Genomic DNA, 40667 nt, shown 5'->3' on the forward strand with positions numbered 1-40667 from the left:
GGGATTTCATTCGTGTTGAACACACTGATATGACCCAGGACCTTTCAAAGGTGGTTCATAGTATCCTGTCCTTGGCAGAAAATGCAGCCACCCGGGAGCCTCAAGATCAAATTCTAAACCGGTCAACACATGGTATGCACGAAATCGCTGGTAACCGCCTTCTGAGAGATGACGGCCGTGTGTAAACAATTTCCTATACATGTTCTTTATCTGTATTTCGACGATATTTCCGCTGCCAAAGGGCCAAGCGTGAATGAGAGGGAATTCCTGAACGGCCTAGCGGCCTCCGGTATCCCCTTCACAGCGGTTATACCAGAACCGGCAAGACACGTTGAAGTATTAGGGTTTCAGGATGTTCTTACTGTTTCGCCTTTAAGATCGTCCCGCCTCCACCAGAGCGTTTTTGGCCAGCTTTCTGTGCTTAGCGCGGCAATCTCAGTGCTTCGGCGGAGTCAAAACAAAAATCATCACATAGTGGTTCGCCTGCCAGCTCTGCCTTGGGCGGTGAACCTTCTGGCGCTCTTTTTTCCGCATATACCGTTACACGTAAAAAGCCTTGGTGACACCGATTTCTTGAAACGAAAAGGTGGGCTAAACGGTCTGTTGCTGAAGCCAGTTGCATCCGTCCAATCGTGGATGGTTCGATCAGCCCTGAAGCGAGTGCAGACGATCGATACCGTCACCGAAAAACTCGCCGGCCTAATCGCACGAACCAACAAGCTTGACCCGGGTAAGATTCACGTCATCCCGAACGGAACAAACACCAAGCGTTTTCATCCCACCACCAACCATATCACGAATAATATTGATATCAGCCGAAATCAATTTGTTGTTGGATATGTCGGCGGTCAACCCTTCACTCGCGGTGGTCGCCAAATCATACAGGCAGTTTCTCGTCTCTCGGACTTGCTGCCAGAAATAAGATGCAGAATCGCCGGTGGCGATGTTCAAGACCTAGAGCGGGTCGCCATCGAATATGGAGTAGAAAGCCGGTGCGATATTGTAGGTAAAATACCTTACGATGACGTTAATGATTTTCTAAACAGTCTAGATGTCCTGTTTGCAACTGACGATAGTTCGCGTGCAAAAATGCTTGGTAATTCTAACCAGAAGATCCGCCAAGCCCTAAGCATTGGAGTTCCGGTCATAAGCAATTCAGAGGCAGAAGCGGATTTTTTGAAAAATAATTTGATCCACGCTGTAGATACGGACGATATTGATGAGGTGTGTAATTCTTTGTTTTTAATATATAATATCGACGCTCTGCAAAGGAAGGCCTTTGCTAGAAAAGCCAGAAATTTCATACATGAAAACTACTCCCTCAATGTATTGACTGAACGTAGATTAAACATATGGGCGGCTAAACGCTCAGGCAACGCCTTTTGGATGAAGGACGACGGAAGCGTCTCATGAATATCGTCCTGTTTACTTTATGCGTGCTTCCTGTGCTTTTGATTTTGTTAAAACAAAATGGTTATGTTTCATTCAATGCACTCTGGTTTTCTATCTTTCATTTTTTCACCTATGGTCTAGTCGGCTACACGTTTCCAAGCTCCGGCGCCGATGAAAATATCAAGTTTCTCGTAGTGACTGTGGGTTTCTTCATTTTCTGGGGTTTCTTGCTGGGATATTTGCTGGCTGCGGCAATTTCTGGAGCCGGCTACAAGTCAAGAATACCGCACGATTTCAGCCCTATTACCGAAAGTCCGAGGCTCAAATCCAGTATGGTATTGTTCATTATTTTTACGATTATCATCGCATGGCTGTATTTTGGAGGGGCACCCCCAATTGTTTCAGCAGTCACCTCTCTTATCACTGGTCAGTTCAGTGTTGACGCAGCCATAAATGTTCGGGATTTCCGCTTTGAGCAGACCAAGGCAGCGTACTTTGGGGGAGAGTATCGTGGGCAGGGCGTTTTTCGCGCTATTACCTATACAAACTGCGCAATCATTGTATCCTACTTCACCTTTATTTTTGCGACTAGAGGGACTCGTAAATCTGCGATGTATCTGGCTACATCCATTGTGTTCGCATTCATTGTTGTTGGCGGAGTGGGAGACCGGGGACCGTTCCTTGAGATAATTTTAATTTCTGCTGGCACCTACTCGTTGGTTAGACCTTTTAAGGCGATAAAGTTGCTCAAATTCGGTGCTTTTTCTTTTCTGGTTTTTATACTCTTGAGCAGCTTATCAACCAAAGGATTTTATTTCTATCAGCAGGAAGGCGTTTCCGGAGTATTTTCCCTAGCGGATTCCCTGATCAATCGAATTTTCAGGGGTAATTCTCAGTATGATTTCAAAATTGTGGAACTGGTTGAGACTGGTAGCTGGCCGCTCCGTTGGGGTGATGTTCACCTTCGAAACATAATTACAGCGATACCCGGCATCAACTATGGCGTACCGGTCTCGTACGAGTTGTTCATTTATATGAATCCTGGCTCCAACAACACGACCTTTCTTTCAGGTACGTATCTAACGCACACCTACCTGGATTTTGGTTGGTTTGGTTCGGCAGTCCTCTATTCTGTCGCAGGAATGTTGATTGCGTTTCTTGCCAGATATGCGGAGACAAAGTCACTCAGAAGTGTCATTATCTTGCTTGCGCTTCCAACGATCAGTTTTTCCCTCGGAAAGGTAATTGTCTACGGGATTCCGGGTCTTATTCCAAACTTGGTTATCATCTTTTTTAGTCTTGGGATGTTGACCCTATTCCTTTCTGTGAATGTCAGTTTTCCCAGAGTTCGGTTTAGATATTGACATGCATCTGCTCCTACTCGCCTCCTATGCACCGTCTCTGGTAAATTTTCGCGGGCCGCTGATCGCTGACATCCTCGCCGCTGGGCACAGAGTAAGCGTGGGTGCGCCGGGTATTAGCGTAGATTTGCGCGCCAGACTCGAGGCACTGGGCGCCGAAGTGTACGACACGCCGCTGCGGCGCACCGGCACCGGAATCCTCTCCGACCTGCGCTATGGCCGCGCCCTTTATCGCTTGATGCGCCGCATCCACCCCGACATCTTGCTAACCTATACGATTAAGCCCAACATCTGGGGCGCCTTCGCCGCCAGCAACGCCTGCTTGCCATCCTTTGCAATGGTCACGGGGCTTGGCTATGCCTTTACGAACTCTGATCGCGTGAGCTTGAAGCAGCGTGGTGTTCGGGCGATTGCACGATGGCTTTACCGTGCAGCTACCCACCGAAACACCAAGGTCATTTTCCAGAATCCCGATGATCGCGATGATTTCTTGGCCGCCGGTTGTCTCGCGGACGCAACTAAGGTCGCAATGGTTAATGGTTCCGGCGTGGATCTGAACCATTATGCCGCCGTGCCTTTGACTGAGGCTCCGATTTTTCTGATGATCGCGCGCCTTCTTAAAAACAAGGGCGTGCGCGAATACGCTGAAGCTACGATGTCACTTCAAAAAACCCATCCGGAGGCACGTTGCCTGCTTGCAGGGCCTTTTGACGAGGGCCTGGATGGGATTGATACCGAAGACCTGAGGCACTGGGAAGAAGGCGGTCTGGAATATCTAGGCCCTCTGGACGATGTCCGACCGGCACTGACCGAGGCCCGCGTTTATGTGCTGCCGTCATATCGTGAGGGGACCCCACGTTCAGTCCTAGAGGCCATGGCGATGGGACGGCCGGTGATCACCTCTGACGCTCCAGGATGTCGGGAAACCGTCCAGGACGGTGTCAATGGATATCTGGTTCCAGTCTGCGATCCTGAGGCTTTGGCCAATCGCATGCGAGAGATGATCGGCGACCCTATTCGGACAACGAAGATGGGAGAAGAGAGCTTGCAGATCGCACGAGAAAAATACGACGTCCGGAAAGTGAACAGGCAACTGATGGAGCACCTGGGTTTGTTGGCTGACAAAGAGTCGAATGCTTAAGATGGGTAAAAACCCGAAAGCCGACGTTATCGGGGCTTTGCTGGGCATCCTCCACGATCGAGGCCACGACGCCTGAGCGACACAACATGTTGAAACGCCTTTTTGATATCGTCGGCTCCTTGGTGGGCCTCATCCTGTTCGCGCCAGTCTTTTTAGTTCTTGCCATCCTGATACGAAGGCAGATGGGGTCTCCGGTGTTATTTCGTCAGACCCGGCCTGGTAAAGATGCCCAGCCGTTTGAAATGCTGAAATTTCGCACGATGCGCGATGCTATCGGGCCGGATGAGCAGCCACTTCCAGATGCAGACCGGATGACCAAACTGGGGCAAAGGCTGCGCTCGAGCTCGGCCGATGAGTTGCCGGAGCTTTGGAACGTCCTCAAAGGTGAGATGAGCCTCGTCGGTCCACGTCCTTTGTTGATGGAGTACCTGCCGCTCTACAGCACAGAACAGGCACGCCGCCACGAGGTCAGACCAGGGGTTACGGGCTGGGCGCAGATCAATGGGCGTAACGCGATCTCCTGGGAGCAAAAGTTTGCGCTCGATGTCTGGTATGTCGACAACCGGACGCTCTGGCTCGATTTCAAGATTATCTGGTTGACCATCCGAAAGGTTTTGAAACGAGATGGGATCACTGCGCAGGGAGAAGCTACAATGCCGAAATTCACCGGCTCAAAATGAGCAAGCTGTTCATTATTGGTGCCAGCGGGCATGGGAAAGTTGTGGCGGATACCGCTGAGGCCTGCGGGTTCACCGACATTGCCTTTCTGGACGACGTCTGGCCAGAGAAGACCATGAATGCGCATTGGCCTGTTGTGGGCTTGCCGGATCGAGAGCGGTCGCCGCTATTTTGCGCGGTTGGCAATAATCAAACACGGGCGCGTTTTTTTGATAAACTGTACCTTGATGATAGCCCTGTCCTCATCCATCCCCATGCCAGCATATCGCGATACGCAGCAATCGGGGCCGGCAGCTTGGTCGTGGCTGGTAGCGTCGTGACCGCGGACGCTTCGATCGGCCGCGGCGTGATTTTGAATACAGGCTGCAGTGTCGATCACGACTGCCAAATTGGTGATTTCGTGCACATCTCGCCCGGCGCGCATCTCGCTGGCGGTGTTTGCGTGGGCGCGCGCTCTTGGGTGGGGATCGGAGCAGCGGTCCGTGAAGGTATCCGCATAGGCCGTGACGTCATGGTGGCCGCGGGTGCCGCAGTTGTTGACGATGTGGAAGACGGCGCCCGCGTGGGCGGCGTCCCGGCTCAAAGGATTTGAATTTTGCTCAATGGACCGTTTTCCCCCTGGCCCTCGTTCACACAAGAAGAGGCTGACGCCGTCTCACGTGTTTTGCTATCCAACCGGGTGAACTATTGGACCGGTCAGGAAGGCCGGGAGTTCGAATGCGAATTCGCCGCTTGGTGCGGGGTCGAGCATGCAATTGCCGTTGCCAACGGAACCGTGGCGTTGGACCTCGCGCTGGCTGGTCTGAGCGTGGGCGCGCGAAACGGTGGCTCTCCGGGCGACGAGGTGGTCGTCACGCCTCGGACCTTTGTGGCGTCTGCCTCGACCGTGCCCAATGCTGGCGCCGTGCCTGTATTTGCTGATGTTGACCCGGAGAGTGGTAATATCACCGCAGAGACCATAGCGGCCGTTCTCTCAGAAAATACGAAAGCGATTATCGCCGTGCACCTCGCTGGCTGGCCCTGCGACATGGACCCGATCATGGAACTGGCAGCGGCCCGCGGCATCAAGGTCATCGAGGATTGTGCGCAAGCCCATGGCGCGTTCTACAAAGGTCGCCCGGTTGGCGCGATCGGCCATGTCGCTGCTTGGTCGTTTTGCCAAGACAAGATCATGACCACTGGGGGTGAGGGCGGCATGGTGACCACGGTGGACCGGGACCTCTGGTCGCGGATGTGGGCCTTGAAGGATCATGGCAAGAGCTGGGGGGCGGTCTACGAACGCCAGCATCCGCCAGGGTTTCGCTGGTTGCATGAAAGTTTTGGGACGAATTGGCGGATGACCGAGATGCAGGCCGCGATTGGCCGTATCCAATTGATGCGCATGGCAGACTGGACAGCGGCCCGCACGGCCAGCGCCAGGATCATTGAAAATGCTCTGGCACCGTTCGCTGGAGAGTCGGGGCCTGTACGCGTTCCAAATCTGCGCTGCGCAGGGTGTGAGGGGTGCAAGGCGCAGGACGGCTGCGTGCACGCCTACTATAAGTATTACGTCTATGTGCGCCCTGGCAATCTGGCGCCGGGATGGGATCGCGACCGGATCGTTGAAGAAATCAAAGCCCTCGGTGTGCCGTGTTTCCAGGGAAGCTGCTCGGAGGTTTATTTGGAAAAAGCCTTCGCGGAAACGGGCTGGCGTCCCAAAGAGCGCTTGCCTGTCGCGAGAGAGCTGGGTGACACCAGTGTGATGCTTCTCGTCCATCCGACTTTGACAGAGGGTGAGATCACCAAGACGGCGGAAGCACTCCGGAAGGTTCTTGAGCAAGCACGTCGGACATAAAGCTGCACTCGGACAATCGGAAATCGTTCCTGTCTCGCGTGGTCCTCAAAGCAATTTTAACATTGTCGACGATTTTCGTCTCAATGATGCTCCAGAAGCTTATCGGTCACAAAACAGGCGATTCATTCAGGGATCTTTCTGCCGTGTTCAGAGTTCCGTGACAAAGTCGAACGACGCGGCATCAGGGTTCTCTTTTGTGAGCTTCACGAATGTCTTTTGCGCTTCATCCAACGTGTCGAATATTTTCTCCATCCGCAGCGCATAGACGCTTTCTTTGACATCGCCTTGAAGAACCGAAACCACATAATTCTTATTTTTGCAGCTTTTCGGTACTCAACATCGTCAGGGTTCAACTTCGCAAGCCGCTCTGCTCATGCCAGGTCAATCCGCATATTTTGCGTGTAATAATTTTCGAGTCTTTCGAACATTGATGTCATCGCCTGCAAAATGTCTGTCCAAGATAATTTACTGTAAATCGACTAGGCAGGCTAGGCGAGAACAGTCTGTCCCAGATTGGGCCTCGTGTACGGCGTGGCGCAGCAACTCCTGGCACTGAGTAAGCAACTGACCAAGGTGACAGGTCTTCTCCAGCATCCCGAACCCTGTCGAAGCATGGGTCTTGGCGAGAGCGATTGCTGTATATTTACTCTCTTGGATAACAGGTTATGCCAAACATTATTAAGTATCTCGCGCGGCTGAATCGCCGGACGAAAGTACTTGTCCAGCTGTTATTGGATGCAGTGTTGATTATGCTTTCGTTCTTCGCGGCGATGCTGTTGCGCCTCGAAAGTGTTCAGTTTGCCGCTAAACCGGAAGTCTGGATTGCGCTTTCAATTGCTCTCGTTACTGCCCTCTTCGCGTTTCACTTTTGGGGGCTTTACCGCGCGCTGGTGCGATATGTGACCGGCAAGATTTTGGTCATCATCGGCAAGAGCACACTACTTGCTGCCATTATTCTCTATCTTGCAGGCTTAGCCGTTGACGCCGGTCTCCCACGGTCTGTTCCGATCATTTTTGCCGTTTTCGCTTTTCTGTCCATTGGGGGATTGCGCTTTGTGGCACGCACGTTTTTCCGCAAGCCGACGCATGTCCACAAACGCCCTGTCATTATCTATGGCGCGGGAGATGCGGGGCTTCAGCTTCTAAACTCCCTTTTCCATGGTCGGGAATATACGCCGGTTGCATTGATTGACGACAATCCAAATCTCCAGAACTTGGCGGTGGGCGGTTTAACCGTATTTGCGCCGGATCAGCTTCCTCGGCTCATCAAGAAAACCGGGGCTCACGTCGTCTTGCTGGCAATACCCAGCTTGAGACGGGCGCGTCGACGTGAAATCGTGAGCACCCTCGAGGACTTGCACGTGGAGATTAAAACGATTCCGGGTATGGCCGATATCATCAGTGGGAAATCAAAGATATCGGAACTGCGGACAGTGTCTGCGGAGGACTTGCTCGGCCGTGATCCTGTTGCTCCAGATACGGAGCTTTTGGCAAAAGACATTGCCGGGCGAGTGGTGATGGTCTCCGGCGCGGGTGGATCGATCGGCAGTGAGCTTTGCCGGCAAATCTTAACCCAACACCCCGCAACTCTCGTTCTCTATGAGATGTCGGAATTTTCTCTATATGCCATCGCGGACGAGCTGTCAGCGACAACCAAACGGCAGCAATACCCGACAAAGATTGTACCCATCTTGGGATCCGTCCAGCATGGCCGCCGACTTGAAACCGCAATCAAGGCGTTTGAGGTGCAGACCATCTATCATGCGGCTGCCTATAAGCATGTGCCTCTTGTAGAGGAAAACGTGGTCGAGGGTATTCGCAACAACGTATTTGGGACACTTGCGATCGCATCGGCTGCGAAAAAGCTCAAGGTGGAAAAGTTTATTCTTGTTTCGACCGACAAGGCTGTACGCCCGACAAATGTCATGGGTGCGAGCAAGCGCATTGCAGAACTCATCTGTCAAGCCAGTGCGCAGGAGAGGACGTCGACTGTCTTTTCTATGGTGCGCTTTGGGAATGTACTTGGGTCTTCCGGCTCAGTGATCCCAAGATTTCGCGCACAGATCGAGAGCGGGGGCCCGATTACTGTCACGCATGAAAACATCAATCGCTATTTCATGACGATTCCGGAGGCATCTCAACTGGTGATTCAGGCCGGCGCTATGGGGCAGGGCGGCGATGTGTTTGTTTTAGACATGGGAAAACCCGTCAAAATCATGGACTTGGCGATCAGTATGGTCAAACTGCAGGGGTTGACACCGTACATGGTCGACCACGCCGACCGAATTCTTCCTGACGAGGGCGATATCCCGATCTGCATCACTGGTTTGCGGAAAGGCGAAAAACTCTACGAAGAACTATTGATCGGAAACGATCCATCTCCGACCCTTCACCCGCGCATCATGACGGCATCGGAAGTCTCCCTGCCAATGGGAGATCTTATGGTGGTCCTAAACCGTCTGCTTGCAGTTTGCGAAGACTATAATTTACCGGGAATTGTTTCCATTCTCCATGAATTGCCTTTGGATTACGCGCCGCTGAGCCGTGATATATCTGACTTGCTTTGGGACGTGCAGCAGGGGAGTGTCCAAGATCAGCACAGCTTAACTGCGAAGGACGTTCGCGCATGAAGGCGTCACCGGATAAAAAGCGTAGCATTGTGGGCATGCTTATTAGTCGCTTGCTCCACTCATATTTTGTATTAACGCGCGGATTGACCCTTGGGGTGCGGGCGATTGTGCAATCCGATGATGGAAAGTTCCTGCTCGTGAGCCATACCTATACGCCTGGCTGGTACTTTCCGGGCGGAGGCGTGGGAAAAGGCCAGACGGCAGAAGACGCTCTGCGCATTGAATTGCAACAGGAAACAGGTTTGAGGCTACGTGGGACGCCTGAACTGCTCGGCGTGTTTCACAATTCTTCAATAAGTAGCCGGGATCATGTGCTCGTCTATCGATGCCAAGTTGATGGCAAAATGCCTCAAAAACCGCCCAGCATGGAGATAGCGGAATATGGCTTTTTTGATCTGAATGCTCTGCCTGAAGGGACCGATGCTGGTACCGAGCGACGGATGCGTGAGATTGTCGAGGGCGCGGACCAATCCGAAGCTTGGTGAGTAGTCGCAAATCCAATTGAAGCGCTAGGCCTTGGGAATGAAAAGAGACTAATGGGTGTGCTGCCTAGTTTTTACCGCAGTGGCGCGCCTCTTGAAGCGGGCGATGATATCGGGATCGTCGACGAAGTAATCAAGGATCGATCAGCCCCAAACGTTGTGCTCGGCGTGCTCCAGATCCCACTTTGCATTAAACGCAGATATTCCGATTGAAGCTTTAGCGACAAAGCCAAATCAAGGGCTAGAACAAAACAGGCTAGGCCGCAAAGTTAAAAACTTTACTCCTCCATTTCCGTGAGAATGAACAAGTTTGCCAGACTGCCTAACGAATAAAACCAACTGCTCAGCTCTGAACGACGGGTTTTGCCTTGAGCGTCAGGGACAGCATCTCAAGATATTCGGCATAGAAGGCCTCGATCAATTCCATTTGCGCGCCGCGGACCTCAAATACGTCACCGCGATTATAAGAAAACCCGGGGCTGTCGATCTGGGTGCTCAGCTCGGCCAGTTTGGCATCCACATGCTTTGAGCGGTTCGCGATGTGATCCCTGACCGCAAGGATGACGGCCATAAACGCGTTGACCTGGTCCAGCGTTGAGGGCTCATAGCCGACCGGCAGGAATAGCCGCGCCTCCGTCCAGTACCGCTGTACGACATTGCTGATCTCATTAGGGCTTCTGTCGCGGCGCCACTTGGCGATGAATTTGGTCCATGATTTCCGCCAGGCGTCGGGATTGTCGAGCCTCCGCTCATAAAGCCGTTTGAGGCCCTTGGCGTCGGGCTGTTCAAGCAACGCATGAGGGTGACTCAGCAGCATGATCTCATGGGCCTGCAGGATCGATTGCTCGATCATATCCACAAGATTGCGCAGCGTGAGACGCGCGACCATGTCGATGGCCTGCTCATGTGCGGTCTCGGCCTCGCTTGGCGACCATGATACCAGCGGTCTGCGTTGATAGCCGGCTTCGCCCGGGCGAATACCGGCAATGTCGTAGGGGTCGGGCATGGTCGTGCAGGCCAGCCGCGCAGATCGCAAGGCCCTGTCGGCCACCGACCATCGCAGGTATATGTCTCGGGCCTGAGACCGCCATGCCGGGATCCACTGACTGGTGGTCTGAAGCCAGGTCGGCTCGGGAGTGTGCTCCCGGTTTGAGACACCCTCAGCCTTCACCACCTCTTCAAGGCCGTCCGCCTGTTCCGCCAGCAGGACCTCATCGTCAACGCGGCGGTCCCGCGCGGTGAAGCGTATGTCGAACAGGTTTTTCATCTTCGTCTGCCTCAACACAGTTTTTGTTCTGCGTCAGCATGCAGGTGCTGTATCCCTTCCCCATCCTCACCTTGTGAACTGGGAGGGAAGTAAGCCGCCAAGACCCAGCCGATCATCGGCCATGACGAACCGCATGACGCGCAACGTTTTGCCCGCAAGGCTACCTCAACGCCTGTGGGCGGTGGTGAACGCATAAGACTGTTTGGCTTCCTTTAAGGTCGCGCGGTTTCGAACGATAGTTGTGTGGAAGGGGATCCAGCCTTGTGAATCATCCGTAAATTTCCCATTAAAGGGGCTATCGGGTACGCGGGCTTCATCTCATCTTGAACCTGCCGCCGAGCAAGTGGCAACCAGTGCATTACGCTGCAGCCTTATCGGGTGCCAGCGTATTTCGTTGAAAGAATCCCAATTCCATATGAAAGGCCGGGCTTCGGCCACGATGCCAATCCTGCATCGCGGCGAAACGCGCGTCCGCATGACGTTTTATGAGATGGATGCTTGCCCATGAAGCAGCACGATATGCAGGCTTTGTATGACGCTGAAAAACGCAGGCGCCTGGATGCGGAGGCCAAGCTGGAACAGGCCCGTCTTGCGCTCGAGGAGACGCGAGAACAGCTTCGGGAAAGCGATCAGAAATTCAGATCGTTCCTCGATACGGCCAACGATGTCGTCTATATCCTGTCTCCGGATGGGACGTTCGAGTTCCTGTCCCCCAAAATCCTCGACGTGCTCGGGTACCAGCAGGACGAGTTGGTCGGTCAGCACTTTGCCAGCGTCATTCATCCTGATGACCTGCCAGTCTGCCAGGCCTTCTTCGAAAGAGTGGTCGCAAATCGGCAGGCCGAGGCCGGGCTGGAATACCGCGTGCGCCACACGAACGGGACCTGGCGCTGGCATGACACAAATGCCGCGCCGCTGTTCGATTCAGCGCAGAATTTTCGGGGCATGTTGGGGATCGGTCGTGATGTTCAGGATCGCAAGATGGCCACCGATGCCTTGCAGAAGGCGCTTGAACATGCCGAAGCGGCCTCGATGGCGCGCAGCCGCTTCATCGCGACGATGAACCATGAAATACGCACACCGCTTGGTGGTTTGTTGGGCATCATCGATCTGATGGCACTTGACGAAACCGATCCTGAAAAGGTCGAACTTCTCAATTATGCGAAACTGGCGGGCAGGGGGCTCAACCGGATCGTCGATGATGTTCTGGACGTCTCCAAGATGGAAGCGGGTGTGCTGGTCTTTGAGCAGGAAGCGGTCGATCTCCGGGCTGTGATTGACGGGGTCCGTATCCTTGCGGCCTCTGCGGATAATGCGCGGGGTCGGGAGATCACCATGGAGATCGGCCCGACCGTGCCCCGCTATTTTCTCGGGGATGCGAACCGTCTGCGCCAGTTGATTTCGAACCTCGTCAGCAATGCGCTGCGCTATTCCGAGACCGGGCCGATCATCATCCGCGCCGACGCCCACCAGCACAGCAAGACATGCCGCCTGAAGGTGGAAGTGGAAGATTTCGGGATCGGGATTTCGGCACAGGATCAGCCGAACCTGTTCAGGGATTTTTCCCAGATAGACAACCCGTTGACCGCCGCTGCGAACGGTACGGGGCTTGGGCTGGCCATTTGCAAGCGCATCGTCGAGAAACTGAATGGCGATATCGGCGTCGAAAGCCAACCCGGAGAGGGATCGACCTTCTGGTTCGAGTTGGACGTCGCCGCGACGACTGAACGGGATGTGGATGCGCCCCAGGCAGATCCGCGTCCCGCGTTGGGGCTGGACGGTCGCAGGATTCTGGTGGCCGAAGACAATGTCATCAATCAGAAACTCTTCATGACCTTTACGCGCCGCATGGGTCTGCAGAGCGACCTCGCCGAGACCGGCCGCAGCGCGATCGAGGCATTCGCACCCGGCAAATATGACCTCATTCTGATGGATGTCTCCATGCCCGAGATGGACGGGTTCGAGGCGATCAGCTTTCTTCAGTCGAAATTCGGCAAGGAAAACCTGCCACCCATTCTGGCCCTTACGGCACATACGGAAGACTTCATCGAAAAACAGGCGGCATTGCTGGATGTCGACCGCATCCTTCCCAAGCCAATCGACTACGACACGCTGAAGCGGGAATTGGAGGCGGCGCTCAATCTCGAGCATAAACCGCACTCACGCTGCTTCGATCATCAGCCGCCCGTGCTGCCCAGTTCCGACAGTTCGGTCGCGGCGGTGCAAACCCTGGAACAGGTCATGGCCGCCGATATCTACCAGCAGCTTTTGCCCGATTTCGGCATGCAGGGCTTGCTGGAGCTTGCCCGGAAGTTCGTAACGGATGCCAATCGTCGCCTTTGCAAGATCATCGAGGCCGAAGCCGAGGGCGATGTCGCCGAAATCGCCTTGCAGGTACATGCCTTGAAGGGCGCTGCAATGACGGTTGGGTTCCGGGATGTCGAAAACTGGGTGAAAGACGTTGAAGCCGGTGGTCTGGCTCCGGGCGGCAAGAGCCTCTCGGACACCGCAACTGTGTTGCAGGAAAAGCTGACGGATCTGGCAGCTGCCTTGCATTTGCGGGTGTGACGCGCGCCGATCCATCCAATGGGTCCGTAGCCAGTAGTCGTTTGAATTCTGTCGCGTGATTTTGCGAAGCGTTGTCAAAGCGTGTGGCGCATCAGCTTTCGGTAAACTGTCAGCGCATTGGATCAAGGTTTCGGGGTGCTACATACGCTATTGCGTATAATCCGAATTTATTCCTTACAGCGTATAAAGCTAAATTATACGCTGTAGCGCATATTGACAATATATACGCCATAACGCATAATCCACACATGAATGATCTCGCCCGCACCCCCAGACAGATAGGCGCTATCATCCAGCGTGCGCGAAAGAAGCGCGACTGGTCACAGATGCGGCTTGCGGACCAGGCAGGCCTGCGCCAGGCGACGATCTCGATGATCGAAACAGGCCAGAATAGTGCAAAGCTGGAGACTATTCTGGCGATCCTTGCCGCTCTTGACCTTGAGTTCAGGATAGGCGCTCGCACCAAGGGTCATGACCAGGATATCGAGGCGCTGTTCTGATGGGGTGCCGCCCAGCCCATGCGCCATTACGCGTATATCTCAACAACCGCCGCGTCGGCACATTGAGCCGCGAGGCCAGCGGCGCCATCGGCTTTGCGTATCACCAGGACTGGCTTGGCTGGGAATGTCTGTTCGGCACTTAGTCAATTCATCCGGCTCACAGTCTCCAGCTAGCCGATGAGGCTGGACCCTTCTTTATCTGCCTCACGAGACGCGCTGGTTGCGCGAGGTCGTAGCTTGCTACAGCCCGTCATTGGAGCCGTTGCCGGCTTCAGCGCTAATCTTCTCTAAATTGATTCAAAGAAAACGCATGCAATTTTTAAGACAAGTCTCCAAAAGTCTCCAGTTGAACGGAGACTTCTGGCACAAAGTCTCGGTTCAACTGTCGACAGTTTAGGGAGAGACTAGGTGAAAAATCCCCGGATTTGGGTCCGAAAAGCACCGTCTATGAGACAACTCAGACAAAACTCTTCCGAAAACTCCCTATGGACGAAATCTCGACCAAGACCCGGCTTTCACCCTAAACGACCCTGTAGGCTAACCGGAAGGTTTTTCCTCGCGCAGAGCCTTCTGAATTTAATCAAAATTTAATCGTCACGCCGGTTTACGCGGTCTGCCACCTTTGCGACCATTTTCGCGGGCGGCTGCGGCTTTGGCCGGAGATTTGGCCTGTCCAGCACGCCGAGCCATGAAGGCCTTGGTCCCGAACAATCCAGTCAGCAAACCAGGTATCGACAGGTCCACATCAAGGGCTTCCCAGTGCAGGCCGTAACCCGCTCCGAGGATTTCAACCTTGGCGAGGTCTTCTTGCGCTGCGGCTTCCAATCCCTGTGCAATCCTTGGGGGAAAGGTAAAAGAACACCCGTTTGTCAGCTCAACTATGATCCGGTCTTTGCGCTTGTCATATCGAGCCGCCTTTGCGCGAGGTTCATTTTGCTGTGCGATATGACCACGCTCGATGGCCGCATTTATTTCAGCTTCCGTCAGTTCAACCATGGATTTCTCTCCATTTGGCAAGAAAAGCATCTTGCTGGTTCTCGACTATTTGCACGGCTCGACGCACATCGTTCACTTTCATGCCTTGCGCCCAGACCAGAGCTGGAATTCCTTCAGGTCCAACCAGGTTGATCTTGAGTTCCCCATCGCCAAACACATGCACATGGGCAGGCTCGTGATCGTTTGTGAAGATGACAATGCGCAGTCCATGTGCTCGGTATATTGTGACCATGTGGGAAAATAACCTATCCCGTTGGGTTTTTCAACAGGCCCGCAGGTGGCCTTTTATCGGGTCAGCTCTGCTGAACAAGCATCAAGCACCAAAAAAGGAACCAGCTCCAAAAGCTATCCAGGACAGCTGATGACGACCAGTGACGATGAGCGACCGACCATCCAGATCACAATGGATGAAGGAACCTTTCTGCTCGTCCAAGCCGTGCTCGAGCTCGAGCGTGGCGAGGTAGTCGATCCAGATGAGATAGAGGATAAAATCCTCGCAGCGATCAAATATCTGGGAACTGATCGTCGGAAGGAGAACTGATGACAAATCAAGACAAAGAGCGGAAGCCATTCGAAGTCAAACTGACTGATGATCATCTTCTGCTAATCCGAACCCTGCTCATTCTTGAGCGTGGGGAGGACATGAGTGACCAGATGCTTCGTCTGAACATTCAGCGAGCCATTGCTCACATCAACTTTGTCCGATGGAAGGAGAGCACATGCTCAAATTCATCAGCGTCGTAGGATACATCTGTATCCTCATGGCCATCCTAAGCAGTGTCCTGAGCCTAGCCGCCTCCCTGGCGTCACAGCTTCTGACACTCGGCCTTGTCCTGGTCTTCGGAGCTTTGATCGCCGGCATCGGGAAGGACACAGACAATGTTTGAATTCATCTTCGGCGGCGATCAACTCCTCTGGATCAGCTTCGATCTCTTCTTCGGATTGGAAGAAGATGTCTTGGGAGAGTGAAGTGAAGACCTTAATGCTGGAACTGATTTTTCCGGCCTTAAACTCACCCTGTATATCGGGGTGAGTTTTCCCAATTTTCGCCCTGAAACTCAAAGTAAAGTCTCACAAAAGTCTCCAGATACTAGGGGCCAATTTCCCAAGCGAGACCGTCAGGGCATAGGGTGAGAGGTTGATGGCCTCAAAATCAGATACGGTTAGTGTAACTTGATAGTCTCGGTCTGCTTTGGATTGGCGGAACTCCAAGCGTCGGAGGTAGTTACAGGTTGTGAGACATATTTCTAACACTTCTCTCAGAAGAATAACTACATTTCGTTTACAATTATGGCGCGCACCGATACATAAATTAATCTCAAAATGAGACAAATTTTAGAGTCGCCCGAATGAGGATAGGTTTTGGAGGCGCGCTATGGGAACAGATATTATGACGAAGAAGCATACTATGAACATGGAGGAGCATTCACCGCCGAACGTAGCCTTGGTTGGTTTGAAAAAAGTGATGGCGGGCGCACTATCATTCTATCTCAGGTCCAAAGCTTCAGCGAACGTATCGGTTTTTGATACCTACCAACAATTAAAGTCGAACCCATGCGTTGCCATGGCAGTAGATGTAGTCCTCCTAGACGGCCGCGCGCACTCACTTCAGACAATTGAAGGCTGCAAGCCCACCATCGGCAATGGTGATGCTCCCAAAGTCGCGGTTTACTTCGACGAGGTTGATCCAGGCTTCGCGAGAGCCGCCCTGCGGCGGGGTGCAGATGGGATTATAGACGGGGATTTTAACGTGGACGCTTTGCCGCGCGTCATCGAATTAATTTCTGACGGTGAGGTCTTTGTCCCCGCCTCTGTTTTGGGATTAAATTCGACACATAGGGGTAATCATTCGGGTGCTGGGACTGAACTTGATGGCGTGCAAAAAAGCATTCTCATTATGATCTCAAAGGGTTATACCAATAAAGAAATCGCCCAAAGACTTGATACTAGTGACATGCATGTCAAAATGACAGTCAGGGCTACATGCAACAAGCTTGATGCGAAAAACCGTGCGCATGCCGTCGCAAAAGCCATAAGGTTAAACGTCATTTAACTGACGGAATGGTTATTGGTGCGGCCATTGAACCGGTATGAACGCTTGAGCAACTTCTCAATGGAGGGGCAGGCACTGGCGGCCGTTCGGTGCTCCGTTCTTTTAGTTGTGTGAAGGACAATTTTTTGCCACTTTTCCTCAAGGCCCCTTTAGATTAAGAGGAATTATGGCAAAAGATAATTTTCAAGCAGCAGCAAAAGAGCAGTCTGTTTTAGTTGCGGGCTTGATCGATGCTTTGATTGAACTTTACCCCGACGTTAACCATGGCGCGGATGACGCGGCGTTTTTGGCAGTTTTGTCTCAAGCACAACATGCGGCGTATGAGCTGCGCAAACATATTGAAAGCGTAGAAGGCGACGACAGCATTACGCAGGAAGTTTTCATATTCCCTGCCGAGGTCCCAAAGTGATTTTTTGCTTCCGACAAGTCTAGCGATTGCATTGATATATTGCTCTCTCCTGCTCGGTCATTTGGTGTTAGCACCTGTCTTGCCGATCTTTCTGGGGTTTTGGCTATCCAAGCGTCGAAGCTGTGTCTTCTACTGGATCAATCAAGGCGTTGATCAGGTATCCAGCCCAACATTATCCAAGCCCTCAAGCAAACGGTTCCGAAAGACTGGCTTGTATAATGTGACGTCGCCGATCGATTTCCTATGGCATGAGAAATCATCTTTTTTCGCCGTGCTGGACAAAAGGATGATCGGTATGTGGGGGCAGGCTTGTCGGAAATCCATCAGATCATCGACGCTCGTGTCAAGGCAGGGCCCCGAATCGAGGTCGAAAATCAGTAGATCCCAGGTCTCGGGCTGGTCACAGATGCTGTTCAGGATAGCATCGCTATCCGTGGAGTGATGAACATCATGCCCGAGACCAGCAAGATCGGTCCCGATAATACGACTTTGCACCGTGTCCCGGCCGAAAACAGCGATCTGCAAAGGACATGATATAGAAGTCAGTCGACCGTAAGATCGCCAGACATCACTAGGATCACATGATCCACCAAATGCTTTGTCTTCGTTGTGACATGCATACTCTTGGCGCCGAACTCGCCGATAACCCATAGCAAGAATGCCGATAAACGATATCATCTGGGCACCCCAAGCAATGAGCAAAGACTCTAGGATCGAAAGGCCAGCTAAAAGCACGGCGGTGAGAGTGATGAGCGCGACGGCAACACTTCCCACAACGCCGGCCAAGGCGACATTTGGCTGGCTTGACTGCCAATCCAGAGTATCTCGAGTGAGCTTACCCGCCTTAGTCTGCTCGAGTTTGCGTGATAGGTTGGAGAATTTCATGCGTCCGACTTTTCAGCTTGGACCTAGACGTTGTTCGCTGACCATTTTGTATCCGCCGCCATATACGGATGTGATCAAATGCTTCGAGATACCGGCATCCAGAAGTTTGGTCCTGATCCGCTTGATATGACTGTCGATCACTCGACTTTTGGTCTTGGGCATGTTCGGGTCCACGGCTTTGGCCAAATCCTCTCTGCTGATCAGACTGTCGCGACTGTTCCACAAAAACTCGACAATCTTAGTTTCAGCAGGGGTAAGACTGATCTTTCGCCCTTCTACCAAAAGATGCTGGTTCTGAATGTCGACGTCGATATGCGGACTGGCGACGGCACTTTCCTCAACCATTCGTGAGGGAAGTGGTCCAGTGCCGTGAATGTGAAGGCTTTGCGCCGCCGTGATGCGTTCCTTGATCACCCGGGTGCTCATCTTGTGATGGACTACATCATACACTCCGAGGCGAAGCCCCAACAACTCGGCCACTTCGTCATATTTTGGCAAGTAGATGACCGCAGGTATTTTCCCCTGCGCCTGATCGAGATGGCTCGCCGTGTTGCAAATCTGGTGATAATCAGAGCTGGCCAGAACGACGAAATCGGAACTCTTCAATCCTGTTGGCAGGTTCACACCGGTCGTCGGGTCGATCAGGTGAATACCAGACCCACAATGCGCAACCGCTTCGCGGATCTTTTGACAAGAAACTTTGGACTGACGCGAGGGGTTGAAAGTTTCGCACCCATTTTTCAGCGCATTCTTTTTTCTGTCGACCATAACGCCTCCTACATTTAACACGTAGGACGTGCAATTTTTTAGCGCAAGCGCTCAAAGGGGCAGTAAAAACACTCTTTTGGTGACGATCGCGCATTATCTACACTCATGCCGCGAAGTAGTGACAGATGGAGCATGGCTATTGTACAGAACTGCCCATTGACGAACTCATGCCTGCGTTTTGCGTCGATCCCGATTTTCGTCCATTGCGATTTCAGCAGTGATAATCGCTTGGTATTCGTTTCAAACTGGCCGCACCGAGAACCCGAAGTTGCCAAATGCATCAAGACAGGTCTCACCAGTGAGTGTATGATATCCAGCATCGCACCGACCAATGCTGGAGGGGCCGCTGTCTTTATGAAGCTCTATTCAATCGTCTGGGAAACAGGTTCTGGTCCAAAGAAAATCAAAGTTCGCGAACCGTCTGTGATATTTTCAAGTCAGGAGCAGGGCTTCGAGATATCAGACACTTTTCCTGCTATCGGATACGCTTTCCCTCTGGTCGAATGCCAATCAGATTAGTTACTAAAAACGAGTATTGGGTGACCGCGTAGCCAAACGCTAAACGGTGAAAAAGCGCTCGTAGTACTGAAATACCAATAGGCTGCTAGGTTTTGAATTGGCGCATTGGCCAATTGCCAAACTACGCTCCAACAAGACAACCGCCCTGGGTCGGTCATTACATCGCGGCGTTAGATCATAGGCTGCTTGAAAGACAGAAACGTGATCAGCCAATTCAAATACTGGCGAAATCTTCGAACACTTGTTTTGAAATAGTCTTATCGCTAGTGGCGCGTGGCTCAGTGGATGACTTAGACGCTTTTGCAAGGCCCTTCTTTGCTGCTTCCTGGTCTGACTTTGACATGGATCTGATCCTCTTTTCTGGGCAGATCGGCCTTACAGCGCCGACCGGCGCCTCGAGTTTATCGTGCGAAAGCACTGGATCATTAGAGCACTTTGGAGATACCGGCTTGGGGCAGGCATCGATCCAACGCTTCCGCAATTCGAGGATGTTGCAGCGAGCGGCGATGATCTACCGGCATTTCTGAAAAACACTGTCTCTAATTTGGCGAAAGTATGTCGAAATAAAGGCGAAGGATTGCTCCTGACGCATTTACAGGCAGTCTCGCGGCCTTGCGTCAAAATTAAGTAAGATAATGAAAAAACTTAATTTTTCGTTTCATCTCGAAAGTAAAAAAACGTTTTCAAACCAGCCTGCCGGCTTAAAAAATTCAATGCCCAGAACTGTGCTAACGCCAGTAGCGCAAACTATGCGAGGCTCTTATTTTCAAGTAGCCCAGACCCATTTACAGTAACAATGCGCCTCTATCTAAAAAATTGTTTCGATTTATGACGTAATATTAGCGATGTCGTAGACCTACATTTCTCAAAGTGTTGCGCCACTTAAGACAATGAACTCCTTACGGGATGAGATTCATCATCAGCGCACAGAACACTAAAAAAAGCAGAACTAATTGGGTCTTTTTGTATGACTCCATCCTGCGAAAGTGTTCGGCCCTGAGGCGCTGAAAATCAAATGCGGGGCTCAATGTTTCATGTGTGTGAATGCTCAAATCACAATTCGCTGTCATTGCATTGGTCATCGCCTGACCTTGAATACGAGGCCGGTTGTAATCGACAACGCACGAAAGACGCGGCACGCGCCTGTGAACTTTTTCTGCTTGTTCGACCGTGCGATTACTTCTTCTGGATCGCGACATGGGCGGCATGGTCCCGGCCGCACTTGCTCCTGACATATAAGAAAAGCTGACGGGATTGGCTGCCTCTTCACGTTGACCGTTCATGCAATTGGTTTCAGCTATTTGATCAACGGATTGTTCAAAAATAGCTTTTATGGAAGGTGTCAAATGCACCTTCTTATCCGCTATGTACGTGATGGCTGCCGTTCTTATCCTGTCTGCTTCCTCGTTGCTCTGCGCCCGAACTTGAACAATCGACAAGACATACAGCGCAAAATCTTGGGGAGAGAACTCCCCCAATGATCGCACCATTTTCTGATAAGCCAACGCGAGTTGCAGGTCGGTTATAAGGCCGGCTGAACCAGTAACCTCGATGCCGCAATAATGCGAAAGCGCAATTATTGCCTCCGAAATGCATGCAGTTTCCTGCGTGTCTTGTCGAATTTGGCTTGGCGAAATTGCTTGAAGAGACATATCAGCGTCTTCTGCCGTGCCCTTTTTTCTTGTCTGGAAAAAATCAAGCATAAATGAGCCTAAAAATATATAGCCATCTACATAGAGTAGCTCATCGGCAAGTTTGGCTCAATATATTGATGAATTGAAAAAGTCAGTGTTATTAAGTGGAGTTGGTTCATGTGACGCTCGATACGGCGTGTCGGAAGGCTAGCGGTTGTATGACCTTTGTTATTTTAGGTCTTGATTGGCCATTTTGGCGACAAGGTCCTTGCGGGCAGTATTCGAGGCCAAGAAACCGCTTTGGGATCCAATCGACTACCATAAATAGAGGTGGTGAGTGCGGGAAACGTTCAACGTCAAGCTATTGTGCACACCACTAGGTAGCGGTCGCAAAAGTATTATGTTGCCTTCCATTTTTCAAAGCTCTATCCTGAAGATGTGGTGAACAAGGCGCAATATTTAGTGAACCCTCATCGCATGTCAGTTCAGGCCGTTCAGTCGTGAGCAAACTGGCACAGACACTCAAATCGGCGCTGTAAATCCTTTCGGGGGAGGCCACTCGTTTTCCCCAAGGAGATACGCAGGCACGTCCATGCAGACCTGCATGATGCTCTGCGTTGCCATCGTCGACTTGATTTCCCCAAGTTCCCGGACACGGATACATGCACGATGCCAAAAGATTCCACCTTAAGCACACTGAGCGCCTTCGGCTCGATTTCATGGGCAGCCGAACGCCTTGGCATGTCCAAGAACATGTTCATGAAAAAACGAGATACCTTGGAAGCCGAGGGTTTCCCGGAGCCCGATCCCCTGACCACATTCTACCTCAAGGCCGATGTCGACGCCTGGATCGACCATAGACGGCGCGTGCCTGATGCGCCCGCCAACACTGGCACACTCAATCGGACCCGGAGCGAGGTGAATTTCGATGCCGTTTAAACCCGCCCTCTGGGATGGCTCTGACCCGTTCTATGCTCCCTGCCTGTCCTGGTCGGGCCGGGATGCCGGAGCGCGACAGGCCCGTTGGAAATGCCCCCGCAAATACCGGGAGGCCGGCTACAAGGTTCCGGCCATAAAGGTCGGTCCTCCGGGCCATCCGGGGGATGAACATCAACTGGATCGCGCCTTGCGCTGCCGGCAACTGACGCAAGAGATGATCCGCTGGTGGGACAGTCTGGATCAGCCGAAAATACGCTTCGGCACGTGGCACTATCTGATCGCCCGCTACAGGCACGATGAGTATTCGCCGATCCATGAGGTGAAGGCCAACACCAAGCATGGCTATCTGCAGCAACTGGCGAAACTCGAGGCCGTCATCGGTCATATGCCGATCGAGGATCTGACATACGAACAGATCAAGCGCCTCCAGAAAGTGATGGAGCAAAAGGGCAGGTCGATTTCCTATATCCACCGGTTTTTCAATACGCTCCGGCGGGTCGCGCGATATGGCAAAGCGTTGCAGATCCCCGAGGCTGCAGCCGTTGCCGGAACCCTCGCTGAAATGCGCTTCCAGACGCCTGCCGCACGGCAAGTGGCACCCACACGGGATCAGATCTACAAGATCGTGGCGGCCGCCGACGCAGCGGGCCTACCGGACTTTGCCGTTGGAATCCTGATCCAGTACGAGTTCACCCTGCGCGCTGTCGACGTGCGGGGCCAGTGGCTGCCTGCAAACCCGCAGGAAGGGGGCATCATTCGGGAGGGCAAGCGGTGGCAGGACGGTTTGACATGGGACATGTTCGACGAGGACCTGACTTGTTTTTCCAAGGTGATTTCCAAGACCGCCAAAAGCCTGCCGGAGCCCTATAACTTCGATCTGACCCCCTTGCCGGAAATCCGCAGCCGGCTTCGTCTGCTGCGCCCGGCAGAGCCTGTCGGACCTGTCCTGCTGTCCATGCGCTCAGGCGGTCTGCCCTATACCGCCAGCGGATGGGTGCAGGTCTGGCGTCGTCTGCGTGAGGCGGCGGGTTTGCCGCAAGAGCTCTGGATGATGGATGTCCGGGCCGGTGCCGTGACCGAAGCCAAGACCCTCGGGGTGGATCCCTACGCCCTCAGGGACGCAGCCCAACACGCCAGCATCTCCACCACCAACCGCTACTCTCGCAACCGCAGCGACGGCGCCAACCAGATCGTCAAGCTGCGCCGCCAACGGTGATCGCATGCAGGCCGATGCGATCCAGACATCTTCCAGGGGCCAGGCTTGGCCTCTGGAACACGGAGAAAAGCTCGAATTCATTCTTTGCGATCATTTCTCCAAGGACCATGACCTTCGGGAAGGAATCGCAGGTTGGATCAAATCCGGAACATGCCCGATCCAACATGATCCAACATCACGGGCGCCTATCGTCCATGTCCTTGATTTACTGGCGATCCCGGAAGGACTCGAACCCTCAACCTGCTGATTAGAAGTCAGCTGCTCTATCCAGTTGAGCTACGGGACCGCGCGTTGTCCGTTTACCTCTGGTCCGCGCCAAGATCAAAGCCAAATGCACCTGACACCCTGTCAGGCGACATTCCCCAGCCCAAGCGCGTCTTGGCAGTCGCTCAACGCTTTGCCGATTTTCTCGCGCTGCCTGTTCAAAGTCTCCAGGTCGCCCCGGTCGGCAGCGCGTTCGGCCTCCAGAAGGTGACCCGACAATTCGTTCAGACCGACCACCGCGGTTGAGCCTGCCGCCTTGTGCAGCCCATCGATCAGCGCTTCGGTCACCTGCTGCAACGGGTCTGATTGGATGATCTCGGCTGGGATATCAGCCAGCGCCGCGGTCATGAGCTCGCGTGCCTTTGCTTCGCCAAACATCGGCTCCAGCGCATCCAGAACGCCTGCGTAATGCGACGACGACATGACCGGTTGATGATGGTCAGACGGTGGGTTGGTGGCTGCTGCGACCGCAAGAAGATTGGCGATATCGGCGCGCTTCGTGGGTTTGGTCAACACCGCGTCCATCCCAGCCTCGTGCAGGTCCAGGGTGCGCTCCGGATCGGACACGGCCGTCACAGCCGCGATGAAGGCGCCGCGCGACAGGCCGGCTTTCCTGATCCCGCGGGTGGCTTCATCGCCCCGCATCACCGGCATGCTCACATCCATAAGGATCACATCGAACGCGGTCTGATTGGCGACGTCTATGGCTTCCTTTCCATTGCGTGCCATCGCGGGCCGATGCCCCAGACGACGGACGATTTCGCACATCAACCCGAGGTTCACCTCGGAATCGTCCACCACCAGTACATCCAGGGCTGTTTGCGTGCTGGTGACATCATCGCTGAACAATGGCTCGGCGGGAGGGGATTGGTCCGTATTCTGCTCCTCCGGGGCAGGGCGCAGCGGGATCTCGAAGGAAAACCGGCTGCCCTTGCCCGGCGCACTCTCCAGTCCAAGGGTGCCGCCAAGATGTTGTACGGCGATCCGCACGATCGGCAGGCCAAGTCCGGTGCCCTGTGGCCCGAACAATTCGCCCGGACGCCCTGTTTCGAATTCCCGGAAGATGCGTTCGTGATCCTCAGGCGCGATACCCGGCCCGTTGTCGATCACATCGACGGTCAGTTTGCCATCGCCGATGTGCCCATCATCAAAGGTCAGGTGCAGATCGACCCGGCCTTCACGGGTGAATTTCAGCGCATTGCCGACAAGGTTATAGAGCGCCCGGGAAAATGCACCCGGTGACCCGATATAGCACTCTTCAACGCCAACGCCGGTGATCTGCAAATCGAGCAGGTTTCCGTTTTCCTTCGCCAGCGGTGACAACTCGCTGGCAATCTCGCGTGCAATCACGGCTGGTCTGAACGTTTCGCCATCATCGCGGCGCTCGCCGAGGCGGGTGATGTCCAGCACGTTGTTGATCTGCTCCAGCGCCCGGTCGCTGCAATCCTGTGCAGTGCGAAGCAATTGCCGATCTTCTTCAGTCAGACGATCCGCGTCGATCAAGTCCAACGAAGCGGTGACGCCATGAAGTGGCGTGCGCATCTCGTGGCTCATCGTGGCGAGGAACATCGTCTTGGCATCGGCGTGTCGCTCTGCTTCGTCGCGCGCTTCACGCAGCTTGTTTTCGGCCGCCACCATATCCGAGATATCGCGGATGAACCCGATCAGGATGGGATTGCCGTCAAGATCGGTGTCCGTGGCGATCGACAGTTCAGCCTGAAAATCCGAGCCGTCCGGGCGCCGCGCATCCAGCCGCACGGGTCCTGCGCCGACAATCTTCTTCTCCCCCGTGGTCTTGAAGCGGTGCATCCCGGCTTCGTGCTTGGCACGCATATGATCGGGCACCATCAGATCCCCGATATTCTCGCCAAGCATATCATCGGCGGGCATGCGGAAAATGTCGCTTGCCGCCGCGTTGGCCAGCAGAATGCGCCCATCGAGATCCGTCACGACCACCGCGTTCAGTGTTGCCTGTATCACCTTGGAAATCGTACCCGATGCCCGATGCATCCATGCGGTGTGTTTTTCAAGCTCACGCCACAACCGCGCCGCCAGCAAAGAGGCGCTGATCATCACGATCAACAGGAAGATGCTTTGCAACCAGAACCGCTGCAAATGCGCCTTCTCAAGCGTGCGCGCCGTTTTTGTCTGTCCCACTTGGTATTGCAGAGACAAGACCGTGACATCCCTTATCAGCCCCTCGCTCTGTTGCAGCTCTCTGGTGAAGGCTAGAACCTTGTCCCGATCCGGTGTCGTGATCGCGTCGATCATTGTGGTCAGGCTGGCCCGAGCCTCGCGCAATTGATCCAGCGCCTTCGCCAGCTCGTCGGGCAGATCGTAGCGTGTCATCGCTGCCAGAACGGTATCCACGCGACTGTAGAAGATATCGAATTTGAACCTGACGTCGTCAAAGTCGTCAGCGCTGGTGATCTCGTTCAGGGAAGGGTCACGCGTGGCGATCACATAGCCTTTTGCCGCCAGCAGAATGGCTTTGTAGTCCACGTCCAACTGCGAGATCAGCCAGCCCATGTTGTCGGAATCGGCGGCCCTGACGGCGTCGATCCGGTCGCGCAAAGACTGCGCGCTAACCACCAGCGCGATGCATGTCAGCACCAGAAACACCAGCAGCACGATCGCGACTGAGCGTTTGGGGCTGCGATAAGGCGTGGCCAGACCCTTTTGCATCAGTTCTGCTTCACTCCTCCAGTACTTCGATTTGGGTCAACTGCCAGATGCTGTAGGAATATATCAGTTCGGACTGGAATCGCGGCTCTGCATCGTAGGGAAACACTACCCAAAGCGGCCCCTTGTCCCGGATGCCGAAGGCTTTGCCGTCGATCCGGTTGGCGATAATGGGATAGTCATCCTCGATCACGTCCCTCGGCAGCGAAACCTTGTAGTCATTCGCCGCCACCAGCAGAAGATCGCCACGGCCCGCACCCGCCGCTTCCAGCACGGACTTCAGCGAGGGACCACTGAACGTGCTGACCCCTTCGGTCCAGATTGTGCCGGTCACGAATTCCACCGACGGCAAAGCAGCCAGATCCGAGTCTGAAAATGAAACAGGTGCAGGGCCGTCGAGCGCGCCCGAAATTTTCAAGAGTGTCTCTTGCGCCTGCGCCGCCGCACCCAAACTCAGCAAGGCGGCGAGGACACCGCTGAAAAGTATATGTCTGGCAAACATGATGGAGTCCTTTTTAATCAATTATTAATAATTTTCTCAACTTGCGCCCCGATATAGCAGCCGGTCAAAAGATGTCACAATATTATCAAGTGATAGCTATGCGTGTCTTTCGTTATAAGATAAATTTGCTCTTGCGAAGGAACACCCGCAAACGGTTATTAGGCACGCACGATATCTACCGCGCGTTTTGCCGTTGGACTGCCCATTGGGTGTTGTGTCGAGTTTGTTCTGTAAAGGTATTTGGAGGGTTGAAAAAGCGTTATAGCCAAAGGAAATAGTGTGCAGCATTCTCAAACACTAGAGCAATCGAATTCAGAGACCATTCGCATTCTGCTCGCAGACGATCACACCCTGATTGCTCAGGCGGTCGCCAGTGTTTTGATGGAAAACGGGCTCTTTACCGTCGACACTGTGGAAAACCTGCCCGATGCGATCTCCGCCATGACGGACGGCCCGCGTTATGATCTGGTGATGCTTGATCTTCGCATGCCGGGCGTCAAAGGCTTGGACAGCTTGAAGCGTGTCATCGACCTGGGCACGGCCGCGCGGATCACCCTGTTCACCGCAAATGCCGACCGCCATATCGTCAAGCGGGCAATAGAGTTGGGCGTACATGGCGTGATCCAGAAGACGATGCCTCTCAACTCCCTGGAGAGTGTACTGCGCCTGATCCTGTCGGGTCAGACCTTCCTGCCGTCTTCGGTGATCGAAGCGCCAGTGAATGGCTCGGATGGCGATGAGCTTACGGAAATCGAGCTTCTGATCCTGAAATTCGCAGCCGAGGGCATGACGAACAAGAGCATCGCCAGTCAGGTCGGCCTGAACGAAACGACCGTCAAGATGCATATGCGGGCGATCTGCCGCAAGCTGAAGGCGTCCAACCGGGTGCAGGCCGTCGTCATTGCTCGAAACAACGCCTTGATCGACTTCTGACAACCGACAGCCGGTTTCGTGAAGGGCAGGCTGTCCCGATCAAGCCGTTTCATCTGCTTTGTGCCACGGTCGACTTTCTCCGGGCGCCACCTGTGCTGCCTTCGACGCCTCTCAGGCGTCCGGCCCCTTGGCGCTATGGTCCAGCAGCCCCAGAAGCCTGTCCACCTGCTCGGAATCGAACGGCTTGCGCAACACGGCGTTCATGCCGGCCTCCAGACACATCTGCTGTTCCTTGTGGCTGGTATGCGCGGTCAGTGCCACCACAGGCAATTGGCTGCCTGCGGCATCGCTGCGGATGTGGCGCGTCGTCTCAAGACCATCCATGCCCGGCATGCTCAGGTCCATCAGGACAACGTCGAAAGCTTCATCCTTGACCAGATCCAGAGCCTCAGGCCCGCTTGCGGCCTCGACCACGCGGTAGTTCCGGCGCTCCATCAGAACACGAACAACCATACGGTTGATCTCGTCGTCATCGACGACAAGGATATTTCGCCGATCGCTCACGGGCGCCAGACGCCTTCCAGGCGTCTCACCCAGAGGATTATGCCAGCTCGATGGGTGTCCATATCTCAAACCGCGTTCCTTCGTGAACTTTGCTTGCGCAGGTGATGTGGCCTCCGAATTTACTCGCAATGGCCTGCGCAACGGACAGTCCAATGCCCATTCCGCGATATGATCTCGTAAAGGATGATTCAACCTGTTCGAACGGCATGAAAATTCGCTCCAGCTGCGTCTCATCGATCCCGATCCCGGTATCGCTGATCGCCACCTTAAGCCATTTGCGATCATCCTGCTGTAAAATTTCTGAATGCAGCGTGATGCTGCCTTCCTTTGTGAACTTGACCGCGTTCTCCAAGACCTTCGAAATCATCTGCGATATGCGCGCAGGGTCCGATACGATCTGCGTGCTGCCATCGCCAAGCCCGGTGCGTCGGAACTCCAGCCCGGCAGTTTGGGCAAGGTTTCCGTAAAGCGACTCGATCTCGCGGATCCGCGCCTCGATATCGAACGTCACCGGGTCAAGCCGGATCGACTCGGTTGTGCCCTCGGCGAAATCGACCATGTGATCGACCAGCGCGTTCAGCTCTTTTGCCGACGACCACGCCACGTCCAGATATCGGTCGCGGTCCGCATCGTCCTTTTGCTCGCGACAAATCGTCAACATGCCCACCACGCCGCTCAGCGGTGTGCGCAGTTCATGACCCGCGATCACCAGGAAGTCGCTCTTGCGCTTGTTCTCTTCCTCTTCCAGCCTGAGCGCCTCGCGCAGCTTCTTGTCCGAGCTGCGCACGTGGCGGATCATCGTCTTGAGGGACTCGTTGAGTTGCCACATCTCGGTCGATGAGCGTTCTTCGTCGGGCAGGGTGATGGCGTAATCCCCGTCGCTGATCCTGCTGCTGATCTCGGTGAAATGCCGAACCGGTCGTGCAAGCCGGCGTGACATGGCCCAGCCCGCAGCGCCCAGAAGGGCGGCCACCAGCACCGCCAGCAGATAGGATTTCGACAGACTGCCATTCACCGCGTCCGAAAGTTCATAGATCGGCTGTGGAACCATGACCGGCCAGCCCGTCTCGGGCACAAAGGTGATCCCCGCGATCATGTCCATTTGCATGGGCGGCGAAAAGAACATCTCGACCCCGGTCTCGCGGTTCAGCATCCGCCGCACCGCCGAGATGCCGGAAGCATCCACCATGTTTTCCTCGACCTTTGGCGAGGGATGCGCGATGGCGCGCCCGAACTGGTCGAAGATCGCCGAATGCCCGAACTCACCAAAGGCGATGGCCCTCTGCACCGCCTTGATGTAGTCGGTCCTCATATAGCCGATCGCAAGCCTCTGATCGGGAAGCTCGTATCCCAGAACGAAATATTTGCCGTCCCCGATGCGTTGCAGACCTGAAATCTGAACGCCGCCGAGGGTCGCATTCGTGCCCGCGCGCAGATCATCCAATACCGTTTGCTCTGGCAGGGGCAAATTCTTGCCCAGCCAATTGGGCGGGGGCTGGTCCGCTGCGAAGGTTGGCAACAAGGCCATGCTCTCCACGTTCAGCGATTCCAGCAATGACAGATGGGCAACCCGCGTCGCATCGCTATTATTGTTGCTGACTTCGGTCGCCGCATGGGCAAACACGCGCGCCACGTCCGTGACATAGCGTGACAGCGACAACGACACGTTCTGTGCGATCACAAGATGCTTTTCCTGCGTTCGCTCGATCTCGGTGTTCATGAACGTGCGATAGTTCCATAGCTGGATCACCAACGCGAACACCAGGATCGCGGCCAGAACCATCACGGCGATCTGTTGTTGCAGGGGCCAGACCCATCCCTTGATACGGGTCTGCTTTGCCGCGCTGCCAGACAGCTCTGGCAGCGTCCGCTCGGGTGTATTTGCGTGCGCGCTCACGACACCTCCTGAGGTTACCTGCGCAGACTATACACTCAAGGGTTTATCTAACCAGTCCCGTTGGTCTGATGCTGTATCAGACCAAAGTCCGATATGCCGGGTCGCACCGGCGCGCTGCGGTCGCTCGATGCTCGGGTGAGGCGGGGTCGATGGTCCGGGTGCCGCCACGGACGAAGGTCTGATTTTTGATCCGACATAGCGTGGAAGGCCGATCTGCGGCTTTGCGTCATAAGCCTTGGGACACGTTTGACCCAAAGGAGCACATGACATGGCCCGATCCTCTTCAAGACAGTCTGATAAGGATGCACGCCTTGCCCGCCTGACTGCCGGGCTACGGCCGGTGTTCCTGTATATCTTCGGCTTGTCCGGGATCATCAACATCCTGGCACTGACCGGCGCGTTCTACATGATGCAGATCTACGACCGCGCCCTGATGAGTGGCAGCATCCCCACGCTCGCCCTGATTTCGGTGCTGGCACTTGGCCTTTACATGTTCCAGGGCGGGCTTGATGTCATCCGCTCTCAGATCCTCCACCGGGTCGGCGCGCGCTTCGATGCCCGGGTCGCTCCCGATATCCACCGCATGAGCATCGACATGCCGCGCTATGGCTTTTCCGTTGCCGAAGCGATGGAGAGGGGCCGCACCGTCGACACCCTGCGCAACTTCTTCGGCGGACCGGCGCTTGTGTCGCTGTTCGATCTGCCCTGGATGCCGATCTTTCTGGCCTTCGTGTTCGTGCTGCATCCGTATCTGGGCGCTCTGGCCATTGGCGGGGCCGTGGTTCTCACGCTGATGACCGTCCTGACCGAGCTGTTGACCCGCAAGGCGAATGCCCAGGTCAGCCGTGCCGCCGTTCAGCGCAGCTCGGTGGCCGAGGCCAATGCCCGCAACGCCGATGTCATCAAGGCGATGGGGTTCTCGTCGCAGGCTCTGGCTCAGTTCCAGCAGGCCAACGACGCGCACCTGACCCTGCAATCCGGGTCCAGCGACGTGACCCGCACCGTGGGCGCCTTGTCCAAGGTGCTGCGCATGATGCTGCAATCGGCGGTTCTGGGCCTTGGTGCCTATCTCACCATCATGGGCGAGATGACCGCTGGCGCGATCATCGCCGCGTCCGTGGCCTCGGCCCGTGCCCTTGCACCGATCGACTCGACCATCGCCAACTGGAAGAACCTGATCGCGGCCCGCAACGCCATGGCCACCATCCGTCAGACGATGGCCGCCCTGCCCGAACAGGCACGCCCCCTTCAGATGCCCGATCCCAAGCAGTCGTTCTCGGCCGAAGGGATCACCGTTGTGGCGCCTGGATCCGGTCGTGTGCTCCTGTCGGATGTGACCATTCAGCTCGAAGCCGGGCAGGCACTTGGCCTCATCGGTCCCAGTGGCGGTGGTAAATCCTCGCTGATGCGGGCGATGGCCGGGGTCTGGCCCGTGCTGCGCGGCCATGTCCGCCTGGATGGCGCCGATCTGGTGCAATGGGGCGAAGACACGATTTCGCGCAGCTTCGGCTATCTGCCGCAGGACTACACCCTGTTCGATACCACGATTGCCCGCAACATTTCGCGCCTTGCCGATCCCGATCCCGAAAAGGTCATTGCGGCGGCACGTGCGGCAGGCGTTCACGAGATGATCCTCGCCATGCCCGACGGCTACGAGACCGAACTGGGCGCCAGCGCCACAAGCCTGTCGGGTGGTCAGCGTCAGCGTATCGCTCTGGCACGGGCGCTCTATGGCGATCCTTTCGTCGTCCTGCTGGACGAGCCGAACTCGAACCTCGACGCCGAAGGCGAACGCGCCGTCAGTCATGCGATCCAAAGCATCCGTGATCGCGGCGGCATCGTGATCGTCGTCGCTCACCGCCCAAGTGCTCTGGAGCATGTCGATCTGGTCGGTGTTGTCCAGGATGGCGCCCTCAGCCGCTTTGGTCCCAAATCCGAGATCATGCGCGTCAAGGCGGCCCCGGTGCCCCCGGCCACGCCCCTCCGTGAAGCAGGCGCCGCCATGAAGGCCGCCCCGGCACCAGAGGACACAGGCACATGATCGAGGTAAAATCAGCCAAGAAGGTCCAGACGCCCGGCAAAGAGCGTCTGACCGCGATGGACGGCTTGCGCCAGACGGTGACGGCCATTCCCAAGCGCAAGATCGGTATGGCGATGATGGCCCTGTTCGGTCTGGTCGCCTATATCAAGACCCTGCTCGGCGGCTCCGAGGTTGCGGCGCAAGCCGCCCCCGACACGCCCATCTCGGGTGACGACAACGCAGCACCCATCTGCGAGACGGACAATTCGTCCGCCGACAACAGCGGTCGCATGTCCTATGGCAACGCCGCGTTGTTCCAGGCATCCTCGCGCGACGAGGACGAGGGCGCGATCCTGACGTCGCCGCAATCCTCGCCGTCATCGGTGCTGTCGCCTGCTGGTTCTGGTCTCCAGCCCGAGCGGTTCGATGCGTCCGGCCTTCAACCTGCACCCCTGAACTTCCAGCCCTCGGCATTCGCCACGGCTCCGGAAACCGGACTCGAGCCCGGCCCCGGTACCGATCCCGGCACCCCGCCGTCCGGCGGAGGAGGCCCCGGCACTGGCACCGGTGGTGGAGGCACGGGTGGTGGCGACGGAACACTGCCGCCCGCCGGTCCTGATCCCGAAGATGAGATCGAGAACGAGGACGGTCCCCAAGACCCGCCCCCATCCGTCAATCCTCCGGTGGAAGACGGCCCAAACGATGATGACGACGGCGGGAATGACGGCAAGGACGACGCGCCCTGTAAGGACAATGCGCATGGCGAGCACGACGCAGCCTGCGAAGACAATGCGCCTGGCGATCATGATGCACCCTGCGATGATCATCCACCCTGCGACAACGACTCTGCCGAAGGCGATCCCTGTGATGACGTCTCCTCCGACTGCGCCTCAGACGCCGATTGCGATACAGCTTCTGACTGCGACACAACCCCGGAGTGCGATGCCGGTCACAGCTGCGATCCAATTGCGGGCATCGACGCGGATTGCTTTGAAGATCCGATACAGGCCGCTCGTGACATCACCTTCGGACTGTCCACTGACGACGACCTGTCGGGCACCGATGCCGACGATCTCATCCATGCGGGCGACGGGGCCGACACAGTTCTGGGCGGCGCGGGGGATGATCTGCTGATCGGAGCGGCAGGCGACGACATCCTGACCGGCGGCAGCGGCAACGACCGCCTTGCCGGCGAGCAGGGTAACGACACGCTCGATGGCGGTGTCGGTGATGACATCCTCACCGGCGGCGCAGGCGATGACATCCTGTGGGACGGCACCGGCGCGGACCTGCTGTTTGGCGATGCCGGGAACGACACGATCCAGCTCGCCGCCGACGACGCGTCCGATACGGTAGATGGCGGCGACGGCATTGATACGCTCGACCTGTCCGGCACCGGCCAACAGGCTCATATCGACATCGCTGCAGGCACGATCACGCGCCCCGGCCTTCCGCAGGACAGCTTCACAGACATCGAAGTCTTCGCTGCAGGGGCAGGCAAGGAAGTGTTCGACCTGTCGGGTTTCTTCAGCCCCGGAGCCCCTGCGACGCCTCGGACCGCATTCCAGATCACGGATTTTGGCCACGACGATACTCTGGTGTTGACCAACGATATCCACCTTGCGCTGTCCGATCTGCACGCGGTGACCGACACGCGCGACATTCGCAAGGACAGCTCGGATTTCGAGGCCCGGATCTCGGTCTTCGATCCTGAAACCGTGGCCGAAAACCATGGCCGCCCCGGGTTTCGTCAGGACGACGAAGACGCCCTGATGATCCGCCGCATCGAACTTCGCCAGGAACATGAAACCGGCGAAATCGAATTCGACCTCTGGATCAGCGGTCCCGACCGCGAGTCCGATCCCTCCCAAGACTTCACATCCTGAACAGGAGCCACGCCATGATACGCAACAGCAAAACCCCCAACGCTTCGCAGGATGCCGTCTATGCCATTCGCGGGCGGGTGATCGCCGGTCTGGTGATGGCGTCCCTTCTGGTCGCCGCGATCTTTGGCTGGGCGGCGAATGCCAACCTTGCCAGCGCGGTCGTCGTCAGCGGCGAAGTGTCGGTCAACCGCGATCTGCGCGTCGTCCAGCACCGCGACGGCGGCATCGTCAAAGAGATTCCCGCCAATGTTGGCGACTATGTGCGCGAGGGTGACATCCTGCTCCGGCTTGATGACACATCCGCCCGCACCGAACGCGCGATCCTGCACGGCAAAATCGCCGAGCTGGCCATTCGCAAAAGCCGCCTCGAAGCGCAGCGCGACCTGATGGCGGAATTCCCCATGCCCGCCGGTCTTGATGAATTGATCGTGACGCCCGCCGCACTGCAGGCCATTTATGTCGGCGAGCGGCGCATTTTCCAGGGCAACATCTCGTCCTTCGTCAGCCGCAAGGAACAGATCGACCTCGGGATCGAACAGGTCCGAACCGAAATCGATGGCCTCGAAGCCCGCCTTGACGCCAAACAGGATGAAATCCTGCTGGTGCAGGCTGAAAGCGCCCGCGTCGAAGACCTCTCCGAGCGTCGCCTGACCGTGCGCAATGTCGCCTTCTCGATCGAGCGCGAGAATGTCCGCCTGCGCGGCGAACGCGGCGAGATCCTCTCGGCACTGGGCCGCGCCCGCAGCCGCGTCAGCGAGCTGGAGTTGGAAATCCTCTCGATGCAGGAAAAGATGCGCACCGATGCACAACGCGAACTGCGCGAGATCGAAACCCAGCTGTCGGAACTCACCGAAAAGCGTTTCGTCATCGAAGACACCCTGTCGCGCACCGAAATCCGCGCGCCGATCTCGGGTCTGATCAATGATCTGAACGTCAACTCCGTGGGCGGCGTCATCAGCCCCGCCGAAATTCTGGCGACGATTGTCCCCGAAGAGGCCGAACTGGTCTTCACGGCCCGCGTCCCGGCGGTATCCATCGAACAGGTCGACACCGGATATGCCGCCCGGATGCGCTTTGTCGCCTTCGACCAGAACGAAACCCCCGAAATCGAAGGCACCGTGTCCTACGTGGCCGCCGCCGCGACAAGCGATCCCAAGATGCCGGGCGATTTCTACTCGATCAAAGTTGACGTGACGCCCGATCAGCTGGCCCGCCTTGGCGGCAAGGAGCTGCGCCCCGGCATGCCGGTCGAAGTCTATGTCACCACGGCCGAACGCACCGCCCTGTCCTATCTCGTCAAGCCCTTCAGCGATCAGTTCGCGCGGGCCTTCAAGGAAAGGTAAACCCATGCTCCGCATCTGTCTTTCCGCCCTTGCGATCCTTCTGGCGACCTCCGCCTACGGGCAACCCAAGGACATGACCTGGAAGGCGCTCGAGGGCGATACCCTGAACCTCAATGGCAGGATCATGAGCGTTCACGGTGTCTCCTGTCCGCCATCGTCACAGGCGGCGGGCCTCAGCGCCAAACGGCTCGCCAATACCTTCCTGCGGGGCGGCGTGGTGGTCTGCGTGACGTCGCTCGAACGCAACGGCCGTGAAAACGTCGACTGCGCCAAGCGCGGCAACAACGGGCTGTCACTCAGTCAGATGCTTGTCTTCACCGCGCTGTGCACCCCGCGCCGCGATCAGGAATGCATGACACCGCATTTCGACGCCATGCCCACCTATGCGCCGCCGCCGCGCCGGCCCGAAGACGCCTGAAATCTCAAGATCACCCCCGTATCCGCCAGGGACAGACGATAAGAAAACGAAGGGACAGCACCTCATGGGACGTGACAAACGCAAGGATCGCGATCGCGACACCGAAGACAAATACAAGGGCGAGTTCGAGATCAATATCACCCAGGACGGTGAGACGCGCAGTATTACCCTCAAGGGCCAGCCCCGCGACTATGAGATCGAGTATGAAGATGACGAGCTCGAGATCGAGGCCCGCAAGGGCGATGCCGAATGGGAATTCGACGACGTGGACAGCTTCGAAATCCTGTCCGATCCGGCGGATGAGATTTCACAAGTCCCCGCCGGAATCTTTGCCCTGGCCGGTCCTCTGCGCGACTACGATTTCTTCCTTGAAGACGGCTCTCTGATCGCCCGCAGCCGTCTCGACGGCGAGGCAGTGTCGCTTGAAGATGCGACCACGTTCATGGCGGGCGGCGAAACCTTCCAGACGGCCTTTCTCGTGGAAATGCTGGAAGCACCCGGCCCGGATATCCTGGCCGAAGGCGGTCCTCGCCTGATGACGGTCAACACACCCGATCCGACACCAAGCGTGCTCTGGGATCAGATCCTGCAGACCGTGATCGTGGATATCGGTTTCGGGCCGACCAATGCGGCGCGTGCCTTCTCGATCATGCACACCGCCATCTATGACGCTCAGGCCAGTTATGACCCTGTCGCACAACGCGTATCGATCGACCTCGAAGGGGACAACCTCGATATCGCCAGCCTTTCTGATGCCTCCGGTGCCGAAATCGAAGCCGCCATGCATGTCGCGGCATATCAGGCCCTCTCGCAACTCTTTCCCGGCCACCGCGATATGTTCGACAAGGTGCTGTCCGAACGCGTGGGGATCGACATTTCTGATGACAGCCGCGCGCATGTTGTCGGCAGTGACGCCGCGCAGGATGTGCTGACCCCGCGTCTTGCCGAAGCGGCCGTGCTGGCCAATCTGTCCGACGGGCTTTACACACCGGTCAACCCCGGTCCCGACACACGAAACGACATCTCGCGCTGGACCCCTGAAAAGAAGGGCAAATTATCGCCCGATCCCGACGCCCTGCAAACATTCCTGACCCCGGAACTCAGCCTGGCCGAAGGCTTCGCCCTGCCTGAAACCCCGACCGGTGCGACCGACACCGCCCTGATCCGGCCCGATGGGCCCGAGCCGTTCTTCACGGCCGATCAGCAAAACGCTGTCCTCGATTTCGACACCGGCACGATCACCCTCGCCGCGCCCGTGAACGTCAACGGGCAAACGTGGCAGGCCGCCGACACGATCCCCGTGGACAAATCCCTGATCGGTCCGGTCATCAATCCGGCCTTCATCTCTCAGGCCGAAGCCATCGTTCATACCAGCGCGACCCTGACCGAAGACCAGAAACTGATCGCTGAATTCTGGGAGGACGGTCCCGGCAGCAGCTATCCGCCCGGTGCCTGGATGACGCTGGCGCAATATGTCTCTCAACGCGATGGTCATGACGCGGCCTCGGATGCCCTGCTGTTCATGACAATGGGCAACGCCTTGAACGATGCGGCCATCGCGACATGGGACGCCAAGGTGCATTTCGACTATGCCCGCCCGGTCACCGTGATCCGCGACCTTGGCAAGCTCGGCCTGATCGGCGAGCCGGGCGTGGACGAGCTGACTGGTGAGGCCGGATATGTGATCCAGGCCTTCGGCGGCATCGACCCCGACACCGGCACCAGTCTCGGCACCCGCACGATCCTTGCCGAGAACTTCATCACCTACCAGCTGCCCGGCGGTGAACAATCTCCGCCCTTCGCGGAATATACCTCGGGACACAGCACGTTTTCCGGTGCCGGCGCCGCAGTGCTGGCCGCCTTCACCGGCTCCGATCACTTCGACGCGCAAGTCACGGTTGCCTCAGGCACCAGCGCCTTCGATGCCGCGCTGCCGACCCAGACATACATCTTCGAATGGGACACGTTCTCGCAGGCCGCCAACGACGCCGGCTTCTCGCGGATTTATGGCGGGATTCACTTCAGCGACGGCAATCTCGACGGGCTCAGCGCCGGTGCGGCCATCGGTGCAGATGCCTATGACCTTGCCTCCGAGTTCGCCAACGGCACAGCGCAGCCCGAACAGCAGCCCTTCTTCGACGAATTTCTGTTCGGATGAAGGGCCGCATGCCCATGGCCGGATCAGGCGAAAGCCTCCTGGTCCGGTCGCCCGACCGGCATCCACAGCACTTGCGTGCGATCCGCATCCCAACGGTAATCGCAATGCGCGCGCGCGGCCATATGCTCCAGGATGTCGCGGGCCAGTCTCATCCGCTCGAACGGGCCGGTCGCGGCGCAGGTCGCATCCGCACCAGCGGTCTTTTCGCCTGCCTGTGCGACCGTCACCCAGACCCCGTTCTGCCCCCGCCTGCCTTGCCCATGGCCAAATGTCACAAGGGTCGTTTGTCCCTCGTCTGACATGCGGGCGATTTCCAGCATCGAGAACAACAATTGCATCAGGGTTTCGCTCTCCACCGCACTCAGCTCAACGGGCGGCCCGTCATGGCCGATATCAAGCCGTTGCCCGCAGGTCGTGAACATGAACCCAAAGCGCCGCCTTGCCTCTTCGGCACAGCCCGCAAGATCCGATGCCCCCGCCGCCGACAGCTTTGCTCCCGCCTCCAGCGTGCTGAAGGCCACCACGCGGTCCACCCGCAACTGCATCCAGTGCAACGCATCCTCGCGCATCTCATCCAGACCCTCGGGAAGCGGCGGATCATCCCGCGATGCCATGGCAATACCCTGCAAGGCATTCAGCGGGTTCCTCAGATCGTCGCTCACCATGTCCAGAAAGCGCAGCTTGATGGCGTTCGACCGTTGCAGCGGCCGGATCAGCAGCCAGTAGAACACAGGCGCCATGATGCAGAACAGCAGCACAGCATCCAGTATCGCCTCGCCCCATATCTTCTCTGTCAGCCAGGGCATCCGCGGCTCGAGCTTGGCCAAGGCCAGCATGATGCCCAATTCCGCGCCCGCCAGCGTGATCAGCACAATCACGACCTTCCCAAGGGATTCATCGCGAAACATGGTCAGCCTCCATCGATGGGGCAAACCATGCAGGCGGCGCGCGCCCTGTGCGCTGTCCGCTCCGCGCAGGCATCAGCCGGGATCCGCGGCATCGAGAAGGCACATCTGTCTTGCATGGGTGTCAAAGCCCCTGTGCGATGGTGTGGTCAGCACACCTGTTTCGTTCAGACAGCCACCATGCTGCGAATCGAACACACCGGACTCGGGGGATATCACAAAGCGTCCCAATCGCCGCTACCCCGGACTAGGACCAAAGTCCAAACTCTTGCTCGACCAAGGGTCTCGGCGGTGTCTTTAGGTCAAGCGCCCTGGTCTTGCGAGACCATTGTCGCAGATCACGTCGGACCATTATCCGGTTCAAAGGTCGGATGTCTTTAAAAATACGCAAAATCAATTAATTAAACTAAATCCCTTGCTCTTTGGCCCGTCCGAAACGTCTTCTCAGGCGCTTCGTTTGAGTTGCGTGATGCGACTTTTGCCCACTTGCCATAAGCGCCAAAGACTTTCCACTTTCCAAAGATAGTTCGGATTTCAAGGCCCGGAATGGGACAACGACCCTGCAGATTCCGTTGGGGGAAACGGAAACCAACCTGACATGGGAACAGGTGCGCAGACGCTGCTGCTGCGGGCGCGCCGAACTTATGGGGACGAGACATGTATAGAACGATGGTGATTTGCGATCACGCCTTTACGCGTGCCGGTTTCGAACATTTGATATCTTCCTGCGAGTCTTTCGATCTGAAATGCGCTGCCGCGTTCACACCTGACACCGTTGAAAAATGCGCCAATGAACGGTTCGAGGTGGTGATCGTGGACCTGGGGTCGCTGGACCAGCCGATGAAGACCCTGCGCGCGTTCCGCAAAAGCTGCGAGACCGTCCGCATCCTGGCCTTCTGCTCGGAGAAGGGCATCGACACAGCTGTCGAGGCTCTGGATGCGGGGGCATCGGGGATCCTGACCTATAACAGTGAGCTGGCCGATCTGTGCATGGCGGTGCGCCGCGTCATGAATGGCGACAACTACGTGCAGCCCGACATGGCGATGGATATCTTCGCCAAGCTGCGTCAGGCCGAAGCCAAGCGCAAAGAGGCCGAGCGCCTGCGCCTGACCGCCCGCGAAAGCCAGGTGGTCCGCCATCTGATGCAGGGCATGACCAACGGTCAGATTTCGGTCGAGCTCAAAATCAGCGAGAAAACCGTCAAACACTATGTCGGCTCTCTCAAGGACAAGTTTGGTGCAGCCAACCGCCTCGAGGTGGTTCTGGAAGCGCAGCGTCTCGGGGTCTGACCCCGGTTTTCGGGGGCGGCCGCCCGGCGCCCCCGTCCCAGAATGGTCTGGCCATGGTTCCCTAACGCCCGGCCATTCAGCGGCGCGTTCGTAATGGCGTCTCAGGCATTCGCGAACGCGCCGCGCCCCTTTGTCTCGAAGCCCATATGCTCCGGCTTTCCGGTCTTCCGGCCCTGACGCTTCACCGCTCAGGGTCGTTTGCCGTCGCGTCCCCCTTGGTCCGCATGGTCGCCAGTCATAGTGCCGACCCCGTCTTGGACCTTGGTATGAGTTTCGCTTGGACCTTCTCATCTGTGGTCCGGCCCGCAGCGCCGTTAGCTTTCCTGCACACCAATGGATCAGCACGCATCTTGCAGGAAGGCCGGCATGACACAGACCCAGACACCCCCCCGCTCGAAATGCTCCGGCTGCCTTGGCTGCCAGCGTGGTCGCGATCTCTATCTCGATGCTGCCCTTGATCGTCTGCATCAGGAAGGCCGCTACCGGACCTTCATCGATATCGAACGCCGCAATGGCCAGTTTCCGCATGCCACATGGCGCCGTCCCGACGGCACCGAGCAGCCGATCACCGTCTGGTGCGGCAACGACTATCT

At 56.2% G+C, this 40667-nt stretch carries 39 protein-coding genes, 1 tRNA gene and 1 pseudogene (1 of these 41 cut by a window edge); 28 read left to right on the forward strand and 13 right to left on the reverse strand.

Translation table 11 applies throughout. The features are described from left to right. From F3H35_RS17355 to F3H35_RS17385, 7 genes are all read left to right on the forward strand, one after another. Positions 1-185, forward strand: partial view of a hypothetical protein gene (locus F3H35_RS17355; RefSeq protein ID WP_149780804.1) — the end only. 496 nt of this gene lie to the left of the window's left edge; 185 of the gene's 681 nt are visible here — the last part of the coding sequence; its start codon lies beyond the left edge, outside the window; its stop codon occupies positions 183-185. Next, positions 178-1413, forward strand: coding sequence for a glycosyltransferase family 4 protein (locus F3H35_RS17360; RefSeq protein ID WP_188130022.1), 1236 nt, complete (start codon positions 178-180; stop codon positions 1411-1413). Before F3H35_RS17355 ends, F3H35_RS17360 begins: the two co-directional genes overlap by 8 nt. Beyond that, complete coding sequence (locus F3H35_RS17365) at positions 1410-2756, forward strand: O-antigen polymerase (protein ID WP_149780806.1); 1347 nt, start codon at positions 1410-1412, stop codon at positions 2754-2756. Before F3H35_RS17360 ends, F3H35_RS17365 begins: the two co-directional genes overlap by 4 nt. A gap of 1 nt (position 2757) precedes the next feature. After that, positions 2758-3894, forward strand: coding sequence for a glycosyltransferase family 4 protein (locus tag F3H35_RS17370; protein ID WP_149780807.1), 1137 nt, complete (start codon positions 2758-2760; stop codon positions 3892-3894). A gap of 86 nt (positions 3895-3980) precedes the next feature. Further along, positions 3981-4574 (forward strand): sugar transferase, encoded by a 594-nt coding sequence (locus tag F3H35_RS17375; RefSeq protein ID WP_149780808.1) that lies wholly within the window; start codon positions 3981-3983, stop codon positions 4572-4574. Then, a complete protein-coding gene (locus F3H35_RS17380; protein WP_149780809.1) occupies positions 4571-5164 on the forward strand; it encodes an acetyltransferase in 594 nt (197 codons plus the stop codon). The genes F3H35_RS17375 and F3H35_RS17380 overlap by 4 nt, the downstream gene beginning before the upstream one ends. A gap of 3 nt (positions 5165-5167) precedes the next feature. Continuing rightward, on the forward strand, positions 5168-6406 hold the full coding sequence (locus tag F3H35_RS17385) for a DegT/DnrJ/EryC1/StrS family aminotransferase (RefSeq protein ID WP_149780810.1): 1239 nt from the start codon (positions 5168-5170) through the stop codon (positions 6404-6406). A 147-nt stretch (positions 6407-6553) separates the two neighbouring features. On the opposite strand, the gene F3H35_RS18955 is transcribed toward F3H35_RS17385, so the two are convergent. After that, complete coding sequence (locus F3H35_RS18955; protein ID WP_188130023.1) at positions 6554-6709, reverse strand: hypothetical protein; 156 nt, start codon at positions 6707-6709, stop codon at positions 6554-6556. Positions 6710-7071: 362 nt separating this feature from the next. Here F3H35_RS18955 and F3H35_RS17390 point away from each other — a divergent pair, with 362 nt between their 5' ends. Both F3H35_RS17390 and F3H35_RS17395 read left to right on the forward strand, forming a co-directional pair. Next, positions 7072-9036 (forward strand): polysaccharide biosynthesis protein, encoded by a 1965-nt coding sequence (locus F3H35_RS17390; protein ID WP_149780811.1) that lies wholly within the window; start codon positions 7072-7074, stop codon positions 9034-9036. Continuing rightward, positions 9033-9521: an NUDIX domain-containing protein gene (locus F3H35_RS17395; RefSeq protein ID WP_149780812.1), complete on the forward strand. Its 489-nt coding sequence runs from the start codon at positions 9033-9035 to the stop codon at positions 9519-9521. The genes F3H35_RS17390 and F3H35_RS17395 overlap by 4 nt, the downstream gene beginning before the upstream one ends. A 340-nt stretch (positions 9522-9861) precedes the next feature. Here the strand turns inward: F3H35_RS17395 and F3H35_RS17400 are convergent, their stop codons facing one another. Further along, the gene (locus F3H35_RS17400; protein ID WP_149780813.1) at positions 9862-10785 is read right to left on the reverse strand and encodes a hypothetical protein; all 924 of its coding nucleotides are present in this window, start codon (positions 10783-10785) and stop codon (positions 9862-9864) included. A gap of 504 nt (positions 10786-11289) precedes the next feature. Between F3H35_RS17400 and F3H35_RS17405 the strand changes: the two genes are divergently transcribed. From F3H35_RS17405 to F3H35_RS17415, 3 genes are all read left to right on the forward strand, one after another. Beyond that, positions 11290-13353, forward strand: a complete 2064-nt coding sequence (locus tag F3H35_RS17405; protein ID WP_149780814.1) for a PAS domain-containing hybrid sensor histidine kinase/response regulator — start codon at positions 11290-11292, stop codon at positions 13351-13353. Positions 13354-13601: 248 nt separating this feature from the next. Continuing rightward, entirely contained in the window at positions 13602-13853 is a 252-nt protein-coding gene (locus tag F3H35_RS17410) for a helix-turn-helix domain-containing protein (RefSeq protein ID WP_149780815.1), read from the forward strand. Next, the gene (locus F3H35_RS17415) at positions 13853-13996 is read left to right on the forward strand and encodes a HipA N-terminal domain-containing protein (RefSeq protein ID WP_223228461.1); all 144 of its coding nucleotides are present in this window, start codon (positions 13853-13855) and stop codon (positions 13994-13996) included. The genes F3H35_RS17410 and F3H35_RS17415 overlap by 1 nt, the downstream gene beginning before the upstream one ends. Positions 13997-14447: 451 nt before the next feature. Here the strand turns inward: F3H35_RS17415 and F3H35_RS17420 are convergent, their stop codons facing one another. Continuing rightward, positions 14448-14849 (reverse strand): DUF2442 domain-containing protein, encoded by a 402-nt coding sequence (locus F3H35_RS17420; RefSeq protein WP_149780816.1) that lies wholly within the window; start codon positions 14847-14849, stop codon positions 14448-14450. After that, the gene (locus F3H35_RS17425) at positions 14842-15081 is read right to left on the reverse strand and encodes a DUF4160 domain-containing protein (protein ID WP_149780817.1); all 240 of its coding nucleotides are present in this window, start codon (positions 15079-15081) and stop codon (positions 14842-14844) included. Before F3H35_RS17425 ends, F3H35_RS17420 begins: the two co-directional genes overlap by 8 nt. Positions 15082-15210: 129 nt before the next feature. Here F3H35_RS17425 and F3H35_RS18960 point away from each other — a divergent pair, with 129 nt between their 5' ends. The 4 genes from F3H35_RS18960 to F3H35_RS17440 all read left to right on the forward strand — a co-directional run bounded on the left by F3H35_RS18960 (position 15211) and on the right by F3H35_RS17440 (position 17311). Then, complete coding sequence (locus tag F3H35_RS18960; RefSeq protein WP_188130024.1) at positions 15211-15390, forward strand: hypothetical protein; 180 nt, start codon at positions 15211-15213, stop codon at positions 15388-15390. A gap of 178 nt (positions 15391-15568) precedes the next feature. After that, positions 15569-15736 (forward strand): hypothetical protein, encoded by a 168-nt coding sequence (locus F3H35_RS18965; RefSeq protein ID WP_188130025.1) that lies wholly within the window; start codon positions 15569-15571, stop codon positions 15734-15736. Positions 15737-16224: 488 nt separating this feature from the next. After that, the gene (locus F3H35_RS17435) at positions 16225-16902 is read left to right on the forward strand and encodes a LuxR C-terminal-related transcriptional regulator (protein WP_149780819.1); all 678 of its coding nucleotides are present in this window, start codon (positions 16225-16227) and stop codon (positions 16900-16902) included. A 166-nt stretch (positions 16903-17068) separates the two neighbouring features. Continuing rightward, the gene (locus F3H35_RS17440) at positions 17069-17311 is read left to right on the forward strand and encodes a hypothetical protein (protein WP_149780820.1); all 243 of its coding nucleotides are present in this window, start codon (positions 17069-17071) and stop codon (positions 17309-17311) included. A 153-nt stretch (positions 17312-17464) separates the two neighbouring features. On the opposite strand, the gene F3H35_RS17445 is transcribed toward F3H35_RS17440, so the two are convergent. Together F3H35_RS17445 and F3H35_RS17450 are read right to left on the reverse strand one after the other, a co-directional pair. Beyond that, positions 17465-18196, reverse strand: a complete 732-nt coding sequence (locus tag F3H35_RS17445; protein WP_149780821.1) for a response regulator — start codon at positions 18194-18196, stop codon at positions 17465-17467. A 12-nt stretch (positions 18197-18208) separates the two neighbouring features. Next, positions 18209-18964 (reverse strand): winged helix-turn-helix domain-containing protein, encoded by a 756-nt coding sequence (locus tag F3H35_RS17450; RefSeq protein WP_149780822.1) that lies wholly within the window; start codon positions 18962-18964, stop codon positions 18209-18211. A gap of 132 nt (positions 18965-19096) precedes the next feature. Between F3H35_RS17450 and F3H35_RS17455 the strand changes: the two genes are divergently transcribed. Beyond that, positions 19097-19483, forward strand: coding sequence for a hypothetical protein (locus tag F3H35_RS17455; RefSeq protein WP_149780823.1), 387 nt, complete (start codon positions 19097-19099; stop codon positions 19481-19483). Between the two features lie 281 nt (positions 19484-19764). Beyond that, positions 19765-20010: a hypothetical protein gene (locus tag F3H35_RS17460; protein ID WP_149780824.1), complete on the forward strand. Its 246-nt coding sequence runs from the start codon at positions 19765-19767 to the stop codon at positions 20008-20010. Between the two features lie 372 nt (positions 20011-20382). Here the strand turns inward: F3H35_RS17460 and F3H35_RS17465 are convergent, their stop codons facing one another. Further along, a complete protein-coding gene (locus F3H35_RS17465; protein ID WP_149780825.1) occupies positions 20383-21186 on the reverse strand; it encodes a hypothetical protein in 804 nt (267 codons plus the stop codon). Between the two features lie 600 nt (positions 21187-21786). Between F3H35_RS17465 and F3H35_RS17470 the strand changes: the two genes are divergently transcribed. Together F3H35_RS17470 and F3H35_RS17475 are read left to right on the forward strand one after the other, a co-directional pair. Further along, complete coding sequence (locus F3H35_RS17470; RefSeq protein WP_149780826.1) at positions 21787-22056, forward strand: hypothetical protein; 270 nt, start codon at positions 21787-21789, stop codon at positions 22054-22056. Next, positions 22046-23272, forward strand: coding sequence for a tyrosine-type recombinase/integrase (locus tag F3H35_RS17475; protein WP_223228462.1), 1227 nt, complete (start codon positions 22046-22048; stop codon positions 23270-23272). The genes F3H35_RS17470 and F3H35_RS17475 overlap by 11 nt, the downstream gene beginning before the upstream one ends. A 209-nt stretch (positions 23273-23481) precedes the next feature. Here the strand turns inward: F3H35_RS17475 and F3H35_RS17480 are convergent. The 3 genes from F3H35_RS17480 to F3H35_RS17490 all read right to left on the reverse strand — a co-directional run bounded on the left by F3H35_RS17480 (position 23482) and on the right by F3H35_RS17490 (position 26741). Further along, positions 23482-23558 (reverse strand) — tRNA-Arg (locus tag F3H35_RS17480). Positions 23559-23620: 62 nt separating this feature from the next. Continuing rightward, positions 23621-26221, reverse strand: a complete 2601-nt coding sequence (locus tag F3H35_RS17485) for a PAS domain-containing sensor histidine kinase (protein WP_149780827.1) — start codon at positions 26219-26221, stop codon at positions 23621-23623. Between the two features lie 10 nt (positions 26222-26231). Continuing rightward, on the reverse strand, positions 26232-26741 hold the full coding sequence (locus tag F3H35_RS17490; protein ID WP_149780828.1) for an oxidoreductase: 510 nt from the start codon (positions 26739-26741) through the stop codon (positions 26232-26234). 258 nt (positions 26742-26999) lie between these two features. On the opposite strand from F3H35_RS17490, the gene F3H35_RS17495 reads away from it, so the two are divergent. Beyond that, complete coding sequence (locus F3H35_RS17495; protein ID WP_223228463.1) at positions 27000-27653, forward strand: response regulator; 654 nt, start codon at positions 27000-27002, stop codon at positions 27651-27653. Positions 27654-27764: 111 nt separating this feature from the next. Here F3H35_RS17495 and F3H35_RS17500 read toward each other — a convergent pair whose 3' ends face one another. Continuing rightward, positions 27765-28157 (reverse strand): response regulator, encoded by a 393-nt coding sequence (locus F3H35_RS17500; protein ID WP_007817506.1) that lies wholly within the window; start codon positions 28155-28157, stop codon positions 27765-27767. Between the two features lie 37 nt (positions 28158-28194). Continuing rightward, entirely contained in the window at positions 28195-30054 is a 1860-nt protein-coding gene (locus F3H35_RS17505) for an ATP-binding protein (RefSeq protein WP_149780829.1), read from the reverse strand. Positions 30055-30322: 268 nt separating this feature from the next. Between F3H35_RS17505 and F3H35_RS17510 the strand changes: the two genes are divergently transcribed. From F3H35_RS17510 to F3H35_RS17530, 5 genes are all read left to right on the forward strand, one after another. After that, complete coding sequence (locus tag F3H35_RS17510) at positions 30323-32095, forward strand: type I secretion system permease/ATPase (RefSeq protein WP_149780830.1); 1773 nt, start codon at positions 30323-30325, stop codon at positions 32093-32095. Beyond that, positions 32092-33960, forward strand: coding sequence for a calcium-binding protein (locus F3H35_RS17515; protein WP_149780831.1), 1869 nt, complete (start codon positions 32092-32094; stop codon positions 33958-33960). Before F3H35_RS17510 ends, F3H35_RS17515 begins: the two co-directional genes overlap by 4 nt. Before the next feature lie 14 nt (positions 33961-33974). Further along, on the forward strand, positions 33975-35303 hold the full coding sequence (locus F3H35_RS17520; RefSeq protein WP_149780832.1) for an HlyD family type I secretion periplasmic adaptor subunit: 1329 nt from the start codon (positions 33975-33977) through the stop codon (positions 35301-35303). A 4-nt stretch (positions 35304-35307) separates the two neighbouring features. Further along, positions 35308-35721 (forward strand): hypothetical protein, encoded by a 414-nt coding sequence (locus F3H35_RS17525; RefSeq protein WP_149780833.1) that lies wholly within the window; start codon positions 35308-35310, stop codon positions 35719-35721. Positions 35722-35785: 64 nt separating this feature from the next. Further along, positions 35786-37879 (forward strand): vanadium-dependent haloperoxidase, encoded by a 2094-nt coding sequence (locus tag F3H35_RS17530; RefSeq protein ID WP_149780834.1) that lies wholly within the window; start codon positions 35786-35788, stop codon positions 37877-37879. Positions 37880-37902: 23 nt separating this feature from the next. Here the strand turns inward: F3H35_RS17530 and F3H35_RS17535 are convergent, their stop codons facing one another. Further along, on the reverse strand, positions 37903-38787 hold the full coding sequence (locus F3H35_RS17535) for a histidine kinase dimerization/phospho-acceptor domain-containing protein (RefSeq protein ID WP_223228464.1): 885 nt from the start codon (positions 38785-38787) through the stop codon (positions 37903-37905). 654 nt (positions 38788-39441) lie between these two features. On the opposite strand from F3H35_RS17535, the gene F3H35_RS17540 reads away from it, so the two are divergent. Further along, positions 39442-40074 (forward strand): response regulator transcription factor, encoded by a 633-nt coding sequence (locus tag F3H35_RS17540; RefSeq protein ID WP_223228465.1) that lies wholly within the window; start codon positions 39442-39444, stop codon positions 40072-40074. 366 nt (positions 40075-40440) lie between these two features. Further along, a pseudogene (locus F3H35_RS19075) lies at positions 40441-40667 on the forward strand (5-aminolevulinate synthase); the annotation flags it as partial.

Origin of the sequence: Roseovarius litoreus (genome assembly GCF_900142765.1) — a bacterium.
GTDB lineage: Bacteria > Pseudomonadota > Alphaproteobacteria > Rhodobacterales > Rhodobacteraceae > Roseovarius > Roseovarius litoreus.

Bases quoted from the DNA above. Each gene is read 5' to 3' on its own strand.
- F3H35_RS17445 (WP_149780821.1), bottom strand. From the start codon at position 18,196: ATGAAATTCTCCAACCTATCACGCAAACTCGAGCAGACTAAGGCGGGT.
- F3H35_RS17485 (WP_149780827.1), bottom strand. From the start codon at position 26,221: ATGCAAAAGGGTCTGGCCACGCCTTATCGCAGCCCCAAACGCTCAGTC.
- F3H35_RS17370 (WP_149780807.1), top strand. From the start codon at position 2,758: ATGCATCTGCTCCTACTCGCCTCCTATGCACCGTCTCTGGTAAATTTT.
- F3H35_RS17425 (WP_149780817.1), bottom strand. From the start codon at position 15,081: ATGGTCACAATATACCGAGCACATGGACTGCGCATTGTCATCTTCACA.
- F3H35_RS17535 (WP_223228464.1), bottom strand. From the start codon at position 38,787: ATGTTTCGCGATGAATCCCTTGGGAAGGTCGTGATTGTGCTGATCACG.
- F3H35_RS18960 (WP_188130024.1), top strand. From the start codon at position 15,211: ATGACGACCAGTGACGATGAGCGACCGACCATCCAGATCACAATGGAT.
- F3H35_RS17455 (WP_149780823.1), top strand. From the start codon at position 19,097: ATGGCTATTGTACAGAACTGCCCATTGACGAACTCATGCCTGCGTTTT.
- F3H35_RS17465 (WP_149780825.1), bottom strand. From the start codon at position 21,186: ATGCTTGATTTTTTCCAGACAAGAAAAAAGGGCACGGCAGAAGACGCT.
- F3H35_RS17520 (WP_149780832.1), top strand. From the start codon at position 33,975: ATGATACGCAACAGCAAAACCCCCAACGCTTCGCAGGATGCCGTCTAT.
- F3H35_RS17515 (WP_149780831.1), top strand. From the start codon at position 32,092: ATGATCGAGGTAAAATCAGCCAAGAAGGTCCAGACGCCCGGCAAAGAG.
- F3H35_RS17420 (WP_149780816.1), bottom strand. From the start codon at position 14,849: ATGGTTGAACTGACGGAAGCTGAAATAAATGCGGCCATCGAGCGTGGT.
- F3H35_RS17400 (WP_149780813.1), bottom strand. From the start codon at position 10,785: ATGAAAAACCTGTTCGACATACGCTTCACCGCGCGGGACCGCCGCGTT.
- F3H35_RS17540 (WP_223228465.1), top strand. From the start codon at position 39,442: ATGTATAGAACGATGGTGATTTGCGATCACGCCTTTACGCGTGCCGGT.
- F3H35_RS17395 (WP_149780812.1), top strand. From the start codon at position 9,033: ATGAAGGCGTCACCGGATAAAAAGCGTAGCATTGTGGGCATGCTTATT.
- F3H35_RS17410 (WP_149780815.1), top strand. From the start codon at position 13,602: ATGAATGATCTCGCCCGCACCCCCAGACAGATAGGCGCTATCATCCAG.
- F3H35_RS17435 (WP_149780819.1), top strand. From the start codon at position 16,225: ATGGGAACAGATATTATGACGAAGAAGCATACTATGAACATGGAGGAG.
- F3H35_RS17380 (WP_149780809.1), top strand. From the start codon at position 4,571: ATGAGCAAGCTGTTCATTATTGGTGCCAGCGGGCATGGGAAAGTTGTG.
- F3H35_RS17365 (WP_149780806.1), top strand. From the start codon at position 1,410: ATGAATATCGTCCTGTTTACTTTATGCGTGCTTCCTGTGCTTTTGATT.
- F3H35_RS17475 (WP_223228462.1), top strand. From the start codon at position 22,046: ATGCCGTTTAAACCCGCCCTCTGGGATGGCTCTGACCCGTTCTATGCT.
- F3H35_RS17375 (WP_149780808.1), top strand. From the start codon at position 3,981: ATGTTGAAACGCCTTTTTGATATCGTCGGCTCCTTGGTGGGCCTCATC.
- F3H35_RS18965 (WP_188130025.1), top strand. From the start codon at position 15,569: ATGCTCAAATTCATCAGCGTCGTAGGATACATCTGTATCCTCATGGCC.
- F3H35_RS17530 (WP_149780834.1), top strand. From the start codon at position 35,786: ATGGGACGTGACAAACGCAAGGATCGCGATCGCGACACCGAAGACAAA.
- F3H35_RS17510 (WP_149780830.1), top strand. From the start codon at position 30,323: ATGGCCCGATCCTCTTCAAGACAGTCTGATAAGGATGCACGCCTTGCC.
- F3H35_RS17390 (WP_149780811.1), top strand. From the start codon at position 7,072: ATGCCAAACATTATTAAGTATCTCGCGCGGCTGAATCGCCGGACGAAA.
- F3H35_RS17440 (WP_149780820.1), top strand. From the start codon at position 17,069: ATGGCAAAAGATAATTTTCAAGCAGCAGCAAAAGAGCAGTCTGTTTTA.
- F3H35_RS17525 (WP_149780833.1), top strand. From the start codon at position 35,308: ATGCTCCGCATCTGTCTTTCCGCCCTTGCGATCCTTCTGGCGACCTCC.
- F3H35_RS17405 (WP_149780814.1), top strand. From the start codon at position 11,290: ATGAAGCAGCACGATATGCAGGCTTTGTATGACGCTGAAAAACGCAGG.
- F3H35_RS17470 (WP_149780826.1), top strand. From the start codon at position 21,787: ATGCCAAAAGATTCCACCTTAAGCACACTGAGCGCCTTCGGCTCGATT.
- F3H35_RS17415 (WP_223228461.1), top strand. From the start codon at position 13,853: ATGGGGTGCCGCCCAGCCCATGCGCCATTACGCGTATATCTCAACAAC.
- F3H35_RS17450 (WP_149780822.1), bottom strand. From the start codon at position 18,964: ATGGTCGACAGAAAAAAGAATGCGCTGAAAAATGGGTGCGAAACTTTC.